The following is a 57,671-nucleotide window of genomic DNA, read 5'->3' as shown; positions in this document are numbered from 1 at the left end:
CCAGTGATAATTCAACTGGTCTCCATCTGGATCTTTAGATGCAGTAGCATCAAGATCTATAATTTCTCCTGCATTAGCATTTAGCCTAATGATAGTATTAGAGACGTCTCCATTAAAGGCGGCAATAGGATGGTGGTTGGCTTCTTTAAAAGATTTCACACACCAGTCCATTCTACAAATTTGGTCATTGTACATGGCAGCTCTCCATCTCCAGATTGGCACATAATTGTTGTTGTATGTTTTACCAGTTTCTGGATTTTTCCAATGGTCACTAACTTCTCTGTAGGTGTAAAAGGGTGCCACTTTTATTTCATCTTCTTTTATGTCCTTGTGTCTGGACCAAAAATCTGGAGTTTTGCGCTTACTAAAGCGTCCACCCCAACCTCCCCAAGAAGGTTGGTTAATATCAAAAAGCCCCTTGTTAACTAATCCCATCCAAGGGATAGTTCCTCCACCTTCCATAAAGCCTACAACACCATCGCCCCAAGCATGAAACCTTCTCTCAGGATATAATTCACCTAAAGCACCATGGTCTGTCATAACATGTTTTTTAAGCCATTCTAGTTGTCCGTTCGTTGAATTATCAAATGGAGTCCAAAAGTTAGGCCCTAAATTTTTATTGGTAGGCCCGCCATAGGCATAGGTTTGGTAATTGCTACGTATCCAATGAATTTTTGGAAACTTGCTACATATCCAAGCACCAGCGTTATCTTGGGAACCATTCTCAAAGACACGGAGTTTAGCAATAAAACTGTCTAGCTCTTGCTTACTATGGGTAGCTTTATAGTCTACTAATGCCTGAGCCAAAGTATTTGAACCAGCATTAACCACAACCCATATTGGTCTGGAATCATCTTTTTCTACTGCTTTAATAATGAGATCAGAACCAGCACTGGAGTTGCCTACAGAAACATCTTTTATGCCATAACCCTTTTGTCCGGGGGCAACAATAGATTTTAAATAATTTGGTTCGGGCCATCCGCTAGAATGAAGTTTTAAATTATCTAAAACTTTAGCATAGGCATCAATAATACTAATGAACAATTCTGGATGCGTAACCCAGTTATACTCGCCAAGGTGAGAGCCAGGTCTTATGTATTTTCCAGTTACTGCTATAAGTCCTTCAATATCAAATTCATTAGAGCAGGTAATCATATGAATCATTTGTTGCATTTCGTCCGGTTCATTACCCATATCTGCCAATATGATTAACCTGTGTTTGTCGGTTAAATTAGTTGCGCTTTGGCCATAAATATTGATTCCTGTTATAAAGCTAAGAATCACAATTAGACTAAAATGTTTCATGCCTAGAATAGTTAATGGTTATTTCCATTCACTTAGTTCAAAGGCATTTAACCAAACTCCTTTGTTTCCTTTTCCATTGAAATTTATAGTAACAGGCGTACTTCCGTTAGCCGTAAACTCAATTATACTAACTCCTGGAGTTTCCCATTGCATTTCCTTACCTTCAGTTACTTTTCCATTAATGGACTTTTCACCAACTAAGGCCTCAGAGCTAATTACGATGTCTTTTTCGTAAGGAAGTTTATGTATGGTTACAGATTTTAATTTATCTCTATTAGGATCCATAGAATCTGAATTGCTGCTTGGAGCATGATGCCATGTTGTTAACTTATAAGTGCCTTTAGGAAGATTTTCAAAAACTAGGTTAACCCCTTTATCGTCAATAGCAATAATACCTTCGCCGTAAGCAAAACCGTATTTTCCAATAACATTCATTTCTCCCAACCAACGCACTACACCATCACTTGACCCTTTAGTAATTTTTGCCTTAACACCATTGAATGCCTTAAAACCATACGTATTATCTGCATTATCGGTTCCATACCAAGGCTGCCATCCAAATTGTAATAATTGATCAGGAGCGCCAAGGTCTACACGTTCCGTTTTAAAATCATAAATAGCTTTAGCATTTTTAACTACTTCATTGTTATTGTTTGCTATTAAGCTAACCGAACTAGTTGCTGATTTTAAACCTTTACACTTTGCAGTAACCGAAATAGTTCCGGTAGTATTCCCTGCTCTAATTAGGGCTGGAGCCATACCATATTCTGTGAACATGGGGTTAGCGTTAATATTAATGTCATCACCAATTACAGAAGCATCTCCTTTAACTGAAAATTTAATAAGATGGTTTGTGTTATGAACAGGAGTTCCATTTTTATCAACTACTGTTGCATATGCTACTAAAATGTCATTGCCATCAGCAATAAATTGTCTGTCTTTAGAGTCCAGATTTAATTCAATAGCGTATGGTTTTCCGGGAGTTTGCTTTGTAGTTTCTATTGTCTTGCCATCTGGAAATATCCCTTTAGCTGTTAACTTTCCTGATTTAAATTTAATGTTCTTAAAATGAAATGGAGCATGATCTAGCCCTTTATATATAGTGTCATTACTTGGTTTAATTTTTTCAATAAGCTGTCCATTTAATGATAATTCAACTTCGCTAGCATTACTATAAACGGTAAGCTCTTTGGTGTCTGGTACCCACTCTTCTTTAATGTTAATAAACGGTTCTTCTAGCAGTTCAGATTTGTACCATTCCAGATATGGTCTTGGATCTCTAAAGATGGTCATCATACCACTTCTGGTTCTGTCAATTTTATTATTAGCCTTAGGGTGTCTTGGGTGAAAGGTATAATAGGCATGCGCTGTCCAAGAAATTAGACCAACCATTAATGGGTCATTTTTAAAAGGAGCAACTGCATGCGCTCCACGCTCACCTTCCATGGCAAAAATAGGTTCACTTCTGTCCCATAAGAATGGACCATAGAGCATATTAGCATTAATATCTGTTAATCCTGAAGTTTGCCACCCCGTCCATCGAGCACCTTGAGATGCTGTTAAACGTATGGGGTCTTCTTGCTTAATTGTGTTATGTACTCGTGGAACGTAGCCTCTATGGTTTACACCAGCTCCCCACATAACAATAGATGGGTGGTTTCTATGGTTTCTTACCATAGTTCTTGCAGATGTTTCAAGGTTATCCCACCAAAGGCCTTCATCTGAAATTGAAATCCATGTAGGCGCCTCTTCATAAACTAAAATACCCAGTTCATCGCAGGCATCAATGAGAGCATCATCTTGCGGATAATGCGCCGTTCTCATAATATTCCAACCGTATTCCTTGAATTGCACCATATCTTTGTAATGCAAAGCATTTGGTAGAGCATCTCCTAAATAAGGATATTGCTGGTGACGGTTGGCACCTAATAGTTCAATAGGTTTTCCATTTAAAACAAACCCTCTAATAGGGTCTAGTTCAAATTTTCTTAAGCCAATTCTATTTTCAACAAAATCAACTTCTTTTCCATTAACAATAACCACAGAGTTTACTCTGTATAAATAAGGAGAATCAACGCCCCAAAAGTGAACGTTATCTTCTAAACTACCTATCTGATTAAACTGGTATTCTTGTCCGGGCCAAATATTGGCTTCTTCGCTTAATCTTAGAACAACAAGTCCATCTTTATCAATAACCCGTGTTAGTAATTTACATGTTGTAGATGCGCTGGTTTCGTTCTTTACAGCAGTTTTTACTGAGATGACTGCATTTTTATTAACAACATCAATAGTAGGCGTTGTTATATTAACACCAGAATTAAGAGTTTCCCAATTAAAGGTTACATGAATAGGGTTTGTTTCTACAAGGTAAACGTCTCTATAAAGACCACTAAATTTTACATAATCAAATGGACCTGGGTCTGGTGGAACCATTTCGTTACGTCTATTATCTACTAATAAAGTAATTTGATTGTCTGAACCTTTGTTTACATAATTGGTTATATCAAAATGAAATGGGGTGTAACCTCCAACTGCATGTTGCCCTACATGTTTTCCATTAACCCATAAGTCCGTTATCTGATGAGCACCTTCAAACTCTAGGAAGACTTTTTTATTAGAGTTTTCAACTTTTAAATTTTTTCTGTACCACCCAACCTCTCTATGGAATACAAGTTGTGTTTTTTCATCTTGAAGACCATCAAGCGTTAATGAAGTTAGTTTTAGGGTATGAGGAACATTAATGGTTTCCCATTTGGAGTCATCTAAATCTACAGAGTAGTTCTTAGCGTTTGGATCTCCTAAATGAAACTTCCAACCTTGGTTAATACTAATTTTTGTTCTGTCTGTGTCTGGAAACCCATAGGGTAAATTTTGGGCACAAATGTTTAATGTGAAAGAAAAGAGTAAAATAGCAATTGGTAGCAGCCGATTCATAGTGTTTAAAGTTTAGTTGATATATAAAATTCTGAAATTATATAAAGTTTATAGTTAACAAATGAACTGAAAAGTGAAACAAATGTTCTCTCTCCATCTTCTTAAATAATTTAAATCGTTTAAAATTATGCTAAAGTGCACTGATGCTTTTGTAAAATATGAGAATTTAGGGGTAATATCTGGTCATTATAAAAATGACGTGCGGAAGTATGCTTCCTAAATACATATATTTGATTTCGTGCACTGAATTTTGAGTATTGGTGCTGGAAAAAAGAATAAATAAGGCTAAAAACAAAAATGGTAGAGAAAGCTCAAACTAGAAAACGTTACAATATATTGGCAATGATATTTGTAACTGTTGTTATTAATTATTTAGACAGAACAAATATTTCGGTTGCGGCATTTGCGTTAAGAACTGATTTGGGAATTAATACAGAGCAAATGGGCTGGGTGTTTTCTGCATTTGGAATTTGTTACGCAGCACTGCAGATTCCTGGAGGTATTTTAGCGGATAAAATTAAATCTAGGGTTTTATATTCTATTATTTTAGTTTTTTGGTCTATAGCTACATTAGTACAAGGTTTTGTAAACTCACTAGCAGCTTTAATTGGTTTAAGAGCAAGCATAGGTGTTTTTGAAGCACCTTCATACCCCATTAACAATCTTGTAGTTAGTAGATGGTTTCCAGAAAAAGAAAGAGCATCGGCAATCGCTGTTTATACTTCAGGTCAGTTTTTAGGATTGGCGTTTTTAATGCCGGTTTTAACCTTAATTCAGGATGCTCTTGGGTGGAGAGGGTTGTTTATTGTTTCAGGTATTATTGGTATAGTTTGGGCTATAATATGGTACTTCTTTTATAGGGATCCTAGAGAGCATAAATCTATAAGCCAATCTGAATTAGAATATATTGAAGAAGGGGGAGGTTTAGTTGGCTCAAAAACCAAAGACAAAAAAGAAGTTAAGAAACTTACATGGGACGAGTTTAAACAAGCTTTTATATATAGAAAGCTTTGGGGGGTTTATATTGGACAAGTTTGTTTAGGGGCTATTACTTGGTTCTTTTTAACTTGGTTTCCAACCTATTTGGTTGAATTTAGAGGACTTGATTTTGTGAAATCAGGTTATTATGCGTCAGCTCCTTATTTAGCTGCGTTTTTAGGGATACTTTTATCTGGGTTTACATCAGATTATCTAACTAAAAAAGGATACTCAGCAGAAATTTCAAGAAAATCTCCAATGATTATAGGTATGTTAATGACTATGTTCATTTTAGGGGCTAATTATACAGATGACACCTTTTTTGTTATTCTATTTCTTGCTTTAGCTGGATTTGGAATGGGATTAGCAAGTATTGCATGGGTGTTTGTATCTTTAATAGCGCCGAAGGAAAATTTAGGACTAGTTGGAGGAGTATTTAATTGTATTGGAGGGCTGTCAGTTTTCGTACCTGCAATTATCGGTTACTTGGTGTCAGATGGTGATTTTAGTCCAGCCTTAGTATTTATAGCAATAGTATCATTAATTGGAGTACTGTCTTATATCTTTATTGTTGGTAAAGTAGAGCGCATTGTTCCAAAGAAATAAAAAACATAAAAATTGAAAATTTCAGCAGTTAAGACCTTTCCTGTAAACATAGGTTCAGGAAGTCAGTTGGTTATAAAAATAGAAACAGATTCTGGTATTCATGGTTGGGGAGCTTCTGGTTTATCTGGAAGAGAGTTGGCCGTAATAGGAGCAATAGAGCATTACAGGCCTTTGTTAATAGGTAGAAACCCAATGCAAATTGGAGCTATTTGGCAAGATTTATATAGAGGGCAGTATTTTGAAGGCGGACGAGTGTTAACAGCCGCAATTTCTGCAATAGATATAGCTTTACATGATATTAAAGGTAAAGCGTTAAATGTGCCTGTTTATGAATTGTTAGGAGGAAAACAGCGCGATTATGTTGAGTGTTTTGCTTCCGTTCGTTTTTCAACTTTTGATGAATTAATGGAGCAATCTAAGCGCATGGTAAGCGAAGGATGGAATATGTTGCGTTTAGCGCCTGCCGAATTTGAAGCTCAAGAAGATATTAGTCTATTTGAACCAAGAGATTCTATTGCTTTATTATCCGACTGGATGGTGAAACTTAGAAAGGAAGTTGGTTTTAAAGTTACTATTGGAATTGATTATCATACAAGGTTAACGCCTGCGGAGACCTATTCTTTTATGAAACGAATGCCAGAAGGAACTTTGGATTTTATTGAAGAGCCTATTAGAGACGAAAACCCAGAGGCTTATGAGAATCTCAGAAAAATGATTGATATTCCCTTTGCAATAGGTGAAGAGTTTTCGAGTAAATGGCAGTTTTTACCTTTTATAGAGCGCAATATTACCCAGTATGCAAGAATTGATGTTTGTAATGTTGGAGGAATTACAGAGTCCATGAAAGTGGCTTCTATGGCAGAAGCGCATTACATAGACTTAATGCCTCATAATCCGCTTGGGCCAATATGTACAGCGGCTACAATTCATGTAGCGGCTGCATGTTCTAATTTTAGTTGGTTAGAAGAAGTGAATACGGGAGCTCATGTGTTAACTAATGATCCAAATTATTACCCAGTACAACATAAGCTTGAAGGACCAAGATATCCTGTGCCTACAGGACCTGGCTTAGGGGTAGAATTCAATGAAGAATTAGCATTAAAAGAAGGTTTTAAACCAATTGAAATTCCGCGTTTAAAACGTAAAGACGGGTCTTTTACTAATTGGTAGATGTTTTCATGCATGAGTAGAAAAGAAATTTCAGAAGTAATAGCAAAAGAAAAATTAGTTGTTGTTATTCGTTTGCAAGATCAAAAGGACGTTGCAGGTGTAATTAATAGTCTAATTGAAGGAGGTATAAAGGTGTTAGAGGTAACGTCAAATACACCAGGTTTTGTTGAAGAAATTGCAAAAGCAAGAGCGTTGTACCCCGATGTGCTTATTGGAGCAGGAACCGTAATAAATACTAAGATAGCTCAAAAAGCAGTAGATGCAGGCGCTCAGTTTTTAGTAACACCTAATACAAATCCGAAAGTAATAGAGGTTGCGCATAGCAACAATATTCCAGTCTTAATGGGGGCATTAACGCCAACAGAAGTATGCGATGCAGCAGAGGCAAATGCAGATTTTGTGAAGTTGTTTCCAGCAGATATTATGGGAATACCTTATTTTAAATCAATTAAAGCACCACTTAGTCATACAAAACTTTTGGCTGTAGGAGGAATTGATTTAGAAACAGTAAAAGATTGGTTCCTAGGTGGCGCTGCTGGAATAGGCATTGCGGGAGCTTTAACTAGTAAGGTTTCATCTCAAGAAGATTTACTGGCTGTTAAAGAACGGGCTGCTCAATTTGTTGCTGAGGTAAAAAAGTATGGGTAATTTAACAATAGAACATATTGAATTGTTTACAGTCCCACCACGATGGTTGTTTTTAAAGATAACAACTAAAAGTGGTGTTTTTGGATGGGGAGAACCTATTGTTGAAGGAAAAGCAGATACAGTGGCTGCTTGTATACATGAGCTAAAACAGTATGTTATAGGTAAAGATGCTTCCAATATAGAGGATTTATGGCAAGTTTTGTATAGAGGTGGGTTTTATAGAGGAGGACCGATTTTAATGAGTGCAATCTCTGGAATAGACCAAGCTTTATGGGATATTAAAGGGAAAGCTTTAGGAGTACCGGTTCATGAATTATTGGGTGGAGCCGTTAGGCAAAAAATGAAAATGTATTGTTGGATTGGAGGAGATAACCCCGAAGTTGTTTTAGAACAAGCTCACGAAAAAGTGGCAGCTGGATTTAAGGCGGTTAAGATGAATGCTACAGGTGCCATGGAATGGGTGTCCTCTGTCAAAGATGTTAAAAAAGTAGCCCATAATATAAAGTTGCTTAGAGAGGAATTCGGATTTGATCTAGATATTGGTCTGGACTTTCATGGTCGTGTTCACAAACCAATGGTTAAACGACTTATAGATGAATTGTTACCATACAATCCTTTGTTTATTGAAGAACCTGTATTGCCAGAAAACAACGAAGCTTTAAAACACATTTATTCATATAGTAGTATTCCTATAGCAACTGGAGAGCGAATGTTTTCTAGATGGGATTTTAAAGATATATTGCATCAAGGCGTAGTAGATATAATTCAACCAGATTTAAGTCACGCTGGTGGTATTTCTGAAGTTAGAAGAATTGCTGCCATGGCCGAAGCATATGATATTACTATGGCACCACATTGTCCATTAGGCCCAATTGCCTTAGCATCCGCATTGCATGTAGATTTTGTATCTGCCAATGCTGTGATTCAAGAAAGTAGTATTGGAATACACTATAACAAAGGTTATGATATCTTAGATTATATGTTAAATCCAGAAGTATTTGATGTAAAAGAGGGGTATATAAACTTACTGTCCAAACCTGGTCTTGGGGTTGAAATTGATGAATATAAATTAAAAGAAGCAGTTAAGATTGGTCATAAATGGGCAAATCCAATTTGGAGACATGAAGATGGTAATTTTGCCGAGTGGTAATTTTTAAAAATAAACGTATGAGATTATTAGTTTTATTCGCAATTTTTTGTGTGTTAAGTTGTGCACCAAATGAAGAGTCTAAACAGCCAAATATTATTTTAATAATGGCAGACGATTTGGGCTTTGAGTGTATAGGAAGTTATGGAGGGACTTCTTATAAAACACCAAATATTGATAAGCTAGCGCAATCTGGTATACAATTTAATCAAGCTTACGCACAACCCTTATGTACAAACACTAGGGTGAAATTAATGACAGGTAAATACAATTTTAGAAATTGGACGGCCTTTGGAATTCTAGATCCAGAAGAAAAAACGTTTGGGCATTTAATGCAAGATGCTGGTTATAATACCTGTATAGTTGGTAAATGGCAATTGCAAAGTTATGACCCGCCAGGGTATCCAGGTTCGGAATATCGAAGAGATACGGGGATGAAAATTAGTGATGCCGGATTTGATAATTATTGCGGGTGGCACGTAGGACATACGGAAGAAAAAGGCTCTAGATTTGCGAACCCTACAATTTTTCAAGATGGTAAATTTTTGGAAGCTACAAATGGCAAATATGGACCAGATGTTTTTGTTAATTATTTAAACGATTTTGTAAACAAACAAAGCGATAAACCTTTCTTTGTATATTATCCAATGGCGCTTACTCATGACCCATTTTCTCCAACACCGGATAGTCAAATATGGAGTGATGAAGCCAGAAGATTAGACAATGAACCAAAATATTTTGGTGATATGGTTGCGTATGCCGATAAGCTAATAGGGAAAATTGTGGCTAATTTAGAAGCCCAAGGCTTAGAGGAAGAAACGCTCATTTTGTTTTATTCAGATAATGGTACACATCAAAAGATTTACTCGAAAATGGGAGATAAAGTGGTACAAGGTGGCAAAGGTCTAACCACTCAAGCCGGTATTAAAGTGCCATTTGTTGCTAGTTGGAAAGGGAAAATAGATAAAGGACAACAAACAGATAAGTTCATTGATGCCATAGATTTTTTACCAACCTTGTTAGATGTGGCTGGAGTTGAAATTCCTGAGGATTTTCAAACAGATGGAGAGAGCTTTTTACCTATTCTTAAAGGAAAAGAGCAAAAAAGAAGAGATTGGGTTTATATGAGTTACAACCCTAAGCCAGGAGCACATAAAGCCCACTTAAGTCCTGCAGAATTTGTTATGAATAAGCAGTATAAGCTTTATGGAGATGGACGTTTCTATAACTTTGAAAATGATGTATTGGAGGCAAATAGCATTTCGCCTAATACGGAAAAAGAAAAGCAAGTTAAAGAGCGCTTCCAAAGCATTATAGATTCGTTAAAAAAGTACCCAACAACAGGCAGTATTGAAAGATTAGCACCAGAGTTAGATAGTGTTGTCTCTAAACATGCAAGAATAGATTTAGTAGCAGAAGGGTTTAATTGGTCCGAAGGTCCTGTATGGCAGGCAAGAGGACAGAATTTGTACTTTTCTGATGTGCCTGAGAATAAAGTTTACAAGTGGAATGATTTAGACGGATTAAGTGTCTACATGTCTCCATCTGGATATTCAGGAGATAATCCAATTGGAGGAGAAAAAGGTTCCAACGGTTTAGCAATTGATGAAAATGGCGATTTAATACTTTGCCAACACGGTAATAGAGCGGTAAGTAAGTTGGTAAGTTTAAAAGATTCTATTAGTCCAGTATTTGAGCCCTTAGTTTCTACTTATAAGGGGAAAAAGTTTAATTCTCCTAATGACTTGTTTTACGATAAAGAAGGCAACTTGTATTTTACCGATCCTCCATATGGACTAGGAAAGAAGGGGGTTAGTGAGCTAGGGTTTAATGGGGTCTACTTTTTAAATAAAGAAGGAGATATTAAGTTGGTTGATAAAGATTTAGCCAGACCAAATGGCGTTGTGGTTTCTAATGATGGAAAAATTTTATACGTTGCTGAATCCAATATTCCTAAACCCTTAATATGGGCATATGATATTGTTTCGCCAGGCGTGGTAAAAAACAAACGCGTGTTTTTTAACCCAGGTGAGATCATTAAAAATAGCACGGCAAAACAAAATCCTGATGGCATTAAATTAGATCAGCATGGAAATATCTTCGTAGCCGCTGGTGACGGTATTCTTATAATTACGCCTGAAGGCAAACATATTGGTACCATAAATACAGGAAGAACAACTGGGAATTGCGTATTTAACGATGATTATAGATATTTGTTTATTACAGCAGATAATTATCTTTTAAGAGTCAATTTAAGACCTTACGCTAAATAATTTTGAATTCTAAAGAATGACAAAGATATTTCTTCTAATAGTTGTTGTGGTTTGTATCGCTTCTTGTGAAAAGGAAGTAGAGAACAAAATTACGTCATCAACATCATTTAAATCTTTAACAAAAGAAGAAACTGGAATTTCGTTTTCAAATAATATTGTTGAAAATGATAGTTTAAACTACTTTACCTTTCCATATATGTATATGGGAGGAGGCGTAGCGGTTGGAGATTTAAATAATGACGGATTAGATGATGTCTATTTCACTGGAAACATGGTAGAAAACAAACTATATATTAACAGAGGTAATATGCAGTTTGAAGATGTGTCAAATTCGGCAGGAGTTTCTGGAGATGAAAGATGGTATACAGGGGTAACCATGGCAGATGTTAATGCCGATGGGTGGTTAGATATTTATGTGTCTGTGTCTGGTTTATATGGCGAAACTAGAAATCAATTGTTTATAAATAATCAAGACGAAACATTTACAGAAAAAGCTGTAGAATATGGGCTTTCGGATGCTTCCTATTCCATTCAAGCTACATTTTTTGATTATGATAATGATGGCCTTTTAGATGTTTTTGTTGGCAACTATCCCCTAGTTCCCGTAAGCATGGGGAATAGGTTTTATTTCGACAAAATGCAGGACAATAAATTTGAAGATTCTGGACATTTATATAGAAATAATGGTAATAATACGTTTACTGATGTTACCATAGAAGCCGGAGTCCAAAATTTTGGAATGACCCTAGGTGTGTTGGCTTCAGATTTTAATAATGACGGATTTAAAGATTTGTATTTATCTAATGATTTTAATGTTCCAGACTACTTTTACATTAACAATGGAGATGGTACATTTAAAGAGGTTGTCAAGGAAACAACCGGGCATACTGCAATGTTTGGTATGGGAATAGATGCCGCAGATTTTAACAATGATAACTTATTGGACTTTGTACAATTAGATATGACCCCAGAAGATTACAAGCGTTCAAAGACCAATATGGCAAGTATGAGTCCAGAGACATTCTATGAAGCTGTAGATTTAGGAATGGGATATCAATATATGCAAAATACCTTGCAGGTAAATAATGGTATTGATGCCAATGGTTTACCTTCATTTAGTAATATTTCGAGGTTAGCAGGAATGGCAACTACAGACTGGAGTTGGGGCGTCTTATTTGCAGATTTTGATAATGATGGTTTAAAAGATGTGATTGTTACCAACGGTATGAAACGTGATGTTAATAACAATGACGTTAACGAAAAAACGAAAGTTCAAGGTTTTGCAGATTTAAATAAGGAAATAGATTATCGGCAATATCCAAGTACACCAATTGATAACTATGTGTTTAAAAATGAAGGGAATTACAAGTTTACGAAAGCAAATTCTAATTGGAACTTAACTTATAAAGGCTTTTCAAACGGTGTAGCTTATTCAGATTTTGATAATGATGGAGACTTAGATGTAATTATGAATAATTTAGGTGATGAAGCCTCTATTTTTAAAAATGAAACTAGTAATGAAGGTGCGCAGAATTACTTAAAAGTTAGTTTTGTTGGACCTGAAAATAACGCCTTTGGTATTGGAGCTAAGGTGTTTGTTAAGACTTCAAGCGGAGTACAATATCAAGAATTAACTTTAAGTAGAGGTTTTCAATCTAGTGTGGCTCCAGAGTTGCATTTTGGTTTAGGCAATTCTAAAGTAAAAGAGTTAAAGGTTACTTGGCCTAATGGAAGTGAACAAACTTTAGGAGAAGTTTCGGTTAATACTGAAATTAAGCTTCAGTTTAAGGAAGCAATAACTAAAACTAAAACTTCAGAAGAAAAAGCAAAGATATTTAATGATATCACTGAGGTTTCTAAGATAAATTTTATTCATAAAGAAGATAATTTTGATGATTTTCTAAAAGAACCTTTGCTTCCTCATAAAAATTCGGCATTTGGTCCAGCACTGGCAGTTGGAGATATTAACAATGATGGATTTGAGGATTTCTTTGTTGGAAACGCAACAGGAAATGCTGGTGTAATGTACATTCAAAAAGAGGATAAGACCTTTGAAGTTTATCATGGACCTTGGGAAAAAGATGCGCAATTTGAAGATACAGGTGCCATTTTGTTCGATGCTGATAATGATAATGACTTGGATTTGTATGTGGTTAACGGTGGTAATGATGCCAACAAGCAGATATCTTTTTACCAAGATAGATTATATATGAATACGCCTAATGGTTTTATAAAGACAAACCATAGTTTGCCCGAGATCTTCTCTAGTGGGAATATTGTAACTACTGAAGATTATGATAATGATGGTGATTTGGATTTATTCGTTGGAGGTAGAATAATTCCGGGAAAATACCCATTCCCAGCTAAAAGCTATATTTTAAGAAATGATGGGGGTAAAGATGAGAAGTTAAAATTTACCGATGTTACAAATAGCGTTTTACCCGACTTAAATGAAGCTGGTTTAGTGACTTCAGCACTTTGGGACGACTTTAATCAAGACGGAAAAAAGGATTTAATTATTACAGGAGAATGGATGCCAATTCGTTTTTTTGAAAATAAAGGGAGCTCATTCAAAGAAGTAACAAAAACTATTGGCTTTGAAGATACTTCAGGTTGGTGGTATAATCTTGAAAAGGCTGATGTTGATGGTGATGGAGATATGGATTATCTAGCTGGTAACCTTGGACTGAACTATAAGTACAAGGCTAAAAAGGATAAACCTTTTGAAGTTTATGCTAATGATTTTGACGAAAATGGAACTATGGACATTGTGCTTAGTTACCAAAAAAATGGTAAAATGTTGCCCCTAAGAGGAAGAGAGTGCTCTTCTCAGCAAGTGCCCGCTATAGCACGCCGTTTCCAAACATTCGAGTTGTTTGCCGAAGCATCTTTAGCTGATATTTATGGGCAAGCAATGTTAGATAAGTCCTTACATTATAAAGCCAATGTTTTTGAAAACTCTTGGGTTGAAAACCTTGGTAACGGTAATTTTAAACTGCATAAAATGCCTAATGAATTGCAGGTTACTTCACTAAATGCATTTCATACAATTAAAAACAACAACAACACTTTTATCTTGGCTGCGGGTAATTTGTTTAATGCCGAAGTAGAAACGCCAAGAAATGATGCTGGTGTTGGGGCACTTTTTCAAATTACAAAAGAGCAAAACGTACAATTAGTGCCAACTACAACTACAGGCTTGTTCGTTAAGGATGAAATTAGGAACATGCAAACCATTAAATTGGGAAATAATGACCAACTGGGAATTATATTCGCAGCAAACAATGGTCAATTGAAGCTGTTTCAGATAGCTCTTTAAATTTTTACCATTCCTTTCTTTTTATAATTCTGTCAGGTTTTTAATGATCTGTAGTACCAATCTGAACATTTGATAAAAACATGTTTCAATATTTGCTGATTTGTTGGTTTTACTGGGGTTTGAATCAATAATCCGTAATAATGAACATATTTTACCAAGCTAAAAAACACCAAATCAGTTTCTTTGGATTGAGCATTTAATGGGATAAATGTGTTTTGGAGTTTCTGATTTTAACGCACTAACAAAAATCATCTACTCTTTAATTCTTTTTAAACTATTAATTGACTTGTCAAACTAAATTAAATAACTAAAACTTCAAAACGCTTATGAAAGTATTACAATTACTTAAGAAGAGATTTCAGCACCGCGTTTTTATGTTTACAGTGTTATTGCTTGCCGGAGTGTCGGTTGGTTTTGCACAAAGCATAAATATAAGTGGTGTTGTTAGCGATGAATCAGGTCAACCATTAACGGGAGCAAACGTTTTGGTAAAGGGAACAACTACTGGTGCCCAAACCGACTTTGATGGAAATTATTCGCTATCTGCAGCAAGTGATGCTACACTTGTTGTAAGTTACCTTGGTTTTGTAACCAAAGAGGTAGCTGTGAACGGACAAACCACACTTAACATTACACTAACAGAAGATGCTAGTCAGTTAGATGAAATTGTTATTGTTGGTTATGGTACAACTAAAAAATCGGATTTAACAGGAGCAGTTGCTGTTGTAGGATCTGAGGATATTGAGAAATACACATATAATGATGCTTCACAGGCTTTACAAGGTCGTGTTGCTGGTGTAAGTGTACAAGCTCAAGGAGGTGCTCCAGGAGCTGGTTCTAACTTCCTTATTAGAGGGGCAACGTCGTTTGCTAACAATGAACCATTATTTGTAATCGATGGAATGATTACAGGGAGCATGAGTTCTATAGCTCCACAGGATATTGAATCTATTTCTGTATTAAAGGATGCTTCCGCATTAGCTATTTACGGTTCTCGAGCTGCAAATGGTGTTGTTATCATTACTACTAAAAAAGGTAGAGGTGGTAAAATAAATGTATCATTAGACACAAGCTACGGTGTTCAAAAGGTAATTAATACCTATGACTGGGCAAGTGCTTCTGAGTATGCTCAAATAGTGAATGATGCTAGAGACAATGATGGACAGGACAGATATCCTGGTTTAGATCAGTTTTTTGACCCTAGCTACAGCAACGATCTTTTTAAAGAATCTTTAAGAACTGCTGGAGTTAAGAATATAAACGTTAGAGTAACTGGAGGAGGAGAACATACTAATTATAGTGCTTCTTTTACTCAGTTTGAGCAAGAAGGTATTGTTAAATACTCAGATTTCAAGAGACAGACTTTAAGAACAAGAGTAGACTTAACAAGAGGAAAGTTCAAATTAGAGAATACTATTGGTTTAACTAGAACGGTAAACAATCCAAACAACTATTTTAACAAAGAAAGAAACTTAATTCCTGTAATTAGATTGAAAAATGATGCAGGAGATTGGAGTCTTTCAGACATTCCAGATAGAAATATTATAAATCCGAATACAGGAAGATTGTATGAGCCAGGACAGTTTTATGGTTCTAATAACAACCTTAATGCTCTTGGTATGGCTGCGTTACAAGATAGAACAAATACCCAAAATACGCTTTTAGGTAATATAGCTTTATCTTACGAAATTCTTGATGGCTTAACTTATAAAATCAACTTAGGTTTAGAGCACTGGAACCGTAATAACTACACGTTTACTCCTTTTGTGCCTGTTTTTGCTGAAAATGGAGGAAATGATACCCAATCTAGATTACAAGAAACAAATACTACGTTTTCATCTACTTTAGTAGAGCATACACTTAGTTATAATAAAACTTTTGCTGATAAACATACTATTGATCTTGTAGCAGGTTTTACAGAGCAAAAAAATCACTCTAGATCTTTAGGAGTTGATGCAAGAGATTTTCCAAACAATGATATTAGAGTAGCTTCTGCTGCAGAAACTTATATCAATGTGCCATCTAGAGATGTGACTTCGGCAATTCATTCATATTTAGGTCGTTTAAAGTATAACTTTGATGACAGATATTTATTAACTGCTTCGGTTCGTCAAGATAGATCGTCTTTATTCAAAGAAGGTTTAAGAGATGCAACATTCCCATCAGCAGCTTTTGGTTGGAACATTAGTAATGAGCCTTTTATGGAAGACTTTGATGCCTTAACTAATATTAAGTTTAGAGCTAGTTACGGTGAAGTAGGATCGAACAACGTTAGTGCTTATCAAACAGATGCAACTATTAGTTTCTTTAGTGAGTATATTACAGGTGAAGTTCAAGAGAGACAAACAGGATATGCGATTACTAGAATGGTTAACCCATTCATTAGTTGGGAAACTACAAAGACAACAAACTTTGGATTAGAGTTCGATGCTTTAGATAGTAGATTAAGTGTAACAATGGATTACTTTAATTCAAAAACAGAAGATATTCTTCTAAACTCATCTCCAGTGTTTTATTCTGGATTCGGAAATGAATTCCCTCAGAATATTGCTTCAATGGAAAACAAAGGTTTTGAATTTTTGGCAACCTATAGAGATAATTTTGGAGATTTAAGTTTTTCTGCTACAGCAAACTTCTCTATCATAGATAACGAGGTAACATCTTTAGGATCTACAGGTAGAATTGTTCAAGGGTCATTTACGTCTAATACAATTAACAGTATGGAAATTGTTCCTGGTCGTCCAATCAGTTCGTTCTACGGATGGGTTGTAGATGGTATTTACCAAACAGATGCCGAAGCAGCTGCTGCTAACGATCAAAAAGGAAATCCTGTTGCTGGAGACTTAAAGTTTAAAGATGTTGATGGTGATGGAGATATTGATGATGATGATCAAGTTGCATTAGGATCGGGTATTCCAGATTTTGAATATGGTCTTAACTTATCGGCTGAGTATAAGAATTGGGATTTAAATTTATTCTTTAACGGTGTTTCTGGAAACAAAATTTTAAATGGTACTAAGTACAGAGGTTATTTTGATACAGAAGGAAATTATTTTAAAGATAGATTAAACTCATGGACACCTTCTAATACGAATACTAATGTTCCTAGAAATACTAGATCAGATAATGGGTTTAACAGAAGAATGTCAGATTTCTATTTAGAAAATGGTGGATACTTCCGTTTAAGAAATGCTCAAATAGGGTATTCTCTTCCTAGCAATATTTTAGAGAAAGTGAAAATTTCTAAAGCTAGGATATATGCTTCGGCAACAAACCTATTTACGATTACAGATTATTCTGGATATTATCCAGAAGTTGGAAGAAACCAAAGAGGTTCTAATGGTAGACAAGTTATCAATACAGGTATTGATGAGGGAGCTTATCCAACTCCAAGAACTTTCCAATTAGGTTTACAAGTGTCGTTTTAATGAAAAAAAATAGAATTATGAAAAAATTAAAAATAAAAATATCAATCACGGCACTTGCATTATTAGGTGTTGTTGGTATAGTGAACGTTAACTGTTCAGACGATGTTTTAAATCAGGTAAACCCTAACGAGTTATCTCCTGATACGTTTTGGCAAAGCGAAGATGATGCTGAAAAAGGAATCATTGGTGCCTATAGTCCGTTCACACATATTTGGTACTATACTAGATTTGAGATCTTCATCTCAGATTATAGAGATGATGTAGTAAATGGATATAACACTTCAGAAAGAACTGCAGTAGGATATTTTAGTGGAACATCAGATAGTAATGCTACACGCTGGTGTTGGCAAGCTATGTACCAGGGAGTTGCTAGAGCTAATGAAGCAATTAAGCACGTGCCAAATATTAATATGGATGCAACAAGAAGAGATAACATTCTTGGAGAAGCTTATTTTATTAGAGCATTCAACTATTTCAATTTATTAAATAGTTGGAGAAATGTACCTTTAATTACTGTTCCTACATCTGAGGTAGATTTATTTACGGTTACTCAAGCTAGTCCTGAAGAAGTATGGGCGCAAATTGAGTCAGATTTACAGCAAGCAAAAAGCTTACTACCTGATTCTTGGCCTTCTGCCCAAGTAGGTAGAGCTACAGCTGGAGCAGCAACAGGTTATTTAGGTAAAGCTTATTTATACCAAGGTAAATGGGCGGAAGCAAAAGCAGAGTTCCAAAGTGTAATGAGTAGTGGTAATTACCAACTTATGGATGATTATGCACATAACTTTACAGAAGAATTTGAAAACAACTCAGAATCTTTATTTGAAATTCAATTAGTTGCCGATGGTTTAGGTGGCTGGGGAGCAGATGCACCAAACAGAGGTAAAGGAGCTGCCTATCAACCAGATTTAGCACCTGCTGGATACACAGGGCAAGATGGTATGAGAGTTAACCAATGGGCTTTAGATTTATTCTTAGATGAACAAACTATTAATGGAGAAATAGATCCAAGAACATTTACAACATTCTTCTGGAATACAAATGAGACTACGGATTACCAAGGTAAAACATTAGAGTCTAGAACGTACTTAAATACATCTTATGCAGGGGCATATAATGCTACGGCTACAGAAATTTATGCGAATAAGTTCTTAGATTGGGAATTCAATGGTCATAGTGGTTCACAAGACGGTGGATGGCATGGATCTGGAAATAACTTAAGAATGATGCGTTACGCAGACGTACTTTTAATGTTTGCTGAAGCAGAGTTCCAACTTAACGGTTCAACTCAGGCTGCATTAGATGCTATTAACGAGGTTCGTGAAAGAGCAGATATGGCGCCACATGCTAGTATTACTTTACAGGATATTGAAGATGAGCGTGTAAAAGAGTTAACATTTGAGCGTTCAAGATATTTTGATTTATTACGTTGGGGTAGAGTAAAATCTAGAATCGTAGATAATCCAGATTTAAAATCTGAAAGCGCGGGTACAGCTGCATACAAGCCAGGAAGAGAGTATATTGCAATACCTCAGAATGACGTTGACAGAAACCCAAATCTAGATCAAAATGAAGGATATTAATAAATAGAGTTAGTCATATTCATATATTTTTAGAATTGTTTTAGTTTTTAAGACGGCTCAGAATACTAAGTGTTTTGAGTCGTTTTAATTTTTGTATTTTCTACATCTAAATAGTAATACTAGAACCAATAATTATTAACTTGAACAAACAAGTCATTGTTTTTGTAATAGATTAAAAAAGGATTGTAAATGAGAATAAAGTACCATCATTTGGCTTTAATTGCTTTTGTTTTGAGCTTCAATATAGTATTGGCCCAAAACAAAGGTTATTTTGAAAGAATAACTACAGATGAAGGTTTATCTCAGAGCGATGTTAATACAATTATTCAAGACGATGACGGGTTCATGTGGTTCGGTACACACGATGGATTAAACAGATACGATGGCTATTCCTTTAAGATTTTTAAACCCGATTTTAAGAAAAAGCAAAGTATACCTAGTAACTTAATATATACCCTTGAAAAAGATCAAAATGGTAACCTATGGATTGGAACAACCGGAGAAGGCTTGGTCTTTTTTGATCGGACAAAAGAGACTTTTGTAACCTATAAAACGGATAAAAAAGGGGGTAATGGATTAACTAGTAATAATATTGGTGAGCTTTATAGGGATAAAGAGAACAGACTTTGGATTGGTACAAGAAATGGTCTAAATATGCTCGATTTAAAGAATTTGAACGAGCCTCTTAAATTTAAACACTACAAATTAGAGCAGGATGATATTTTTATTAGTGGAAATAATCAATCCGTCAATACAATTTATGAAGATAGAAACGGGCTCATTTGGGTTGGTGGATATGCAGGGCTTTATAGATTGTCTAGAGAAAGTAACGGGGATGAATATCTGCGTCTTGCAAATAGAGATTTGGGCTTGCCCATTGCCGCCGTTAGAGAAATAAGAGAAATAAATGGAAAGCTTTTAGTTGCTACAAATGATGGTTTGTTCTTTCAGCGTGTTAAGGATAATACCCTGGTTTTTGAAAAGGTTATTGAAGGTTCTTTCAATAATATTTTAATTAATGATAATATTATTTGGGTAGGCACTAATAAAGGATTGTGGAGATTAAAAATGGATATGGCGAATGAAACCTTTAAAATTTTAAACACGTTTATTTACGATCCAAAAGATTTTAACAGTATAAGCAAGAATAATATCATGTCTTTGTACAGAGATAAGACAGGTATTATTTGGGCAGGTACAAATGGAGGAGGTGTAAACAAATATGATCCAAATAGAAAAGAATTTTTGCACATAAGAAAGACCCTAGACCCTAAAAGTTTAAGTTATGATAAGATTAGATCTTTCTTTGAAGACTCCAATAATACGTTATGGGTTGGTACCGAAGGAGGTGGTTTAAACAGGCTTAAATCAACTAAAGATTATAACGATTATAGTAAGTTTAATGACTTACTTAATGTTTACGCCATAAAAGAAATAAAGAAAGGCAATAAAAAGTTTTTATTATTTGGCGGACAGGGTATTCCGTCTATGTATGAACTTGAAATTACTAACCCAGATAACACAAGTTTTAAAAATATAAGTCCTATAAACGACTTTGATAATAGTATTTTTTCTCTTCTAGTTGATAGTAGAAATTATTTGTGGATTGGAACCTATAGTGGCGGATTATATCGCTGGATTTTAAATGAGGATAACAAAAGTTATGATAAACAACGGTTTACTTATGACTTAAATAATCCAACAAGTATTCCTGGAGATATTATTAGAAACATTAAAGAAGATAGTGAAGGAAATATTTGGGTGGGAACCAGTAGTGGTTTAGGAATGTTAACGGCAGAAGAAGCTTCGGAAAAAGTACCAAGGTTTAAAGTCTTTAAAAGAGGTGAAAATGAAAAAAACACGTTATCTCACAATTACATATTGTCTATTAATGAAGATGCCAACAAAAATATTTGGATAGGAACACTAGGAGGAGGGTTAAATAAACTTGAAAAACAAGAAAACGGGTATGTGGTTACAAAATGTTATTCGGAATCTAACGGATTGCCAAACAACGTTGTAAAAGGTGTATTAATTGATGAGAGTGAAAATCTTTGGGTATCCACTAACAAGGGAATATCTAAATTAAACTATAAAACCGAAGTGTTTAAAAACTTCGATGTAAATGATGGTCTGCAAAGTAACGAGTTTCAAGAGTTAGCATGTTTAAAAAGAAAAGATGGGGAATTTTTATTTGGAGGAGTTAATGGCTTTAACACTTTTTATCCTCAAAAGCTAAGAGAAAACACCTTTATTCCTGGAACTGTAATTACCAATTTATTAATTTCTAACAAAGCGGTAGAAGTGAGGGAGGAGGTAGACGGTAAGGTTATTCTAAACAATGTAGTTAGTAAAACAGCGTCTATAACACTAAAGCATTTTCAAAATAATTTGTCCTTTGACTTTGCTTCTCTGCATTATGTGGCGCCTCAAAAAAATAGTTTTGAGTATATATTAGAAGGATTTGATAAATCATGGCAAGGAACAAGTTCGGCAAAAAGGTACGCCTCTTATACGAATTTAGCTCCTGGAGACTATGTTTTTAAAGTAAAATCGTCGAATAATGATGGTCTATGGAACAATAATCCTGCGCAAATAAACATTCATATAACACCACCTTTTTGGTTAACCTGGTGGGCGTATGGAATCTATGGCCTATGTATATTAGGAGTGTTTTGGGGAATTCAGTCTTATTTTAATTTAAGATCTCAACAAAAGGCATCTTTAAGAATTCAAAAAGAAGTAGAAGAAGTTAACAGGCTAAAATTGCAGTTTTTTACGAATATTTCGCATGAATTTAAAACACCAATTACTTTAATATTAAATCCAATAGAGGAACTTTTAGAATCAGCAACTAATAGTGTTTCTGTTAAATCAAAATTAAAAATAGTACAAAGAAATGCCAATTCTTTATTGCGTTTGGTACATCAATTAATGGAATTTAGGAAGATTGAAGTAGGTGAGACTAAATTAGGAGCTACAAAAGCCAATATTGTTAGTTTTCTAAAAGAGATAACACTTTCCTTTAAGGCCTCTGCGAAAAAGAAGAATGTTAATCTTGATTTTAAAAGTGACTATTTTAAACTAGACGTTTGGTTTGATTGGGATAAGCTTGAGAAAATAATGAACAATTTAATTTTCAATGCTATAAAATTTACGCCAAGCACTGGTAATATAACAGTTAAAATAGTTAAGCCTTTAGAAGAAAGTCTTTTACCCATAGAGGACAGAGGAATGTCTGTGAAGTATTTACAAATTGAGGTACAAGATTCCGGAGAAGGAATAATCAAGGAAGAACTCCCATATGTTTTTCATAGGTTCTATCAGGTAAACAATGCTTCAAAACATGCAAATAAAGGATCGGGTATCGGTTTGGCCATTACCAAAGATTTGGTGGATTTACATTATGGAGATATTACAGTAGAATCTGCAGAAGGAGAAGGAAGTTGTTTTAAAATTAAACTTCCTTTGGGGAATGAACATTTATTGGAAGAAGAAATGGTTCGAATAAAGAATCCAGAACCTTTTATTGAAGTTGATGATTCAGAATTTATACTAGAGGAAGAGTTAAATGTTGAGGAAGATAAATCAAAATTATCTGTGCTCGTAGTAGATGATAACCCAGATATACGGCTTTTAGTTAAGGATGGACTTGCTAAGACATACAAAGTTTTTGAAGCGGAGAACGGTAATGAAGGTTTAAATAAGGCTTTAAAAGAAATGCCGGACTTAATTATTAGTGACATTTTAATGCCAGAAATGGATGGTATAGAGTTATGTGCTGCCCTAAAAGCAAATATTAGAACAAGCCACATACCTGTGGTTCTTTTAACCGCATTGAACTCTGTTGAACACAGAATAGAAGGTCTGGAGTCTGGTGCCGATGCCTATATTCCCAAGCCATTTAAAATGAGGTTATTATCAGTAAGGGTAGAGAAGCTAATTGAAAGTAGAAACCTAATGCGTAAGCGTTTTCAAACGGAAAAAGAAATAACTCCAGAAAAAGTAACCTTAAATTCTGTAGATGAGCAATTTTTAAGAGAAATCATGGATTTAATGGAGGCTAATATGAGTAACGAGTCGTATTGGGTAGATCAATTGGTAAAAGATATGAACACCAGTAGATCAACATTATTTAGAAAATTAAAAAAGCTAACAGGTCAGTCTCCTAATGATTTTATTAGAATTGTTAGGCTAAAAAGAGCCGCTCAACTCCTTGAACAAAACGAGCTAAACGTTGCACAAGTTAGTTATATGGTTGGTTTTTCAGATCCTGGCTATTTTGGAAAATGTTTCAGAAAGTTCTTTGGAGAATCGCCTTCAAAATTTGTCAAGAAAAAAATGTTAAATTAAAGAATTAAAAGTGGGTAGTTTTTAAAGTGTAACAGGTAATCTATGAGCATCAAAATAAAGATAAAGTACATTTCTATTCTGTTTTGTTTGGTATACACCATCATGGCTTTTGGTCAATCAAATACTTTAAAATTTGAACATTTTATTGACGATAAGGGCTTAACGCAAAATACTATATTAGATGTTGTACAAGATAGAGACGGGTTTTTATGGATAGGAACTGCTAATGGTCTTTACAAATATGATGGACAAAGATTTACAGTTTATAGAAGTAATATAGATGATTCCGAAGGACTCATCAATAATATGATAACAAAGTTGTTAGTTGATGCTAACAACGTCCTCTGGATTGGTACCGTTGGAGGTCTTTGTACTTTAGACCTAAACAACCAAACGTTTAAACATGCAGATGGCAATCTTTCATTTAAAGACATTACTGCAATTTATTCAGATAAAGATGACGGATCTATCTGGATAGGAACAAAGACATCTGGACTATACCATATTATAAAGCCCAATGCTCAAGAAGAAACCTTAGAGCACTTTTATTATCAGCCCTATCAATCTGATGTTATAAATAGTAATTCTGTTCTATCCGTTGCAAAGGATAAGCATAGTAATCTTTGGGTTGGTACCGAAAAGGGATTAAATAGAATGTATGCTCCTAAATCGGACGCTAAGAGTTTCGTCACGGTGCCAGGCTTTAATAATGCCGTAGATGCTATGTTTTTAACACGTTCAGGAAAGTTCGTTGTTGGTGAAAAGGGAACAGGTCTATGGAGTTTAGATAAACCCACCAGTGTACATGCATTAAACAAAGAGAGCTTTCATAATTATTCTTTAAACTTAGAAACATCTCAACAGAGTTATGGCAATATTAGTAATATTAAAGAAGATTTTGAGGGTAAACTTTGGATTGGTGTTTATGGTTACGGCTTGTACCACTTAAATATAGAAACAGGCAGTTTTAACTTCTATACGCCAAACGATACGTATGAAGAAACTCTAAGTAATAGACGTATTAAGACCATCTTGGTAGATAAAACTAACGTCCTTTGGGTAGGAACTGAGGTTGGTGGATTAAATAAATGTGATTTACAAAACAAAAACATTTACTTTTTAACGAGAAATAAACTTTCTGAGAATACACTAAGTAACGCTTCTGTAAATGCAATTCTTGAAGCCGATAACTGTCTTTGGATTGGTACTGAAAATGGGTTAAATCAGATTCAGTTTAAGGAGAATTACCAGTCGCCGAGTATTAAGCATTTCTTTTACGAAAGAATTAATGAGACAAGTGGGTTTACGAATCAACAAACCGTTAAATCAATTTTTAAAGATAGAGAAGGAACGTATTGGTTAGGCAAGGAATCTGTATACCAGATGCAGTTTAACAAGGAAAGTCAAAGGGTTTCACATGAGCAAACACCTATAAAGTTGCCCAATGTTTTTTCTATACTTCAGGATAAAGAAGGGGCTTTGTGGTTTGGGTCTTTCAGTGATGGATTAGTAAAATGGAAGAAAACCAAAAAGAATGGTAAGTATGATTTTACAAATGTTACCCATTACAAGTCCGATATAAACAATGAATTTAGTATCGGAAGCAATTTTATAAGTTGCTTGCTAGAAGATAGTAAAGGTAATATTTGGGTTGGAGGCCTTCAAGGAGGGATTAGCCTTCTTAAAAAAGGTAAAAGGCAAAATGAGGATAGATTTGTAACCTATTTTCATGAACCCAATAACCCCAAAAGCCTAAGTCATAATTCAGTGTTTTCTATTTATGAAGATAAAGATGGAAACTATTGGTTGGGAACTTTTGGAGGAGGACTCAATAAAATGACTTTGGATGAAAACGGAGATCCGGTTTTTGAACATTTCTTAGAAAAAGATGGCTTAGCAAATAATGCGGTATATGGTATTCTTGAAGATGAAAATGGCTATTTATGGATGAGTACAGATAATGGTATATCTCGCTTTAATCCTAAAGATAAAAGCTTTAAGAACTTTAAAAAAGGTGATGGTTTACAAAGTAATAACTTTAGAAAAAATGCCTATTACAAAAACAAACATGATTATTTGTTTTTTGGAGGACTAAAGGGGTTAAACATTTTTCATCCAGAAACGTTAACAGACAATGACATTCCCGCAGAACCAAAATTAACAGGGTTTAAAATAAAAAATGAACTTATTGAAATTGGCAAAACACATAATGGAAGAGTTATTTTAGAAGAAAAATCAGGAGCTGTTGATAGAATAACTAAGTTAGAACATCACGAAAATACATTAACTTTTGAGTTTGCAGCCTTACACTTTGCAGCCCCCGAAAAAAATAAATTCAAGTATCAGTTAGATGGTTTTGATGATAGCTGGCAAGATTCTAAAGGATTGTCTTTTGCGCATTATACGAACTTACCCTCTGGAAACTATTCTTTTAAAGTAAAGGCTTCTAATAATGATGGCGTATGGAATGAAGTTCCGGCAACGTTTAATTTCAGAATAGAGCCTCCTTTTTGGTATACTTGGTGGGCATATTCTATTTACATACTAGTATTATCTGCAATAATCTTTGCAATAATTTCATTTTTAAGCCTTCAGGAAAAAGAAAAAGCAGCCGTTAAAGTTCAAAAAGAAATTGAACAGGTAAATAGGTTAAAACTTCAATTTTTTACAAATATTTCTCATGAGTTTAAAACACCAATAACGCTAATTTTAAACCCTATAGAAGAGCTTCTAGAATCTATTGGAGATAATGCATTAGTGAAACCCAAGCTTCAAATTATTCAAAGAAATGCAAACTCATTATTAAGACTTGTGCATCAATTAATGGAGTTTAGAAAAATTGAAGTCGGAGAAACAAAATTAGCTGCAACTAAATCTAATGTGATAAGGTTTGTTAAAGAGATTACAAACTCGTTTAAAGCCTCAGCAAAGAAAAACGAAGTGTCTATTTCTTTCGAAAGTGAATTAAAGACTTTTGAAATATGGTTTGATTGGGACAAGCTCGAAAAAATACTGAATAACCTAATTTTTAACGCAATTAAATTTACAAATGCGGGAGGAGAGATAGAGGTTAGAGTATTAAAAACGGTAGATACCGATGTCATTGCAATTAATGATCAGCATCTAAAACTAAAATATTTAAGTATTGAAGTAGAGGATAATGGTGTAGGTATAAAGAAGGATGAATTACCATTTGTGTTTCACAGATTTTATCAGGTTAATCAAACACGAAAAAGAACTAGAAAGGGTTCTGGGATAGGACTAGCAATAACTAAAGATTTGGTAGAACTGCACCATGGGAAAATTGAAGTAGAATCTCAGCAAGGGGAAGGCACAAAGTTCACCATTAAATTACCGTTAGGAAAGGAACATTTATTACCAGAGGAAATTGTAGAACCCGCTGTTTCAGATTTAGTAACAAATTTTGATGTGGAATCAGAGGAATTGAATGGTGAATTAGGAATTAATGAAGAATTAACTGAAAACGATTTTGAAAATTCTGTTTTGGTGGTTGATGACAATCCTGATATTCGCCTTCTTATTAGAGAAGGGTTCTCTAAAGTTTATAAGGTCTTTGAAGCAGAAAACGGTAAAGAAGGTCTAAATGTGGCACTGAAAGAAATGCCAGATTTAATAGTTAGTGATATTTTAATGCCGGAAATGGATGGTATAGAGTTAACAAATGCACTCAAATCCAATATTAGAACAAGTCATATACCCATAATACTATTAACAGCACTAAATTCCGTTGAACATAGAATTGAAGGCTTAGAGTCTGGAGCAGATGCCTATATCCCGAAACCTTTTAAAATGAAATTACTTTCGGTTAGGGCAGAAAAGTTAATTGAATCCAGAGAATTAATGCGTAAGCGTTTTCAAACCGAAAAAGAACTAACACCAGAAAAGGTGACATTAAATTCTCTAGATGAGGAATTCTTAAAGAAAATTATGGATTTAATGGAAGCCAACATGGGGAATGATTCCTATTGGGTTGATAACTTAGTATCAGACATGAATACCAGTAGGTCTACTTTCTTTAGAAAATTAAAAAAGCTAACAGGGCAGTCACCAAATGACTTTATAAGAATGGTTCGTCTAAAAAGAGCAGCCCAATTACTAGAGCAGGACGAGTTAACCATTTCTCAAGTTAGCTATATGGTTGGATTTTCAGACCCTGGTTATTTTGGGAAGTGTTTTAGAAAGTTCTTTGGAGACTCTCCTTCAAATTATATCAAAAAAAAGGTCTAAACTTTACCGTGTTAAGGTGTAAAAACTAATTTGCCAATTTTTCTTTGGTTATTATAACTAATGTTGTAAAAATAAATACCAGGTGTTAGAGATGTGTTCGTGGCGTTTGGTTGCCAGCGTTTTGTCCATTTATTAAGGTCTTCTGGCTTGGTATCAACTATCTTTTCTATTCTAATACCATTTAACGTAAATATTTCAATGACAATTTCTGAAGTTTCTAATGAATTAGATTCAATGTGAAAATCAATAAAATTTGAAAAAGGATTTGGCATTGTGTTTACAGATAAGTTCGTAGGTAAGTCTTCTTGTATATCCTTTTCGCCTTCCTCTTCCTCTTCCTCTTCCTCAGTCGGAACGTAATTGTCTCCAAAGGTCATTCCTTGTTGTTCTGTTATGGTGATTTTTTGATTTGTAGCAATATTATAAATCACTTCTTTGGTTCCATTTGGCCAAGAAACAGATATGCTATCAATTTTTTTTGCCGTTCCCAACCCAAAGTGAACGGGCTTAATGCTTTGTCCCATAATAGAAGCACCATGATGAAATCTGTGAAGAGTATTATCTTTAACATAAGCCTTAACTTTTGAACCTACTGCATTTTTGTTTACAGTTGTACCTTTAAGGTTTATTTGCACCCAAGCGTTAGATTGCGCTGTTGTATTTTTGTATAAATAGGGCTTATCATTGGTGTTGCTTACTAAAATATCTAAATAACCATCGTTATTATAGTCAAACACTTCTGTAGACATGCCGTTAGCCATTCCATTGGCTTTTGATGCGTTAGACCAGTTCTCAAAGAAGTTTTCACCTTCGGTAAGTAGGTTTTTAAAAAACACGTTTTTGTAATGTAGGTCTTCATGCCCATTAACTACATATAAATCTTGATCACCGTCATTATCGGCATCAAAAAAATTGGTACCCCAGCCAAAATTACCGTTTCCGACCTTTTGCTGCAAGGTGGTGTTTTCAAAAATGTTGGTACTAGTGCCTTTAAACAAAGGATTAACAAGAGACTCAGCAATATTAGTTACATAGATATCAAAAATACCATCATTGTTGTAGTCTCCAATTGTAGAACCCATGCCGCAACCTTTGTTTTCTAAATTATAAGCTTTAGTAGCTTCAGTAAATGATGCTCCATTGTTATTTACATAAAATTTGCTCAACCCAAAGTCATTCACAACATATATGTCTAGCCAACCATCATTATTGGCATCAATAGGCAGACAGGACCAAGTTCTACTTGGGTCATTTAATCCAAGGGCATTATCGGTTAGGGTAAAAGTTCCATCGCCATTATTTTTATAGAGTTTGTTTTTAGTGTCTAGAAAATATAGGTAAAGGTCTAAAAAGCCATCATTATTAAAATCCCACCATAAGCCTCCAGCATTGTTGCAAGAAGCACATGATTCAATGTTTGACGTGGCAGTTATATTTTTAAAAGTACCATCTTGCATATTTTGGTATAATTCTGTGGTGTTTTGATTTGCAATTAAGAGATCTGGGTATTCGTCATTATTAAAATCGCCCCATGAAGCTCCTAAACTTAAACCCCAGTCGTTATTATATGCCTCTCTGGCTAATGGTCCCGAAAACTGAATGTCATCTTCAAGAGTACTGTTTCTGTTATTAAGTAGTCTGCTCCATGAGGTTCTATCTTTTGGGGTGGAAGCTTTATAGGCTACAATAAAGACATCTAGGTCTCCATCTAAATCATAATCTGCTACTGCATTGCCATAATTGGTATGAATATTATTAAAAACACTTAGGTTTTGCAAATCAAATTGTTGCCCAAAAACAGTAGTTGTTAGAGCGACTGAAAAGAATAGGGTTCGTAGTAATACTTTCATGTTTTAAAAATAGAACCTTTGCACTTTTAATAAGTGTCAAATAGATTCAAATGAAAGTCTATTTGGGGCATTTAGACTTAGTAGGCCAATAGTTGTAATTGGGCTTTATTATTTCCAATAATAACTGCATTTCTATTGCCAATTTTAAGAGATTTCATGTCCTTAGCGTCATTTGGTGCATAAAAACCGCTTTGATTTAAATGAATGGGATTGAACTGTCCCTTTCCATTTCCTTTTAGAAAAAGGCCAATACCAGCATCGTTTCTAGGCGTTTCTATCTCAGAACCATATAGATTTCCTGAAATTAAAATATCTAGTGCATTATCAGAATCAAAGTCTTTTATCAAAATATTGTTTATGCTAGATACTTGGGCCAAATTAGGTAGCTGATGCAAAACAAAATCTTTGCCATTAATGTTTTCGGCATAATATGATGAGAATGTAAAGGCTTTTAGGTTTAAGGCATTGTTTAAAGCATTGCCGTATATGTCACTTAGATTTGAATCTCCAAACGACTCAAAAGTTGGGAATTTCTCTTTTAAAGAAGGAATTTGTTCAATTGAACAAGACCTCCCTCTAATGGGGTATACCTGCCCATGATCATAATAACTAAGAATAATATCATTTGTACCATTCTTATCATGGTCATAACTATGAACTTGAAACGGTGCATTTCTGTTTGCTTTGTATTTATAGTTGAGTCCAAGATTACCAATAACTAGGTCATTATCTCCATCATTATCTACATCTGCACTTTCCACCTTGTAGTACCAACCATTGGAATTTTGTAAACCTTCAAAAGTAACCTCTTCAAAACCCTTATTGCCCTTATTTATAAAAGTTAAAATAGGGGTCCATTCACCAACAATAACCAAATCAAGACGTTTGTCTTTGTCTATGTCTACCCATTTAGCTGAGGTTATAAGGCCAATGTTATTTAAACTTGGCAACGTCGTATTGGTAACATCAACAAGAATTCCATTTTTATTTTCTAAAATTTTACTACTCGTTGGAAACGGATATTTTTGAGGCGTTAATCTGCCTCCAATAAAAAGGTCTATGTCACCATCATTATCATAATCTGCTTTTTCCACAATAGATCCACTAATTGTGTTTTTAGGTATTCGGTTATGCGATTTTGAAAAATTACCAATACCATCATTTAAGTATAATCTATCTGATAGCAATTTGCTGTTTTCTGAAAATTCATTACCTCCACTAACAACGTATAGGTCTAAATCACCGTCATTATCTATATCAAAAAAAGTGGAACCCATATCTTCATAATCCTTATCCTTTTGCCATTGTTGATTAGTTTTTTCAATGAAAGTTCCATCGGTATTTTGAAGAAATAATGAACTTGGGTTTCCTGCCGAACCACCTATGAAAATATCTTCAAGTTGATCGCCATTTACATCTCCAACAGAGATGTAAGGACCGAATTCGGACATTTTATGCGGTAGTAACACCTCTTTATTAAAATCGTTGTAATTGTTCTCAATATGACTATATGATAGCTTTGTGGCAGTTGTTATGTCTTTAAAAATTGTTTTATTTCTCTTAGGATTATTAGAGTTTTCAAGGTTTTTCGGAGTTAATACTAAGAGTTGATTGCTGTTTATATTTTCAAGAATAGTAGAGGTGATATTGGGCCAAATGATTTCAATTTTTTCAATTTTTTCAATGGCACCTAAACCAAAATGAACAATATCATCGCTTTTGGACATATAACCTCGGTTATTGGTAAGTTCTATCATTTGCCAAAGAGAATCATTTTTAAACAATTTAACTTTAGAACCGTATAAATTAGCGTTGTTAGGAGATTTAAGATGTACCTTTAAATAATTTCCTTTTTTTCTTTCAGAGGTATTATTTCTATATACAAAGGCCTCTTCATCAATATTACTTACTATTAAGTCTAAATCACCGTCTAAATCTAGGTCAGCATAACTTGCTCCATTAGATAAAGAAGCGTGGTTAAATCCCCATTCTTCTATTTTGTTTTCAAAAGTTAGATCACCGTTATTTTTATAGATGTAGTTGTTAAGTTTGTCTGTTGGGGCCATTTTAGCCAACTTAAGAACATCAATTAAATCTTGAAATTTTTTGTTTTGCTTTTTGGCTTCAACTTCAATACTATCAAGAATCTTTTTGTACTTGTTGTTTACATCACTAAAACGCATATTGCGCTTAATACCGTTAGTTACAAAGATGTCTTTGTACCCGTCATTGTCAAAGTCCGCCATTAAAGGCCCCCAACTCCAGTCGGTATTAGATACACCACCAATTTGAGCCAAATCGCTGAAAGTTGAATTGCCATTATTGTGCTGTAACGTGTTAAACATGTACTGGTAATGCCAACCATTGTTAACAATAGCCCAAAAGTCTTCCGGATTCATACCGCCCATATTAGTCTTTATACGTTTATGATCTTCTGCGACCATATCTACTACAAAAACGTCCAAAAAGCCATCATTATCATAATCTGCTATATCGCTTCCCATGCTAAAATTAGACATGTGCTTTAATGCCGATTGAGCAATGTTTTCAAAGGCGCCTTTAGTATTGTTTTTATAGATATAGTCTGGTTTGTCATAATCGTTGGTTACATATATGTCGGGCCAGTTGTTGTTAGTTAGATCTCCAATTGAGGCAGAAAGACCATGAGATAGGTTATTCGTTTTTGCAATTTTTGAGATTTCAACAAAGCCTTTATTGCCACCAAGATTTCTATAAAGTTTGTCACTGAATTTTGGGTTTCTATGTTTTAATGGTGATTTGCCAGAAGCCCTATTCCCATAACCAGGAGGTTGGTTAATAAGATATATGTCTGGTAAGCCGTCCTTATTGTAATCAAAGAAGTTAGCCTGAACAGAATTACCAGCATCATTAATCCTAAAGGTTTTGGCAGATTCAGTAAATGTTAAATCGCCATTGTTTAGAAACAGAAGGTTTTCTCCTGTTTGTTTTGCGTTCATACTTACTTTGCAAACATAGATGTCTTGGTAACCATCGGCATTTACATCTGCAAAAGTTACACCTGTAGACCATGAATTAAATGAAGCTATACCTGAGCTTTTTGAGATGTCTTCAAAAATTAAATCACCTTTATTTAAATAGAGTTTGTCTTCAACTTGATTACCGGAAAAGTAAATATCAGGTAAACCATCATTATTAATGTCTCCAATTGCCACCCCAGCACCAGTTACAAAGTTCTCATTTACAATATGATTTTCTAAACTAGTTTCCGTAAGCGTATTATTAAACTTTATTCTAGTATGGTCAGAATTTACCCTTGTAAAGTGTTTGTCCGTTTCTAAAAGTGGGTACGTATTCTTTTTTTTGGAGCAAGAATGAAAAAAAATAGCAATGCAAAAATACAGTATAAAAAGCCTAAAATTAAGGGATAAACACATACGGATTTCTTGTTCGTTTTAAGATGCTGTTAATTAAAATGAAGAATATATGTGAATTTAATAATTATTTACTTAAAAAATTCTCGATTTATAGTTTTAGGGTGCAATGATGGATTTTTACTCATATTTGAAGTATTTGTGCTCATTTGGAACTCACCTTAGTTATAATTTGCATCCTCATAAAAATTGTTTTGAGCGCTCTTACGCGAGGGACTTAAACTAAACAACTAATTATTAATTCATAACTAAACTTAAATTATGAGGAAAATTTATTTTATTAACTACTTATTAAGTGTATTTGAATTTAAGAAAAAGAGGCTTTCAACTTTACTCTTTTTTCTTTGTGGTTCAGCCTTAATTTACGGTCAATCATTAACTGTTAGTGGAACAGTAACAGATGACACAGATATTCCTTTGGCAGGAGCAAACATTATTGTTAAGGGAACATCTAAGGGAGCTGTAACAGATTTTGATGGTAATTATTCTATTTCTGTTAATCCTGGAGATGTACTAGTAGCGTCTTATACTGGGTTTCAAACAAAAGAAGTTACTGTTGGCTCTAGTACAACAATTAATATTAAACTATCGGAAGATGCAGAAGCATTAGATGAAGTTGTTTTAATTGGTTATGGTACAAGAAAGAAGACAGACATAGTAAGTGCTGTTAGTTCTGTTGATGAAGATTTTTTAGAAGCGCAACCATCGGCAGATGCAACAAGAGCCTTACAAGGTAGTGCCTCTGGTGTAACTGTAGTAGCTTCAGCAAGACCTGGTCAACAAGCTCAAATTAGAATTAGAGGTCTTGGAAGTATTAATGGAAACTCACCATTATTTATTGTAGATGGTGTAACTGGAGGAGCAGTGCCTCCACCAGATCAAATAGAATCTATGCAGGTTCTAAAAGATGCATCTTCAACTGCTATTTATGGAGCAAGAGGTGCTAGTGGTGTAATTCTTATTACTACAAAATCAGGTAGAAAGAATCAAGCTTTAAAATTTAACTTTAACGTAAGAACAGGTGTTGGTAAAAGTAATGCAAAGTATGACTTAGTTACTGACCCTAATTTAATTGGGCAGATGATTTGGTTAGAACAAACCAATGACGGTATTACACCGAGTCATGCTCATTTTACTTTTGATCCTAATGATATTACGGCAACAAGGTTTAATGATTACTTATTCCCTAATGGAGGTTCTTTTGGAGACCCGTCTACAGATCCTTCGCTTTATGAGGAAAGAAATTATCCTATTACGTTAACAAATCCTAACGGTACCGATTGGATGAAAGAAAGTTTTAGATCTGCATTGTTACAAGATTATAACTTATCTGTAACTGGTGGTTCTGAAAAAACAATCTACTCTTTTAATGCTAGTTTCTTTGACGAAGAAGGTGTTTTTAAACACAACTCTTTTAATAGATATGCATTTAGATCCAATGTAGAATCTGAAGTTACAGATTGGTTAACAATTGGGCAGCGCTTGGGTGCAACTTTAACAGAAAGTAAAGGTAATACTCCAGGTTTTAATGCTTACGTAGAAACAAGTCCGTTAATTCCAATTTTTGATGAAGGTGGAAATTATGCAGGAGGTGTTGTTGGTGGTAACTTAAATGATGGTCCAAATCCAGTTGGACATCTTTACCGTTCGAGAAAAGATTTAAGAAAGAACTTAAATCTAGTAGGTAATTTCTATGTAGAAGTTAAGCCGTTTAAAAACGTTACAGTTAAATCTCTTTTTGGTTATAACATGAACTGGTTTAGTAACCATGATCCAAGGTTTGGAGATCCAGAAAACACTAATGGTACGTTTGTAAATACATTGTCAGAAACACGTAGTAACAACTTGACATGGAACTTTACAAACACAGCAAGCTATGCTAAAACTTTTAATGATATACACAGTTTTGAATTACTTGCTGGTATGGAGTCTACAAAGTTTGATTTTGATTTAGTAACAGCAGGTAGAGCAGGGTTCATTTCTACTAGTGATGAATTCTTCTTCTTAAGTTCTGGTGCAGAAGCTGTAACTAATGGTTCAAACGCTGCAACTTGGTCATTATTCTCTTTGTTCTCAAGAGCATTCTATTCTTATAAAGACAAATATATGATTGAGGGAACAGTTCGTAGAGATGGATCGTCTAGATTCGGTGCTAATAATAGATATGGTGTCTTTCCTGCGGTATCAGCTGGATGGATGATTTCTGAAGAACCTTTTATGGCAGGTACTAGCGGTTGGTTAAACAGATTAAAGTTTAGAGCTGGTTGGGGTGAATCTGGAAATGACCAAATTGGAAATTACAACGGATTTACAACATTTGGATCTGGTTTAGGTAATTCTTACTACGGTATTGGAGGTAGCGATGGTACCATTTCTTTAGGGTACCAATCTACAGCTTTTGGAAATCCAGATGCTAAATGGGAAACTACGGAATCTACAAACTTTGGTATAGATGCAACGTTATTTGGAGGTTTAGATTTAAGCGTCGATTTATGGAAGAAGTCTACAAGAGATATGTTGTTTAGAACTACAATTCCTGCTATTGATGGACAGGCTACTGCACCATTTGTTAACGTAGGTACAATGGATAACAAAGGTCTTGATATTGAATTAAATTACAGAAAGACGGTAAGTGAAGACTTTAGTTATAGCATAGGTTTAAACATGTCTACTTATAAAAATGAGGTAACAAAGCTATCTGGTACAGAAGGAGATCAGCTTTTAGGAAGAAGTGAAAGAGGACAAAGATATACTAGGGCTATTACAGGTAGAGCTTTCCCAGAGTTCTATGGTTATGTTGTAGATGGAATTTTCCAAACACAAGCCGAGGCTGATGGACATCCTGCAAATGGAGATTATAATGAGCCAGGTAACTTAAAGATTAGAGACGTAAATGGAGATGGTGTAATTACTCCAGATGATAGAACTTGGATAGGTAATCCTCATCCAGATTTTACAGCTGGTTTAAACTTAGGAATTAACTACAAGAACTTTGACTTAACATCAATTTGGTATGCAAGTGTTGGAAATGATGTTGTAAACTATCATGATCGTTTTACACGTTGGGGATTATTCCAAGGGCCTAAGGCATCAGACAGATTGTTCCGTTCTTGGGGAAGCCCATATTTAGAAAACAATGCCGATGCTGTATTACCAAAAGCTTCTAGTACTACAAGTTTTGAGCAAAACACTAATTCTATGCATATAGAAGATGGTTCTTTCTTAAGAATGAAATCTATTCAATTAGGATATAATGTGCCAGATTCAGTTTTAGATAAGTTTGGGTTTTCAAGTTTACGTTTATACTTAATGGGAACTAACTTAATCACATTATTTGATACATATTCTGGTTTAGATGTTGAGGTTACTCCAGAAAATGAAATAAATAGAGGTTTTGATGAAGGTACATGGCCATCTCCAAAACAAATAATATTTGGTGTAAATATTGGTATTTAAAAGAAAAATAAATTATGAAAAGCGTATATTATAAAATAAGTCTTTTAGCCGTTGCGCTAATGACATTAATCTCTTGTAAGGAAGAGTTTTTAGAAGAGTTCCCAAAGGGGGTGGTTACCATAGAAACCCTATCGGATGAAGCTGGAGCAGATCTACTATTAATAGGAGCATATTCGGTTATAGATGGATATTCTCAAGGAGGTCCAGGTGGTGCTGGAGAAGCTTCTGCAACCAATTGGGTTTGGGGAGATGTACCTTCAGATGACATGCACAGAGGAGACCAAACTGGTGGTTGGAGTGCGATTAACCTAATTGAAAGGTACGAAGTAGACCCAACGAATCCTTGGTTAGAAGGATTATGGGCTGCTAACTATGATGGTGTAGCAAGAGCTAACGATGTATTAAGAGTACTTAGAAATGCTGGTGATGCTATACCAACAGATAGAGCAAATCAACTTGAAGCAGAGGCAAGATGGTTACGTGCATGGTTTCATTTTCAATTAAGATCCAAAATTGAAAGAGTACCATATGTAACAGAAGATGTTGTTGGTAGTGAAATACCAAATGATAGAGAAATTTGGGATGATATTGAAGCAGATTTACAATGGGGTATAGATAATAATATGGATGAAACTCCTAGTGATGTAGGTAGAGCTTCTCGTTGGGCGGCTAAAGCTTTAAAAGCAAGAGTACATTTATTTCAACAAGAATGGGCAGAAGCAAGACCTATTTTAGATGATATTATAAACAATGGACCATTTTCTTTAATGCCACATTTTTATGATAATCATGATGAGGAGAAGCAAAACAATGAAGAAAGTATATTCGAAGTTCAATATACTGTTAACGATGGAGCAGGTTTTGCAAATGCAGGAGCAGATCACAGGACATTATTCCCAAGAGGTGCAGACGTTGGTTTATGTTGTGCTTATAGTGCACCAACATTTGATTTATTTAATGCATTTAAAGTAGATGCTAATGGGTTACCTCTTTTAGATACATTTCAGGATAATTTATTATTAGAAGACTACGGGCTTTTAGATACTGAGGCTTTTACTCCAACTACAGAAACTTTAGATCCAAGAGTAGACTGGACTATTGGAAGAAGAGGTATTCCTTTCTTAGATTGGGGACCAATGAGTGGTGGTGACTGGATGCTAGATCAAGCAGGTATGGGGCCATTCCTTAATAAGAAGATCATGTTCTACAAGAGAAACTTTAGAGATATTTCTATTGCAACTCCAACATGGTCGGCTGGATTAAATGGTAACAACTGGAGACTGTTTAGATTAAGTCATGTAATTCTTTGGAGAGCAGAAGTAGCTGCTGAAGAAAATGATTTACCAACAGCAATGAATTTAGTAAATCAAATTAGAGAAAGAGCACAAGATGATATTGTTATGGGAAGAATTAGCAATACAACTTTTGCATCTGGAGACCCAATTGTAATTGATGAAAATCAACCTGCTGCGAATTATAATCTTGGATTGTATACATCATTCCCAGATAGAGATTACGCCTTAAAAGCGGTACGTCATGAAATGCGTTTAGAATTTGCCTTAGAAGGTATGCGTTTTCAAGACTTAGTAAGATGGGGGATAGATGGAGAAACTATTAGTAATTACTTGGATTCAGAGTTAGCTAACGGTAGATTAAACTGGATACAAGGTGCTACTTATCAAGCAGGAAAGAATGATCATTTCCCAATTCCACAATCACAAATAGATTTAAGACCAGACGTCTTAACACAAGACCCTAGTTATTAATAAAGAAACTCTAGCTTTTGATTATAGAGTTAGTTTTATTAAATTGTTTTAGTTTAGGAAGCGGCTCAAGTTCTTGGGCCGCTTAATGTTTAAGGTAATTCTTATTAAACACCATTTTTAAGTTGAGGTACTGGTTTCAAATAGTTTTCTTTTTTTTATTTAGCATGTCTTTATTTGGGCAATTGCCCGATTTAAAGTTTAAGCATTTTATAGACGAAAAAGGTTTTAACCAAAGTTCTGTGATGAAAGTCATTCAGGACGAGGAAGGTTATTTATGGATTGCAACGCCAAACGGGTTGTATAAGTATGATGGGCAAAGGTTTTCTGTTTACAGACATGAATCTAATAATCCAAATAGCTTAATAAATAATTCTGTCTATGAATTGGAGTTAGATCATCAAGGAAATATTCTAATAGGTACCGGTAAAGGGCTATGTAAATTCAACAGAATTACTCAGGAGTTTACAATCTTTCCAAAAGTATTAGAAGATGCACGTGTTACAGCAATTTATCCTGAAGAAGACGGTGGTCTATGGGTAGGCACATTGCATTCGGGCTTGTTTCATTTTGAAGGTTCAGATTTATTGGGAGAACAACCAAAAATATACGTTCACAAACCTAACCAAGACACAAGTTTAGATCATGATCAAATACATTCAATAACAAAAGACAAATGGGGAGCGCTATGGGTTGGTACAATTAGAGGTCTAAATAAACTTATTGAAGTTAATGGAAATAAAGAGTTCGTACGTTTCAAACATTTAGAGCAGAGCGTTAAAATGCTCTACACAGATAAAAAAGACAGACTATGGGTAAGTTTAGAAGATACTAGATTAATAAGAATAGATAATCCAAAAACGTTTAATAGTCCCAAAGAAAAGAATTTTAGAGAGTATTCATTTAACCTTGAAAATACAGATAATGATGAATACGGTGGAATTCTGTCTATGATTGAAATTTTAGAAGACCAAGTGCTTTTAGGAATTTATGGACACGGCTTATACCTTCTGAATACCGAAACTCATGCTTACAGTACCTATGTTCCAGATCCATCGGATGCTGAGAGTTTAAGTAGTAGTAATGTAGAAACTATCCTCTTAGATAAAACTAATGTTTTATGGGTTGGTACCGAAGAAGGAGGATTAAATAAGTCCGATTTAGAAAGAAAACCAATAGTTACACTTAGTGAAAACCCACTAACAAAGCAGTCCTTATCAAATTCGTCAATAAACGGTATAGCCAAAGACAAACACAGCAATATATGGGTGGCAACTCAAAATGGCCTTAATAAAATCAAATTTGTTAAAGATTCATATATTCAACCACATTTTCAGCATTATTATTTAGATAATGCTCTAGCTAATAGTGAATTAAGGATACAACAGCCTGTGTGGTCCGTACTCAAAGATCGAGGAGATTTTCTCTGGATGGGTACAACTAGAGGCGTAGTTTATGCAGATATAAGTAATGATGCCGAAAAATTAACCTTTCATATATCTCCTATTAATATGATGGAAGTATTTACTTCTATTCAAGATAGAGAAGGTGTACTGTGGTTTGGGTCGCTATTGGGAGGATTGGCTAAATGGGAAAAGAAAAGAAAGCCAAATAGTAATGAATTTGATTTTTCAAATGTTGAATCTTACTTGCCAGATAAAAATGATAAATATGGTATAAGTGGAAAAGAAGTAAGTTGCCTCTATGAAGATAGTAAAGGTAATATATGGATTGGAACTTTATTTGGAGGCTTGAACTTGCTAATAAGAGGCAAGGCAGGAGAAAAAGACAAATTTATAACCTACCAACATGATAAAAATAACCCCAATAGCCTTAGCCATAATTCAGTGTTTTCAATACATGAAGATAATCAAGGAAATTATTGGATTGGAACTTTTGGAGGGGGGCTAAATAAAATGACTCTTCCTAAAAATGGCATTGGTACTCCAGAATTTAAACATTATACGGAAGAAGATGGCTTAGCAAATAATGCGGTTTATGGTATTTTACAAGATGATAATCAAAACCTTTGGATAAGCACAGATAATGGCATATCCCTTTTTAATCCAATTTCAGAAGAATTTAAAAATTTGAGTAAGGATGATGGGTTACAGAGTAATAACTTTAGAATGAACGCTCATTTTAAAAATAAGGATGGTTATCTGTTTTTTGGAGGTTTAAGAGGCTTAAATATTTTTCATCCAGAAAACTTAAAAGAGAATGCTATACCGGCAAAATCAACCCTAACTGCTTTAAGAATTAAAAGTGAAGAAATTGAAGTTGGGAAAAAATACAATGGTAGAGTTATTCTAAATAAATCTATATCTAACCTTTACGAAGAAATAAGTTTAAAACATCACGAAAACACGCTTACCTTTGAATTTGCAGCGCTCCATTTCGCTGTACCTAAAAAAAACCAATTTAAGTATAAGCTAGAAGGCTTTGATAGTGAATGGATAGATTCTAAAGGTATGTCCTTTGCCCATTACACTAATTTATCCCCGAGAACTTACAATTTTAAAGTTAAAGCTTCAAATAACGATGGCGTTTGGAGTGATCAGGAGGCAAGTATTGCTATTAAAATTAATCCACCATTTTGGTTTACATATTGGGCTTACGCATTATATGTACTGTTAGTTGTTATGATTTTTTGGGCAGTTTTTGCGTTTTACCGCATGAAAACTCAAAAACAAGCATCATTAAAACTTCAAAAAGAAATAGAAGAAATTAACAAATTGAAATTACAGTTTTTTACTAATATTTCACATGATTTTAAAACACCTATTACCCTCATACTAAATCCTTTAGAAGAGGTGTTGGCATCTGTTAAAAGTAATGATGTACTAAAGTCTAAGTTAAAGATTATACAAAGGAATGCTGCATCTTTATTGCGATTGGTTAATCAATTAATGGAATTCAGAAAAATTGAGGTCGGAGAGACAAAGCTCGGTGCAACAAAAGCAAACATAATTAATTTCATAAGAGAAATAACATTCTCATTTAGAGCCTCTGCAAGAAAAAAGAAAGTTGAAATAGCCTTTGAAAGTCAGCTATATGATGAAAGCGTATGGTTCGATTGGGATAAACTGGAAAAGATACTTAACAATTTGATTTTTAACGCTATAAAGTTTACCCCAGAAGGAGGTAGAATCACTGTACGCGTTAAAAAACCTATGCATAGTGCAATGGATATAAAAGGAAGAGATATATCTGTTAACTACGTTCAGATTGAAGTAGAAGATAACGGAATTGGCATAAGTGAAGAGAAGCTTCCATATGTTTTCCATAGATTTTATCAAGTTAATCAGACCAATAAAAAGGACAAAAAAAATAAAGGAATTGGTGTTGGATTAGCTATTACGAAAGACTTGGTCGATTTACATCATGGAGAAATAAGTGTAGAGTCGAAAGAAGAAATAGGAACACGCTTTATCATAAAACTACCAATAGGAAATAGACATTTATTACCTGATGAAATTATTGAACTTCCTGTTTTTGAAAGGCTTACCGATGAGGATATTGATGAGAATGATAAACGCCTCGATGTCGGTGAAGAAGAATGGAATACTGAGGCTACGGAGAAAAATAAAATTCTTGTAGTTGATGATAACGAAGACATAAGAAACTTGGTTAAAGAAGGATTGTATAAAAAGTACAATATTATTGAGGCCAACAACGGAAAAGAAGCTCTTAACTTAGCACTAAAGGAATTACCAGATTTAGTAATAAGTGATGTGTTAATGCCAGAAATGGATGGTATTGAGTTTTGTTATACCCTAAAAACAAATATCCGAACAAGCCATATACCAGTCATCTTACTAACAGCTTTAAACTCGGTTGAACATAGAATAAAAGGAGTAGAGTCTGGAGCCGATGCCTATATACCTAAACCGTTTAATATTAAGTTATTGGAGGTAAGGACGAATAAATTGATTGAATCTAGAGAACTAATTAGAAAACGTTTTCAAACAGAAAAAGAGATTACACCAGAGAAGATTACCTTAAGTTCTTTAGATGAAGAATTCCTAAAGCGTATAATGGATTTTATGGAGGCTAATATGAATAACGAATTGTACTGGATAGATGAGTTAGCCCGAGATATGAATACCAGTAGATCTACCTTTTTTAGAAAACTAAAAAAATTAACAGGGCAATCTCCTAATGATTTTATGAGATTGGTTAGGCTAAAAAGAGCAGCGCAACTTTTAGAACAGAATAAATTCACCATTGCTCAAGTTAGTTATATGGTTGGTTTTAGTAACCCTAATTATTTTGGTAAATGTTTTAGAAAATTCTTTGGAGATACACCATCTAATTATGTTAAGAAAAATGTGCTTACCTAGTTAAACGGACAACCGTTTATTGTACTTTTACGTTTATAAAAACTTATTACACTTAGTTACAAATACGTTGAGTTCAGAAAACAAAACCATCTTTATTGTTTTATTCGTTATACTTTTTATTATGGCTTTTAGGTACGCCTTTAAGCTCTTAGAAATGGCATATGTAGTTAAGCGAAAAAAACCATTTTACATTCATTTTCATCTTTTTAAAAAGACACTTAATGAGAGACAGAAGTCAATTTTAAGAAATCAATTTACATTTTATAACAGACTGAGTGAAAGGCATAAACGCTTGTTTGATCATCGGGTAGCATCATTTATAAAGGATAAAGATTTTATTGGAAGACAAGGCATTGAAGTTTCGGATGAAATGGAAGTATTGATCTCGGCAACGGCTGTTATGCTAACCTTTGGTTTTAGAGACTTTTACATTGGATTAGTTTCTAGAATTGTGATTTATCCCAAGGCGTTTTATTCCAACTTGAACAATGAATACCATAAAGGTGAATTTAACCCAAAAATGAAAACATTGGTTTTATCATGGGAGGATTTTAAAGAAGGTTACGATATATCTAATGATAATCTAAATCTGGGTATTCATGAATTTACGCATGCCATTCATTTAAATAGTAAAAAAGAAGGAGATGTTAGTTCCATAATTTTTAGCACTTCATTCAAGGAATTATCGTTACTACTATCTCAAAACGAGGAACTGAGACAGGAATTAATAGCTTCTAACTATTTTAGAGCATATGCCTATACCAATCAATCTGAGTTTTTGGCTGTAATCATTGAGACTTTCATTGAAACTCCAAAACAATTTAAAAGTGAGTTTCCAAGCATTTATGTACTTGTAAAACAAATGCTAAATTTTCAAATACCAGGGTATTAGGAATAGGTATGATATTTATCATAAATTTTTAGTATTTACTTCAATAATTTTAAAGAACTAAGCTAAAAATGAAGTGTTATGATACGAAAGGCACCAATTTCTACAATAATGACGGAAAAGGTCATTACTGTAAACAAGACAGATGAAATAGAAAAAGCAGAACATTTATTTAAACATCACCACATTAGACATATTCCTGTTGTTGAAAAAGATGCTGTTGTTGGAATGTTAAGTTATACCGATTTACAAAGGTTAAGTTTTGCTGATATTACTAATGAAAATGAAGGAGATGTAGATGCTATGGTTTATAGTATGTTTAGTATCAGTCAGATTATGAAACGTAACGTGGTAAGTGTATCTCCAAGAAATTCTATAAAGGAAATTGCTGAGATTTTTGCCAAAAGAGAATTTCATGCCTTACCTGTAGTTGAAAATAATAAGTTGGTAGGTATTGTAACTACAACAGATTTAATAAACTATTTGTTAAAGCAATTTTAGCAAGAAAAAGGTAAGTTATGAGACATCATATTCCAGTTTCAACCATTATGACAGAAAGTGTGATAGCATTAACACGATCTGATGATTTAGAAAGAGCTGAAAAGCTATTTAATAAGCATAGAATTAAACATATGCCTGTTGTTACGGGAGAATCTGTTATAGGTATGTTAAGCTATACGGATTTGATGCGTATAAGCCTAGCTGAAATTTCGAATATAGACGAACATTCAATTGATTCGGTTGTGTACAACATGTTTACAATAGAGCAAGTTATGGTTAAGGATGTTGTAACTGTAAACAGTAAAACATCAATAAAGGAGGTGGCTAAAATATTGGCAGAAAGAGAATTTCATGCGCTACCAATAGTAGATGATAGTATACTTGTAGGTATCGTAACCACAACAGATTTACTGAACTATTTTATTAGTCAATTTTAAGAATTGGCTAAGGCCTTTAAATCCTTAATAGTTTCTATTTGGTTCTCACTTTTAAAAATATAGCTGCCTGCAACAAAAGTATCTGCACCAGCATCAACAAGGGCTTTTATGTTTTTGTTAGAAACACCGCCATCAATTTCAATTCGTGTTTCTAAACCTCTTTCATCTACCATTTTTCTAAGTTTTTTAACACGGTTATAGGTTATGTCTTCAAACTTTTGTCCTCCAAAACCAGGATTAATGGACATTAATAAAACCATATAACATTTTGGTAAAATATCTTCAAGAACGGAAACGGGAGTGGTTAAATTAAGAACTACACCAGCCTTACACCCTGCATTTTCTATTTGGGTTAAAGTTCTGTGTAAGTGAACAGTAGACTCGTAATGAACAGTAATGATATCTGCTCCTACTTTAGCAAATTCTTCGATATAACGTTCAGGCTTTTCTATCATTAAATGAACGTCAAGAGGTTTTTTTGCATGTTTTTTAATAGCTGCAATAACGGGCATACCGTATGAAATATTAGGAACAAAATGTCCGTCCATAACATCAATATGAAACCAATCGGCTTCACTATTGTTTACCATTTCAACATCTCTTTGAAGGTTTCCAAAATCGGCTGCTAGAATTGAAGGTGCTATTAATTTGCTCATGTTCTTAAAATTTTTGCAAATATAACTAAAGCCTATAAAGTAGACCTTTTTTTATTGGGTATTTAAAGTAATTAAAAAAATAAACCCCCGGTAATCAGCCGGGGGTTCTTTCATCAATCAAAAAACGAACAGTTATGTGTAACTGTTGTAGCGGTAATTTAGTAGTTATTTATTAACTATCCTAAATAAGTTTTCAATATTTTACTTCTAGACGTATGTTTTAATCTACGAATAGCTTTTTCCTTAATTTGTCTTACACGTTCGCGAGTTAAATCGAACGTCTCTCCAATTTCTTCAAGAGTCATTGGGTGTTGATTCCCTAAGCCAAAATATAATCTAATAACATCAGCTTCACGAGGTGTTAACGTTTCTAAAGCACGCTCAATCTCAGTACGTAAAGACTCATGTAATAATTCCTTATCAGGGTTTGGAGATTCACCACTATTTAAAACATCATATAAATTAGAATCTTCTCCTTCAACTAGTGGGGCATCCATACTCACATGACGACCCGAATTCTTCATAGATTCCTTAACATCATTAATTGTCATGTCTAACTCTTTTGCAATTTCTTCAGCAGAAGGAGGACGTTCATGACTTTGCTCTAAGAAGGCAAACGTTTTATTAATTTTATTAATTGAACCAATTTTATTTAATGGTAAACGTACAATTCTAGATTGTTCTGCCAAAGCTTGTAAGATAGATTGTCTAATCCACCAAACCGCATAAGATATAAATTTAAAACCACGAGTTTCATCAAAACGTTGTGCAGCTTTAATTAATCCTAGGTTACCTTCATTAATTAAATCAGGAAGTGTAAGACCTTGGTTTTGGTATTGCTTAGCCACAGATACTACGAAACGTAAATTAGCTTTTGTTAATTTCTCTAAAGCTATTTGATCTCCAGCTTTAATACGTTGTGCTAATTCTACTTCTTCGTCTGCTGTAATAAGGTCTACCTTACCAATTTCTTGCAAATATTTATCTAGCGAAGCGGTTTCTCTATTGGTAACCTGCTTCGTAATTTTAAGTTGTCTCATCTATAAATCTCCTGTAAATTAATTATGAATAATTTCGGTACTCAGTGTTTATACGTAAATAAGTCGAGTAATGTTACAAAAAGTTTCAAATTATTTTCAACTTTCTATAAAATTAGACACAGGATGGTTCAAAAAGTCACATAACTCATAGATGGTTTTGGGGTATATCCAATAAAATGTGGGGTTAAAAAAGACAAAACCTATCAAAACTAAATGTTTGATAGGTTTTAAAAAACTAACTCAAAACAATTTAACCTAATCTAATGCTTCAATGGTAATTAATCCATTAATTCTTAATTTCTTTCCAGAGTATCTTAAGTCTTTAAAAAAAGTCTTGGCATCTTCTTTTGCTTTTATTAACTCATTAATTCTATTCGTATCATACTCACATAAGTCATTTATATCACCTTCTTTTATAGACAGCCTTTTAATTTTATGATGGTTTATTTTTACATCTAACACTGCATTAATAATATCTGAGGCGTCAGAAATATTAAAAGTTCCATCAACAAGATCAATATTTTGTTGCTTAATTTTTGAGTTCACAATTGTTTCTACTGTTTTTTTCATAAGTATTTGATTTAAAAAGTATTTTGAATAATGCATAAGTAAAGCGGCATTCCAAGCGTTATGTTAAATGGGAATGTAATAGCTAAAGCCATAGGTATATAAATACTTGGATTAGCTTTTGGTACTGCAATTTTCATTGCAGCTGGTACTGCTATATATGAAGCACTTGCAGCCAATATTGCAAACAAAAGTCTATTACCAATGCTTGATACGAAAGAACCACTTGAAAATGCTACAATACTTCCATTTACAATTGGAATGATTAATGAAAAGACAAGCGCAAATTTGCCTTTTTTAATAAATTCATTTAGCTTTTTACCACTTGTTATACCCATATCTAAAAGGAATACAGCTAAAAACCCCTTGAAGATGTCTGTGGTAAATGGTTTTATGCCTTGTGCCTGACTTTCGCTTGCCAAAAAACCAATGGCTAAACTTCCAATAATTAATAAAACGCTGCCATTAAAAAGGGCGTGTTGCAAGACCGTTTTTAAAGGGATCTGTGTTTTTTTCTCATTGCCACTAAAAAGCATTATAAGTAGTAAGCCTATCATTATTGAAGGCGCTTCCATCAAGGCCATTACTGCGACCATATGGCCGCTAAAAACTATTTGTTCTAATTCTAAAAAGGAAATGGCTGTAACAAAGGTAACCGCACTCACAGAACCGTAAGCTGCTGCAATGGCACCGGCATTTTCTACGTTAAATTTTCTTCTTAAAATAAAATAGGAGTAAATCGGAACAGTTACGGCAAGAAAAATACCAAAAAGTAATGACCAAAGTATTTCCAAATCAAATTCACTATGGGCTAGTTCCTGACCACCTTTAAAACCAATAGCCAATAGAAGGTATAGAGAGATAAATTTGGAAGAATTCTCGGGGATTCTTAAGTCACTTTTTAGCTGTACAGCCGCAATGCCTAAAAAGAAAAACAATAATGCAGGGTTTGTTAAATTGTCTAATAGTAAGTGAAAATCCATATAAATTTTTAAGAACTTTTAATTTTTTGAGTGATTTTTATTTTTTGCAAATTTTACTATTTTAATTCATATATTTTTATTTATATTTATTATTGTGTTTATAAGATTTGTTTATGAATTATACTTTACATCAGCTTGAGATATTTTTAAAAACGGCACAATTACAGAGTGTTACTAAGGCTTCGGAGTCACTTTATCTTACACAACCAGCAGTTTCTATTCAGTTGAAAAAATTTCAAGAGCAGTTCAAAATTCCACTATTTGAGGTCGTTGGAAGGAAAATTTATATTACCGAATTTGGAGAAGAAATAGCAGTGGCAGCCGAGAATATTCTTAATGAAGTTAAAGCTATTAATTATAAGGCTTTATCTTATCAAGGTAAACTAGCAGGGAAGCTTAAAGTTGCTATTGTGTCTACTGCCAAATATGTTATGCCTTATTTTTTAGCCGATTTTATGAATGAAAATAAAGGTGTTGACCTTATAATGGACGTAACTAATAAGGCTGAAGTCGTAAGTGCATTAGAAAATAATGAAGTTGATTTTGCTATGGTTTCTACCATTCCAACGAATTTAAAAATTAATAGAATTGAATTAATGCAAAACAAATTATTTCTGGTAGCTGGCAGGAATTATAAATTTAAAGGTAAATACTTATCATATTCGGAGTTTAAAAAATTGCCCTTAATTTATAGAGAGCAAGGGTCAGCCACTAGATTAGCCATGGAAAAGTTCATTGATTCTAGAAAAATATCTACCTACAAAAAGATGGAATTAAAGTCTAATGAAGCTTTAAAACAAGCTGTAATTTCTGGTTTGGGATGCTCAATTATGCCGCTTATTGGTATTAAAAATGCCATTGCAAATGGTGAATTACAAATTATTCCTGTTAAAGAATTACCAATAACTACTAATTGGAACTTAATTTGGCTTAGCTCTAAAAATTTGTCCAATATAGCCAAATCCTTAATTGAGCATATTGAGACCAATAAAGAAGTTATAATCGATAGGCACTTTAATTGGTTGGGTAAATATTAGGTCTCACAAAGTGTTTGTTATAGCGTTCTACAGAACGGACATAGCATCCTCTAGAATAATTTTTTTTCGGATCATTTCAATTTTAGAATGGATTTTATTAAAAAATAAGGCTCTGTCCTTTTCTCCGGCTTTAGCCAGTAGTTTTGAATTAGACATTTGTTTTTGTAAGAAATCATACATTTGGTTACAGGTGTCCTCATGTTCTACTTTAAGGTAGGAGAGTACTGTAAACGGTACAAAAAAAGTCTTTTGAAAAGATGTGGTAACCATAAGGCTATTGGTTAACATATGCAAATCACATTTATATAATCTAAAGAAGTTTTTGTTTTTACTTCCCGAAATACTTTGATTAATCGTTTGTTTTTCGGTATGCTGAATAACGGCATCAATGTCATTACAGATTTTCAAGGCTATTTCTTTTGAAACCAATCCAGTTTCAAAGTAATATAATAATTGCTGTAGTGTGCCAGTTACGGTATTATCATTCCATAATTCTGTAATATTGATATTTTTATAAACTTCTCCTAAAGCGAAAGCACTATCTAAAAGCGACTTAGGAATTGTTTGCATCCATTCATCAAAAGTAATTTTACTAAGCGCCATTTCTTCATTTAAATCTTTTAACCAAACATACATTTTGTACCGAGTTAAATAACTATCAGTTAAAGTGTGAAATAAAGAAATATCTTTTCCAGACCAGATGAATTCGGTTGAGCGAAGTTTTGTTAAAGGCGCAAGGTTTTGAAGAGATACCTTAAACCACATTTCTAATGTCGTTTCATCTTTGGGCTCCGGAGGTAATTCAGTTAAAATAGTGTTTGTGTTTTCTAGCTCAAATAGTTTGTTAAGTGAAACTTTATAATGACGAGCTAGAATTACACTTTCCTCCAATGTGAGGTTTGTTTTTAGATTAATACGTCGGTAAGCCGCATCATATCCTATATCTAAAATACCTGCTACTTCCTCAATAAAGGAGTGATTGTTTGAGGATTTGCTTTTAAGTGTATCAAAAAAGTGTTTTTGCATTTTTTAAAAACAATAAATATAAAATGACTATTACTTTGTAAAAATTACAAAAAATAATTAGTCTTTTTAAGAGTTTGGCTAAATGGATATTAAATATTACAAAATAGATTTGAAAATACTATTCTAATCTATGTTTTATGAAAATGTTTTCAATTCGCAAAAAAGTAACTGTAATAGCCGTGTCTATTGCAGTTATCATTCAAAGTTGTACGGTTTATAAGGCAAAACCCATTTCTTTAAAAAGAGCTTCAGAAATAAAGGCCAAAGTAAAAGTGATAACTAATGCTGGTAATAGATATAAGTATAGAAATATTATATCCTATGATGGGAATTATTATGGAATACAGTTTAAAAGATCCAACAAAAAAGTACTGTTAAATGAAGAGGAAATAAAAAAGATAAAAGTAAAAGATAGTGTTATATCTGTTGTTGCAAATGTGTTACTAGGTTGTGCGGTTGTAATATCAATTTTTATAGTAGGGTATAATGGACCAGGATTAGGCGACGGCTTACAATTTCCTAATTGATTATTCCCGCTTTCATTATTGAGGTTTAATACAATTTTTGAATTGTTTTTCGGACTTAACGCAAAAATTAGTTTGGAAATAGGGTAACAAAAAAGCAACTCAGTTTATCTATTGGTGTAACATAAAAATATACAGCAATGATAACAATGAGTAACATATTTTCTAACCTGAATAAAAGTAAGTTAGTTAACACACTATTTTTTCTTTCTATAGTTTTGGCCTTCACGAGTTGTGAGGTGGAGGACACTTTAAATGAATTACAAACAAATACACCAGTATTTGATATAGAAACCTTTGAACAAAATTTAATCGATTATGTAGAAGCTGGTGGAGATAGTCCAATTGGTTGGGCTTATACAATAAGCAGAAATGGTAATTTGGAAAAATCTAATGCGTATGGTAAAGCTAGAAATGCTGCGGATGGTTCTATGGATTTTGCTTTAAACAAAGAAATAAATATAGCTAGTGTTTCTAAGTTTTATACTGCTATAGCCGTAATGCAGTTGCTAGAAGCTAACAATCTTACTATAGAAGATGATATTGTTGATTGGTTGCCAAATACTTGGGTTAAGGGCCCAGGAGTTAGCAATCTTAGTTTTAAAGACCTTTTAAAGCATGAGTCGGGGCTACAGAGTACTAACAATAATTTTGATACTACTTTAGGTTATCAAGGATTAAAAGATTGTATTGAAACTGGGGTAGTAAACGCAAAGACTAGAAATTATTTAAACGTAAATTTTGCCTTGTATAGAGTGTTAATTCCATCACTTTGGAGTAATTTAAATGGAAGTCCGGCTATTGATATTGAAAATGATGCCAACACACAGTTTATGTATTTATTATATATGCAAGAAAACATATTTGATAGATTGTCCCTACCATTAGTAGGTTGTTTCCCAGAAGATAGAACAGTTTCTACTTTATACTATAATGTTAATGATGGAAGTAATAACGGCGGACAATACTACGGAAGCTGGAATAACAAGTCAGGTGGCGGTGGTTATTTTATGACTACTTTAGAAATGGCAAAAGTAAATGCTTATTTTGAGCATACGGAGATTTTAGTTTCAAAAGAGCAAAGAGACGAAATGAAACTACACAGATTAGGTATGGATATCGCAGATCCTGCCGATGAAACTCACGGAAACTATTATGGTAAAGCTGGTTCAATAGGTACTAGTAGCGACCCTTCAATTTCTCAAGGAGTTAGAACGCAAATAGTAATGTTTCCAGGAACAGGAGTAGATTGTGTTGTTGTTATGAATTCACAGGGCGTTACTCTACAAGGAACCACTAGTTTAAGACAAATGATTTATGATGCTTATAATGCTTCTTGGGTTCAACCTTAAAATATAATAGAAAATATAAAAGCCGAAAGAGTCTTGTCTTTCGGCTTTTTATATTCTAAATAAAAGAAATTAATCTTCTTTTTTATGGTCTCTAGGTTTTCTATCGTCTCTACGATTATTACCTCTATTTCTGTTGTCACGACCACGATTATCTCTATTACGATTATTATCGCGTTTTGGTCTGTCTTCCCAACCTTCAGGTTTTGGTAAAATAGCTTTTCTAGATACTTTTTCTTTACGTGTTCTTTGATCAATACCAAAGTACTTAACATCAAACACATCTCCCATGTTTACAACATCAGATACATTTTCTGTGCGTTCCCAAGCTAATTCACTTACGTGTAAAAGCACTTCGTTTCCTGGGGCTTCAACATATTCTACAACAGCACCGAAGTCTAACATTTTAATAACTTTTACTTCGTAAACGCTACCAACTTCTGGTTTAAATGTTAAAGAATCTATTTTAGCTAGAACAGCATCTATACCTCCTTGGTCAGTACCTAATATTTCAACAATACCTTCTTCTGTAACAGGATCTTCATTAATAACAATAGTAGTACCAGTTTCTTTTTGTAATTCCTGAATTACTTTTCCTCCTGGACCAATAAATGCACCGATTAAATCATTTGGTAATTTAGCGGTAATCATTTTTGGAGCATGTGGTTTAACATCGGCATTTGATGTGGCAATGGTATCAGTTAATTTACCAAGAATATGCATACGTCCTTCTTTGGCTTGATTTAAGGCATTTACTAATATTTCATAGCTTAATCCCTTAATCTTAATATCCATTTGACAAGCTGTGATACCGTCTTCGGTACCCGTTACTTTAAAGTCCATATCTCCTAAGTGATCCTCATCACCTAAAATATCAGATAAAACAGCGTAACGTTCACCATCAGAAATTAATCCCATAGCAATACCAGAAACAGGCTTTTTAAGTTGTACACCGGCATCCATTATTGCCATAGTACCAGCACAAACCGTTGCCATAGAAGAGGAACCATTAGATTCTAGTACTTCAGATACAACTCTTACTGTATAAGGACAATCTTCTGGTACCATACGTTTTAACGCACGTTGCGCTAAGTTTCCGTGTCCAATCTCTCTTCTAGAAGTACCTCTTAAAGGTCTAGCTTCTCCTGTTGAGAAAGGAGGGAAGTTATAATGTAAATAGAAACGCTCTTCACCTTCTAAAGAAGGATTGTCTATCATATTAGCTTCGCGAGATGTTCCTAAAGTAACTGTTGCTAAAGCTTGAGTTTCTCCACGAGTAAAAATTGAAGAACCATGTGTAGATGGTAAATAATCTACTTCACACCAAATAGGTCTAATCTCAGTAGTTGCACGACCATCTAATCTAATACCTTCTTCAAGAACTAAGTTTCTCACAGCCTCTTTTTGTACTTTACTAAAGTATTTAGAAACTAAATCACCAACTTCTTCTAATTCTTCTTCAGAATATTCAGCTTTTAGGGCATCTTTTACTTCAGAAAATGCTAAACCTCTATCTTTTTTAGAAGATGCAGCCTTAGCAATTTCGTAACATTTATCATAAGCAAAAGCTTTTACTTTTTCAAGAACAGCTTCGTCTTCAGCTTCAGGTTCGTATGCTCTAGTTTCTTTAGCACCTACTTTAGCAACTAAACGTTTTTGAGCTTCAATTTGAACTTTAATAGCCTCGTGAGCAACTTTAATAGCCTCTACCATTTCCTCTTCAGAAATCTCACTCATTTCACCTTCAACCATCATTACTGAATCTTCAGAAGCACCAATTACCATATCAATATCAGATTGTTCTAATTGTGATAGGCTTGGGTTAATGATGAATTCACCATCTAAACGTGCTACTCTTACCTCAGAAATTGGAGTTTCAAAAGGAATGTCTGATAACTGAATTGCAGCAGAAGCAGCCAATCCTGCTAATGCATCTGGCATTACATCTTTATCTAAAGACATTAACTGAATCATCACTTGAGTTTCGGCATGGTAATCTTTAGGGAATAAAGGACGTAATACACGATCTACAATACGCATTACCAAAATTTCTTCTGTGCTAGGGCGTGCTTCACGCTTAAAGAATCCTCCTGGATATCTACCCGCAGCAGCAAATTTTTCTCTGTAGTCTACCGTTAAAGGTAAGAAATCTACATCTGCAGCATCATAATTAGATACTACAGTACATAGTAACATAGTGTTACCTGATTGCACAACAACACTACCATGAGCTTGTTTTGCTAGTTTTCCGGTTTCAATAGAAATTTCTCTACCGTCACCTAGGTCTATGACCTCTCTAAAAGTTTGTGGAATCATAAATTTTTTTAATTCTAATTAAACAATGGTCGTTGTGTTGTGGTTGTGGTTGTGTGCGACATAGAAATGTCTGTGACCAATGAAAAACTATAATTAGCTTCTTATTTTTTAGGGGTTTTAACTCTCCCTAAATAGAGCATTTATATTTTAAATATTCCTTAATTTCAACACCATAAATGCCAAGTGCTATAAGGTTTATTTGTAGAGTTAAATGTAACTCATGTAATTTTTAAAGCAAACAAAAAACCACGCTAAGTGCGTGGTCTTTCGTGTGATTATTTTCTTAATCCTAATTCTTTAACTATGGCACGATATCTTAAAATATCTTTCTTAGTTAAGTAATCTAATAACGCTCTACGCTTACCAACTAATTTTACTAGAGAACGCTCAGTGTTGTAATCTTTTCTGTTGTTCTTTAAGTGCTCAGTTAAGTGGTTAATTCTGTAAGTGAATAATGCGATTTGCGCTTCCGCAGTACCAGAATCGTTTTTACCTTTTCCGTGTTTTGCGAAAATTTCTTCTTTCTTTTCTTTTGATAAATACATGCTAATATTATTGTAAATGATTGTTATGTATATGAAAGACCATCTTTCAAGCGGCAAATATACGCTTTTTTATTTATTTGCAAACGCTTTAATTGAAAAGAAAAAGCGACCAAATTTGGTCGCTTTTAATTATGCTCTTAAAGGTTGATTTTGTATTAAATCTATATACTTATTAACCTTGTCTTTTAAGTCTTTTCTTAATGTTATAAAGTCTAAGAATCCATGTTCTAATAAGAATTCAGATGTTTGGAATCCTTCTGGTAAGTCTTGACCTGTAGTGTCTTTTACTACGCGAGGTCCGGCAAATCCAATTAAAGCTCCTGGTTCACTAATGTTTATATCTCCTAACATAGCAAATGATGCAGTTGTACCCCCAGTTGTTGGATCTGTACATAAAGATATATAAGGTAATTTAGCTTCTGCCAATTGGGCTAGCTTAACCGATGTTTTTGCTAATTGCATTAAAGATAATGCCGCCTCCATCATACGAGCTCCACCAGATTTCGAAATAACCATTAACGGTAATTCATTTTTTAGGGCATAATCTGCTGCACGTGCAATTTTTTCACCAACAACACTTCCCATAGATCCTCCAATAAAAGAAAAGTCCATACAAGCTACAACCAAATCTTTTCCTTTAGATTTTCCAACCGCTGTTCTTACAGCATCTTTTAATTTGGTTTTTTCTTGAGCTGCCTTTAAACGATCTGGATATTTTTTTGTGTCTTGAAATTTAAGAGGATCCTTAGATTCTAAATTAGCATCTAACTCTTTAAATTCATTATCATCAAAAAGTATTTGAAAATACTCTTTACTTCCTATTCTTACATGGTAACCATCTTCAGGACTTACATAAAAGTTTTGTTCTAATTCTTCAGTATCAACAATTTTTCCAGTTGGAGATTTGTACCAAAGACCTTTAGGAGTGTCTTTTTTTTCTTCAGTAGTAGTGGTTATACCTTTTGTCTTTCTTTTAAACCAAGCCATACTTTACACTATTAATTAGTTTGCAATGATACTATTATTTAATGAAATAGCAGTATTATATTTTGAGGTTTAGATGATTTGTTCCTGCTTTTCTTAATAGAATATCGCGGAAAGCATTTGTCTAAAGCCTGATGACAAAATTAAGCCTTTTTTTATTTTTGTGGTAACACACCAAGTTATTATTGCAATGCACGCATATAACTTTTTCGTATAATTAGGCACAAAAAAAAGACCCTGTTTGAACAGAGTCTTTTTTTTTATTGCTTAACACGTTTATTATAATGTGTTTACGTTGTTTAAGTCTTCGAAAGCTTTCTTTAAACGATCTACAAAAGTTTTTTCTCCTTCACGTAACCAAACACGTGGATCATAGAATTTTTTGTTAGGAACGTCATCTCCCTCAGGGTTACCTATTTGAGCTTTTAAATATTCTGATTTTTCACCCATATAATCACGGATTCCACTCATGAAAGCATATTGTAAATCCGTATCAATATTCATTTTAATAGCGCCATAGCTAATACTTTCTCTAATTTCCTCTACAGTAGAACCTGATCCACCATGGAATACAAAGTCTATATGATTATGACCTACACCATATTTCTCTGTGATGTATTCTTGAGAGTTCTTTAAGATTTTTGGAGTTAATTTTACATTTCCTGGTTTATATACCCCGTGTACATTACCAAAAGCAGCCGCAATTGTAAACTGATCACTTACTTTACTTAATTCTTCGTAAGCATATGCTACTTCTTCTGGTTGCGTGTATAATTTAGAATCATCAACGTCAGTGTTGTCAACACCATCTTCCTCACCTCCTGTAATTCCTAATTCAATCTCTAGAGTCATGTTCATTTTGCTCATGCGCTCTAAGTATTGTTTACAAATTTCAATATTCTCTTCAATTGGCTCCTCAGATAGATCAATCATATGAGAACTGAATAAAGATTTTCCAGTTTCTGCAAAATGTTTTTCACTAGCATCTAATAAACCATCAATCCAAGGTAATAACTTTTTAGCGCAGTGGTCTGTATGTAAGATTACTGGAACACCATAAGCTTCTGCCATTGTGTGAACATGTTTAGCACCAGCAATAGCACCTTGAATAGCACCTTTTTGATTTTCGTTTCCTAATCCTTTTCCTGCATTAAATTGAGCACCACCATTAGAAAATTGAATAATTACAGGAGCATTTAAAGCTGCAGCTGCTTCTAAAACACCATTTATAGCGTTAGAACCAATTACGTTAACAGCTGGTAAAGCAAATCCTTTTTCTTTTGCAAGTTTAAAGATTTCTTGCACCTCATATCCTGTAGCTACTCCAGGTTTAATATTGTGTCCCATTTTGTTTTAATTTAATTTGTAAATAATGGCATCAAAAGTAATTAATTTTTACAATATTACTTGTGGTTTTTTGTCATGATAGGAATAAAATAACACTAAAACGTTATAGTGAAAAGGGTAAAAAAAAGTTAAAAAGGGTAGTTTATACCTATGTTATATGCAGCATTTGAAAAGTTATAATCTCTAAACCACCTATTACCTTCGGGATACACTGGATTGTAAGTTTTAAATCCAACATCAAATCTAAAAACAAAGAAACTAAAGTCGTATCGGAGACCAAAACCTGAACCTATAGCAAGGTTTTTTAAAGATCTAAAGCCTGTGAATGTGGCATTGTCATCCTCCACATCATCTAGGACATTCCAAATATTTCCGGCATCTACAAAAAGTGCTCCATTAAGGTTTTCAAATACATTGAATCGCTGTTCTAGGTTAAATGCAAGTTTTAAATTGGCTTCATTAAACTCATTAGATGATTCAGTGCTTCCTGGACCTAAACGGTAGGCAGTCCAAGCCCTATTATCATTAGGTCCTCCTGCAAAGAAACTTTTCGAAAAAGGAATATTGCTAGAATTGCCGTAAGGTATAGCAATGCCAAAGAAGCTTCTCATGGCAAGAACATTTTTCTTTCCTAAATCCCAATGCTTAGTGTA

At 34.0% G+C, this 57,671-nt stretch carries 33 protein-coding genes (2 of these 33 cut by a window edge); 19 read left to right on the top strand and 14 right to left on the bottom strand.

What is annotated here, in order from left to right; all coding sequences use genetic code 11:
- Together FUA24_RS05915 and FUA24_RS05910 are read right to left on the bottom strand one after the other, a co-directional pair.
- Positions 1-1,305 carry the 5' portion of a DUF1593 domain-containing protein gene (locus tag FUA24_RS05915; RefSeq protein WP_148540540.1) on the bottom strand. It extends 207 nt beyond the left edge of the window, so only the first 1,305 of its 1,512 coding nucleotides appear in the window; the start codon lies at positions 1,303-1,305; its stop codon lies beyond the left edge, outside the window.
- A gap of 18 nt (positions 1,306-1,323) precedes the next feature.
- Entirely contained in the window at positions 1,324-4,239 is a 2,916-nt protein-coding gene (locus tag FUA24_RS05910) for a glycoside hydrolase family 2 TIM barrel-domain containing protein (protein WP_246146963.1), read from the bottom strand.
- A gap of 297 nt (positions 4,240-4,536) precedes the next feature.
- On the opposite strand from FUA24_RS05910, the gene FUA24_RS05905 reads away from it, so the two are divergent.
- The 10 genes from FUA24_RS05905 to FUA24_RS05860 all read left to right on the top strand — a co-directional run bounded on the left by FUA24_RS05905 (position 4,537) and on the right by FUA24_RS05860 (position 27,992).
- Positions 4,537-5,823: an MFS transporter gene (locus tag FUA24_RS05905; RefSeq protein ID WP_148540537.1), complete on the top strand. Its 1,287-nt coding sequence runs from the start codon at positions 4,537-4,539 to the stop codon at positions 5,821-5,823.
- A 12-nt stretch (positions 5,824-5,835) separates the two neighbouring features.
- Positions 5,836-6,993, top strand: a complete 1,158-nt coding sequence (locus FUA24_RS05900) for a mandelate racemase/muconate lactonizing enzyme family protein (RefSeq protein ID WP_148540535.1) — start codon at positions 5,836-5,838, stop codon at positions 6,991-6,993.
- 12 nt (positions 6,994-7,005) lie between these two features.
- Complete coding sequence (locus FUA24_RS05895) at positions 7,006-7,641, top strand: bifunctional 4-hydroxy-2-oxoglutarate aldolase/2-dehydro-3-deoxy-phosphogluconate aldolase (protein WP_222861321.1); 636 nt, start codon at positions 7,006-7,008, stop codon at positions 7,639-7,641.
- Positions 7,634-8,791 (top strand): galactonate dehydratase, encoded by a 1,158-nt coding sequence (dgoD, locus tag FUA24_RS05890; protein WP_148540530.1) that lies wholly within the window; start codon positions 7,634-7,636, stop codon positions 8,789-8,791. Before FUA24_RS05895 ends, dgoD begins: the two co-directional genes overlap by 8 nt.
- A gap of 17 nt (positions 8,792-8,808) precedes the next feature.
- Entirely contained in the window at positions 8,809-11,061 is a 2,253-nt protein-coding gene (locus FUA24_RS05885) for a sulfatase-like hydrolase/transferase (RefSeq protein WP_148540528.1), read from the top strand.
- Between the two features lie 16 nt (positions 11,062-11,077).
- Positions 11,078-14,380, top strand: a complete 3,303-nt coding sequence (locus FUA24_RS05880) for an FG-GAP-like repeat-containing protein (protein WP_148540526.1) — start codon at positions 11,078-11,080, stop codon at positions 14,378-14,380.
- Positions 14,381-14,706: 326 nt separating this feature from the next.
- Positions 14,707-17,808, top strand: coding sequence for a SusC/RagA family TonB-linked outer membrane protein (locus FUA24_RS05875; protein ID WP_148540524.1), 3,102 nt, complete (start codon positions 14,707-14,709; stop codon positions 17,806-17,808).
- Between the two features lie 17 nt (positions 17,809-17,825).
- Positions 17,826-19,391 carry a RagB/SusD family nutrient uptake outer membrane protein gene (locus FUA24_RS05870; RefSeq protein WP_148540522.1) on the top strand — a complete coding sequence of 522 codons (1,566 nt, stop codon included), beginning with the start codon at positions 17,826-17,828 and terminating at the stop codon, positions 19,389-19,391.
- A 189-nt stretch (positions 19,392-19,580) separates the two neighbouring features.
- Positions 19,581-23,744, top strand: coding sequence for a two-component regulator propeller domain-containing protein (locus tag FUA24_RS05865; protein ID WP_148540520.1), 4,164 nt, complete (start codon positions 19,581-19,583; stop codon positions 23,742-23,744).
- A 42-nt stretch (positions 23,745-23,786) separates the two neighbouring features.
- On the top strand, positions 23,787-27,992 hold the full coding sequence (locus tag FUA24_RS05860; RefSeq protein WP_148540518.1) for a two-component regulator propeller domain-containing protein: 4,206 nt from the start codon (positions 23,787-23,789) through the stop codon (positions 27,990-27,992).
- An 11-nt stretch (positions 27,993-28,003) separates the two neighbouring features.
- Here the strand turns inward: FUA24_RS05860 and FUA24_RS05855 are convergent, their stop codons facing one another.
- The gene (locus FUA24_RS05855) at positions 28,004-29,842 is read right to left on the bottom strand and encodes an FG-GAP-like repeat-containing protein (RefSeq protein ID WP_148540516.1); all 1,839 of its coding nucleotides are present in this window, start codon (positions 29,840-29,842) and stop codon (positions 28,004-28,006) included.
- Positions 29,843-29,919: 77 nt separating this feature from the next.
- Entirely contained in the window at positions 29,920-33,258 is a 3,339-nt protein-coding gene (locus FUA24_RS05850; protein WP_148540514.1) for a VCBS repeat-containing protein, read from the bottom strand.
- A gap of 258 nt (positions 33,259-33,516) precedes the next feature.
- Between FUA24_RS05850 and FUA24_RS05845 the strand changes: the two genes are divergently transcribed.
- The 6 genes from FUA24_RS05845 (at position 33,517) to FUA24_RS05820 (ending at position 44,644) form a co-directional block, all read left to right on the top strand.
- Positions 33,517-36,711 carry a SusC/RagA family TonB-linked outer membrane protein gene (locus FUA24_RS05845; protein ID WP_148540512.1) on the top strand — a complete coding sequence of 1,065 codons (3,195 nt, stop codon included), beginning with the start codon at positions 33,517-33,519 and terminating at the stop codon, positions 36,709-36,711.
- 14 nt (positions 36,712-36,725) lie between these two features.
- The gene (locus tag FUA24_RS05840) at positions 36,726-38,477 is read left to right on the top strand and encodes a RagB/SusD family nutrient uptake outer membrane protein (protein WP_148540510.1); all 1,752 of its coding nucleotides are present in this window, start codon (positions 36,726-36,728) and stop codon (positions 38,475-38,477) included.
- 164 nt (positions 38,478-38,641) lie between these two features.
- Positions 38,642-42,817, top strand: a complete 4,176-nt coding sequence (locus FUA24_RS05835) for a hybrid sensor histidine kinase/response regulator transcription factor (protein WP_148540507.1) — start codon at positions 38,642-38,644, stop codon at positions 42,815-42,817.
- A 154-nt stretch (positions 42,818-42,971) separates the two neighbouring features.
- Complete coding sequence (locus tag FUA24_RS05830) at positions 42,972-43,709, top strand: zinc-dependent peptidase (RefSeq protein ID WP_187388184.1); 738 nt, start codon at positions 42,972-42,974, stop codon at positions 43,707-43,709.
- Positions 43,710-43,787: 78 nt separating this feature from the next.
- A complete protein-coding gene (locus FUA24_RS05825) occupies positions 43,788-44,207 on the top strand; it encodes a CBS domain-containing protein (protein WP_148540503.1) in 420 nt (139 codons plus the stop codon).
- Between the two features lie 17 nt (positions 44,208-44,224).
- Entirely contained in the window at positions 44,225-44,644 is a 420-nt protein-coding gene (locus FUA24_RS05820) for a CBS domain-containing protein (protein ID WP_148540501.1), read from the top strand.
- On the opposite strand, the gene rpe is transcribed toward FUA24_RS05820, so the two are convergent.
- The 4 genes from rpe to FUA24_RS05800 form a co-directional block, all read right to left on the bottom strand.
- On the bottom strand, positions 44,641-45,300 hold the full coding sequence (gene rpe / locus FUA24_RS05815; RefSeq protein ID WP_148540500.1) for a ribulose-phosphate 3-epimerase: 660 nt from the start codon (positions 45,298-45,300) through the stop codon (positions 44,641-44,643). The two genes, FUA24_RS05820 and rpe, sit on opposite strands and share 4 nt — an antisense overlap.
- Positions 45,301-45,476: 176 nt before the next feature.
- The gene (locus FUA24_RS05810) at positions 45,477-46,340 is read right to left on the bottom strand and encodes a sigma-70 family RNA polymerase sigma factor (RefSeq protein WP_019387909.1); all 864 of its coding nucleotides are present in this window, start codon (positions 46,338-46,340) and stop codon (positions 45,477-45,479) included.
- Between the two features lie 255 nt (positions 46,341-46,595).
- Positions 46,596-46,910: a hypothetical protein gene (locus FUA24_RS05805; RefSeq protein ID WP_148540498.1), complete on the bottom strand. Its 315-nt coding sequence runs from the start codon at positions 46,908-46,910 to the stop codon at positions 46,596-46,598.
- Between the two features lie 11 nt (positions 46,911-46,921).
- Positions 46,922-47,890, bottom strand: a complete 969-nt coding sequence (locus FUA24_RS05800; RefSeq protein ID WP_148540496.1) for a sodium-dependent bicarbonate transport family permease — start codon at positions 47,888-47,890, stop codon at positions 46,922-46,924.
- 113 nt (positions 47,891-48,003) lie between these two features.
- Between FUA24_RS05800 and FUA24_RS05795 the strand changes: the two genes are divergently transcribed.
- Positions 48,004-48,927 (top strand): LysR family transcriptional regulator, encoded by a 924-nt coding sequence (locus FUA24_RS05795; protein ID WP_148540494.1) that lies wholly within the window; start codon positions 48,004-48,006, stop codon positions 48,925-48,927.
- A 27-nt stretch (positions 48,928-48,954) separates the two neighbouring features.
- Here the strand turns inward: FUA24_RS05795 and FUA24_RS05790 are convergent, their stop codons facing one another.
- Positions 48,955-49,953: a hypothetical protein gene (locus FUA24_RS05790; protein ID WP_148540492.1), complete on the bottom strand. Its 999-nt coding sequence runs from the start codon at positions 49,951-49,953 to the stop codon at positions 48,955-48,957.
- Between the two features lie 137 nt (positions 49,954-50,090).
- Between FUA24_RS05790 and FUA24_RS05785 the strand changes: the two genes are divergently transcribed.
- A complete protein-coding gene (locus tag FUA24_RS05785) occupies positions 50,091-50,480 on the top strand; it encodes a hypothetical protein (RefSeq protein WP_148540490.1) in 390 nt (129 codons plus the stop codon).
- Between the two features lie 146 nt (positions 50,481-50,626).
- Positions 50,627-51,829, top strand: coding sequence for a serine hydrolase domain-containing protein (locus tag FUA24_RS05780; protein WP_187388183.1), 1,203 nt, complete (start codon positions 50,627-50,629; stop codon positions 51,827-51,829).
- A 69-nt stretch (positions 51,830-51,898) separates the two neighbouring features.
- On the opposite strand, the gene FUA24_RS05775 is transcribed toward FUA24_RS05780, so the two are convergent.
- The 5 genes from FUA24_RS05775 to tamL all read right to left on the bottom strand — a co-directional run.
- Positions 51,899-54,142 carry a polyribonucleotide nucleotidyltransferase gene (locus tag FUA24_RS05775; protein WP_148540486.1) on the bottom strand — a complete coding sequence of 748 codons (2,244 nt, stop codon included), beginning with the start codon at positions 54,140-54,142 and terminating at the stop codon, positions 51,899-51,901.
- Positions 54,143-54,417: 275 nt separating this feature from the next.
- A complete protein-coding gene (rpsO, locus tag FUA24_RS05770; protein WP_148540484.1) occupies positions 54,418-54,687 on the bottom strand; it encodes a 30S ribosomal protein S15 in 270 nt (89 codons plus the stop codon).
- 129 nt (positions 54,688-54,816) lie between these two features.
- Complete coding sequence (gene accD / locus FUA24_RS05765) at positions 54,817-55,674, bottom strand: acetyl-CoA carboxylase, carboxyltransferase subunit beta (protein ID WP_148540482.1); 858 nt, start codon at positions 55,672-55,674, stop codon at positions 54,817-54,819.
- A 276-nt stretch (positions 55,675-55,950) separates the two neighbouring features.
- Positions 55,951-57,018, bottom strand: a complete 1,068-nt coding sequence (gene fbaA / locus FUA24_RS05760; protein WP_148540480.1) for a class II fructose-bisphosphate aldolase — start codon at positions 57,016-57,018, stop codon at positions 55,951-55,953.
- A gap of 128 nt (positions 57,019-57,146) precedes the next feature.
- Positions 57,147-57,671 carry the end of a translocation and assembly module lipoprotein TamL gene (tamL, locus tag FUA24_RS05755; protein WP_148540477.1) on the bottom strand. It continues 2,010 nt past the right edge of the window, so 525 of the gene's 2,535 nt are visible here — the last part of the coding sequence; its start codon lies off the right edge, out of view — the gene reads right to left on this strand; it ends in the stop codon at positions 57,147-57,149.

It is taken from the genome of Seonamhaeicola marinus (assembly GCF_008085455.1).
Note: the sequence above shows the minus strand (reverse complement) of the source record. Positions and strands in the feature narration are given on the sequence as shown.

Bases quoted from the DNA above. Each gene is read 5' to 3' on its own strand.
- FUA24_RS05910 (WP_246146963.1), bottom strand. From the start codon at position 4,239: ATGAATCGGCTGCTACCAATTGCTATTTTACTCTTTTCTTTCACATTA.
- FUA24_RS05905 (WP_148540537.1), top strand. From the start codon at position 4,537: ATGGTAGAGAAAGCTCAAACTAGAAAACGTTACAATATATTGGCAATG.
- FUA24_RS05895 (WP_222861321.1), top strand. From the start codon at position 7,006: ATGAGTAGAAAAGAAATTTCAGAAGTAATAGCAAAAGAAAAATTAGTT.
- dgoD (WP_148540530.1), top strand. From the start codon at position 7,634: ATGGGTAATTTAACAATAGAACATATTGAATTGTTTACAGTCCCACCA.
- FUA24_RS05885 (WP_148540528.1), top strand. From the start codon at position 8,809: ATGAGATTATTAGTTTTATTCGCAATTTTTTGTGTGTTAAGTTGTGCA.
- FUA24_RS05880 (WP_148540526.1), top strand. From the start codon at position 11,078: ATGACAAAGATATTTCTTCTAATAGTTGTTGTGGTTTGTATCGCTTCT.
- FUA24_RS05875 (WP_148540524.1), top strand. From the start codon at position 14,707: ATGAAAGTATTACAATTACTTAAGAAGAGATTTCAGCACCGCGTTTTT.
- FUA24_RS05870 (WP_148540522.1), top strand. From the start codon at position 17,826: ATGAAAAAATTAAAAATAAAAATATCAATCACGGCACTTGCATTATTA.
- FUA24_RS05865 (WP_148540520.1), top strand. From the start codon at position 19,581: ATGAGAATAAAGTACCATCATTTGGCTTTAATTGCTTTTGTTTTGAGC.
- FUA24_RS05860 (WP_148540518.1), top strand. From the start codon at position 23,787: ATGAGCATCAAAATAAAGATAAAGTACATTTCTATTCTGTTTTGTTTG.
- FUA24_RS05855 (WP_148540516.1), bottom strand. From the start codon at position 29,842: ATGAAAGTATTACTACGAACCCTATTCTTTTCAGTCGCTCTAACAACT.
- FUA24_RS05850 (WP_148540514.1), bottom strand. From the start codon at position 33,258: ATGTGTTTATCCCTTAATTTTAGGCTTTTTATACTGTATTTTTGCATT.
- FUA24_RS05845 (WP_148540512.1), top strand. From the start codon at position 33,517: ATGAGGAAAATTTATTTTATTAACTACTTATTAAGTGTATTTGAATTT.
- FUA24_RS05840 (WP_148540510.1), top strand. From the start codon at position 36,726: ATGAAAAGCGTATATTATAAAATAAGTCTTTTAGCCGTTGCGCTAATG.
- FUA24_RS05835 (WP_148540507.1), top strand. From the start codon at position 38,642: ATGTCTTTATTTGGGCAATTGCCCGATTTAAAGTTTAAGCATTTTATA.
- FUA24_RS05830 (WP_187388184.1), top strand. From the start codon at position 42,972: ATGGCATATGTAGTTAAGCGAAAAAAACCATTTTACATTCATTTTCAT.
- FUA24_RS05825 (WP_148540503.1), top strand. From the start codon at position 43,788: ATGATACGAAAGGCACCAATTTCTACAATAATGACGGAAAAGGTCATT.
- FUA24_RS05820 (WP_148540501.1), top strand. From the start codon at position 44,225: ATGAGACATCATATTCCAGTTTCAACCATTATGACAGAAAGTGTGATA.
- rpe (WP_148540500.1), bottom strand. From the start codon at position 45,300: ATGAGCAAATTAATAGCACCTTCAATTCTAGCAGCCGATTTTGGAAAC.
- FUA24_RS05810 (WP_019387909.1), bottom strand. From the start codon at position 46,340: ATGAGACAACTTAAAATTACGAAGCAGGTTACCAATAGAGAAACCGCT.
- FUA24_RS05805 (WP_148540498.1), bottom strand. From the start codon at position 46,910: ATGAAAAAAACAGTAGAAACAATTGTGAACTCAAAAATTAAGCAACAA.
- FUA24_RS05800 (WP_148540496.1), bottom strand. From the start codon at position 47,890: ATGGATTTTCACTTACTATTAGACAATTTAACAAACCCTGCATTATTG.
- FUA24_RS05795 (WP_148540494.1), top strand. From the start codon at position 48,004: ATGAATTATACTTTACATCAGCTTGAGATATTTTTAAAAACGGCACAA.
- FUA24_RS05790 (WP_148540492.1), bottom strand. From the start codon at position 49,953: ATGCAAAAACACTTTTTTGATACACTTAAAAGCAAATCCTCAAACAAT.
- FUA24_RS05785 (WP_148540490.1), top strand. From the start codon at position 50,091: ATGAAAATGTTTTCAATTCGCAAAAAAGTAACTGTAATAGCCGTGTCT.
- FUA24_RS05780 (WP_187388183.1), top strand. From the start codon at position 50,627: ATGAGTAACATATTTTCTAACCTGAATAAAAGTAAGTTAGTTAACACA.
- FUA24_RS05775 (WP_148540486.1), bottom strand. From the start codon at position 54,142: ATGATTCCACAAACTTTTAGAGAGGTCATAGACCTAGGTGACGGTAGA.
- rpsO (WP_148540484.1), bottom strand. From the start codon at position 54,687: ATGTATTTATCAAAAGAAAAGAAAGAAGAAATTTTCGCAAAACACGGA.
- accD (WP_148540482.1), bottom strand. From the start codon at position 55,674: ATGGCTTGGTTTAAAAGAAAGACAAAAGGTATAACCACTACTACTGAA.
- fbaA (WP_148540480.1), bottom strand. From the start codon at position 57,018: ATGGGACACAATATTAAACCTGGAGTAGCTACAGGATATGAGGTGCAA.